Origin of the sequence: Nonomuraea sp. C10 (assembly GCF_008017515.1) — a bacterium.
Lineage (GTDB): Bacteria > Actinomycetota > Actinomycetes > Streptosporangiales > Streptosporangiaceae > Nonomuraea > Nonomuraea ferruginea.
In genome coordinates this window covers 1-57,671 of the sequence record NZ_VPFF01000001.1, presented here as the reverse complement: position 1 = coordinate 57,671, position 57,671 = coordinate 1, and the positions used below count along the sequence as shown (strand labels likewise).

At 64.7% G+C, this 57,671-nt stretch carries 44 protein-coding genes and 1 tRNA gene (1 of these 45 running past the window's edge); 30 read left to right on the top strand and 15 right to left on the bottom strand.

The annotated features are described in order from the left end of the window. On the top strand, nt 1–362 hold the 3' portion of the coding sequence (locus FR742_RS00215) for a MarR family winged helix-turn-helix transcriptional regulator (protein WP_187280921.1). Its footprint begins 115 nt before the window's first position; only the last 362 of its 477 coding nucleotides appear in the window; the start codon falls outside the window, past its left edge; it ends in the stop codon at nt 360–362. Here the strand turns inward: FR742_RS00215 and FR742_RS00210 are convergent. Both FR742_RS00210 and FR742_RS44215 read right to left on the bottom strand, forming a co-directional pair. Then, nucleotides 359–1,456 (bottom strand): D-alanyl-D-alanine carboxypeptidase family protein, encoded by a 1,098-nt coding sequence (locus FR742_RS00210; protein WP_261808285.1) that lies wholly within the window; start codon nt 1,454–1,456, stop codon nt 359–361. The two genes, FR742_RS00215 and FR742_RS00210, sit on opposite strands and share 4 nt — an antisense overlap. A gap of 567 nt (nt 1,457–2,023) precedes the next feature. After that, a complete protein-coding gene (locus tag FR742_RS44215; protein WP_187280920.1) occupies nt 2,024–2,218 on the bottom strand; it encodes a hypothetical protein in 195 nt (64 codons plus the stop codon). A gap of 418 nt (nt 2,219–2,636) precedes the next feature. Between FR742_RS44215 and FR742_RS00200 the strand changes: the two genes are divergently transcribed. The 3 genes from FR742_RS00200 (at nt 2,637) to FR742_RS44210 (ending at nt 3,536) form a co-directional block, all read left to right on the top strand. Next, a tRNA-Arg gene (locus FR742_RS00200) sits at nt 2,637–2,709 on the top strand. 270 nt (nt 2,710–2,979) lie between these two features. After that, on the top strand, nt 2,980–3,273 hold the full coding sequence (locus FR742_RS00195; protein WP_148029018.1) for a transposase: 294 nt from the start codon (nt 2,980–2,982) through the stop codon (nt 3,271–3,273). Next, entirely contained in the window at nt 3,270–3,536 is a 267-nt protein-coding gene (locus FR742_RS44210) for a hypothetical protein (protein ID WP_187280919.1), read from the top strand. Before FR742_RS00195 ends, FR742_RS44210 begins: the two co-directional genes overlap by 4 nt. Nucleotides 3,537–3,563: 27 nt before the next feature. Here FR742_RS44210 and istB read toward each other — a convergent pair whose 3' ends face one another. From istB to istA, 4 genes are all read right to left on the bottom strand, one after another. After that, on the bottom strand, nt 3,564–4,277 hold the full coding sequence (istB, locus tag FR742_RS00185; RefSeq protein ID WP_315970584.1) for an IS21-like element helper ATPase IstB: 714 nt from the start codon (nt 4,275–4,277) through the stop codon (nt 3,564–3,566). Between the two features lie 31 nt (nt 4,278–4,308). After that, a complete protein-coding gene (locus FR742_RS00180) occupies nt 4,309–5,190 on the bottom strand; it encodes an IS3 family transposase (protein WP_396989183.1) in 882 nt (293 codons plus the stop codon). Then, nucleotides 5,187–5,480 (bottom strand): transposase, encoded by a 294-nt coding sequence (locus FR742_RS46480; RefSeq protein ID WP_396989181.1) that lies wholly within the window; start codon nt 5,478–5,480, stop codon nt 5,187–5,189. Before FR742_RS46480 ends, FR742_RS00180 begins: the two co-directional genes overlap by 4 nt. Before the next feature lie 243 nt (nt 5,481–5,723). After that, a complete protein-coding gene (istA, locus tag FR742_RS00175; RefSeq protein WP_148034245.1) occupies nt 5,724–7,253 on the bottom strand; it encodes an IS21 family transposase in 1,530 nt (509 codons plus the stop codon). A gap of 1,288 nt (nt 7,254–8,541) precedes the next feature. On the opposite strand from istA, the gene FR742_RS00170 reads away from it, so the two are divergent. From FR742_RS00170 to FR742_RS00155, 4 genes are read left to right on the top strand one after another with little or no spacing between them, the layout of a single operon-like run. After that, entirely contained in the window at nt 8,542–13,689 is a 5,148-nt protein-coding gene (locus tag FR742_RS00170) for a DEAD/DEAH box helicase (RefSeq protein ID WP_148029015.1), read from the top strand. Beyond that, on the top strand, nt 13,686–16,505 hold the full coding sequence (locus FR742_RS00165; RefSeq protein WP_148029014.1) for a helicase-related protein: 2,820 nt from the start codon (nt 13,686–13,688) through the stop codon (nt 16,503–16,505). Before FR742_RS00170 ends, FR742_RS00165 begins: the two co-directional genes overlap by 4 nt. Continuing rightward, nucleotides 16,502–20,560, top strand: coding sequence for an Eco57I restriction-modification methylase domain-containing protein (locus FR742_RS00160; RefSeq protein WP_148029013.1), 4,059 nt, complete (start codon nt 16,502–16,504; stop codon nt 20,558–20,560). The genes FR742_RS00165 and FR742_RS00160 overlap by 4 nt, the downstream gene beginning before the upstream one ends. 14 nt (nt 20,561–20,574) lie before the next feature. Continuing rightward, a complete protein-coding gene (locus tag FR742_RS00155) occupies nt 20,575–22,350 on the top strand; it encodes an AIPR family protein (protein WP_148029012.1) in 1,776 nt (591 codons plus the stop codon). A 126-nt stretch (nt 22,351–22,476) separates the two neighbouring features. Here the strand turns inward: FR742_RS00155 and FR742_RS00150 are convergent, their stop codons facing one another. Both FR742_RS00150 and FR742_RS00145 read right to left on the bottom strand, forming a co-directional pair. Continuing rightward, on the bottom strand, nt 22,477–23,571 hold the full coding sequence (locus FR742_RS00150) for a hypothetical protein (protein WP_148029011.1): 1,095 nt from the start codon (nt 23,569–23,571) through the stop codon (nt 22,477–22,479). Then, entirely contained in the window at nt 23,568–24,104 is a 537-nt protein-coding gene (locus FR742_RS00145; RefSeq protein ID WP_148029010.1) for a DUF4365 domain-containing protein, read from the bottom strand. The genes FR742_RS00150 and FR742_RS00145 overlap by 4 nt, the downstream gene beginning before the upstream one ends. A gap of 221 nt (nt 24,105–24,325) precedes the next feature. On the opposite strand from FR742_RS00145, the gene FR742_RS00140 reads away from it, so the two are divergent. The 4 genes from FR742_RS00140 (at nt 24,326) to FR742_RS00125 (ending at nt 30,760) form a co-directional block, all read left to right on the top strand. After that, on the top strand, nt 24,326–26,308 hold the full coding sequence (locus tag FR742_RS00140) for an AAA family ATPase (RefSeq protein WP_187280918.1): 1,983 nt from the start codon (nt 24,326–24,328) through the stop codon (nt 26,306–26,308). Next, nucleotides 26,305–27,528 carry an McrC family protein gene (locus FR742_RS00135; RefSeq protein WP_148029008.1) on the top strand — a complete coding sequence of 408 codons (1,224 nt, stop codon included), beginning with the start codon at nt 26,305–26,307 and terminating at the stop codon, nt 27,526–27,528. The genes FR742_RS00140 and FR742_RS00135 overlap by 4 nt, the downstream gene beginning before the upstream one ends. Next, nucleotides 27,500–28,051: a hypothetical protein gene (locus FR742_RS00130; RefSeq protein WP_261808283.1), complete on the top strand. Its 552-nt coding sequence runs from the start codon at nt 27,500–27,502 to the stop codon at nt 28,049–28,051. The genes FR742_RS00135 and FR742_RS00130 overlap by 29 nt, the downstream gene beginning before the upstream one ends. 864 nt (nt 28,052–28,915) lie before the next feature. Next, the gene (locus FR742_RS00125) at nt 28,916–30,760 is read left to right on the top strand and encodes a DUF262 domain-containing protein (protein ID WP_148029006.1); all 1,845 of its coding nucleotides are present in this window, start codon (nt 28,916–28,918) and stop codon (nt 30,758–30,760) included. Between the two features lie 127 nt (nt 30,761–30,887). Here FR742_RS00125 and FR742_RS46475 read toward each other — a convergent pair whose 3' ends face one another. The 3 genes from FR742_RS46475 to FR742_RS00110 form a co-directional block, all read right to left on the bottom strand. Beyond that, nucleotides 30,888–30,986 carry a winged helix-turn-helix domain-containing protein gene (locus FR742_RS46475; protein ID WP_148029005.1) on the bottom strand — a complete coding sequence of 33 codons (99 nt, stop codon included), beginning with the start codon at nt 30,984–30,986 and terminating at the stop codon, nt 30,888–30,890. Continuing rightward, complete coding sequence (locus FR742_RS46470; RefSeq protein WP_222708804.1) at nt 30,983–31,285, bottom strand: helix-turn-helix domain-containing protein; 303 nt, start codon at nt 31,283–31,285, stop codon at nt 30,983–30,985. The genes FR742_RS46475 and FR742_RS46470 overlap by 4 nt, the downstream gene beginning before the upstream one ends. Nucleotides 31,286–31,522: 237 nt before the next feature. Next, the gene (locus tag FR742_RS00110) at nt 31,523–32,332 is read right to left on the bottom strand and encodes a hypothetical protein (protein WP_148029003.1); all 810 of its coding nucleotides are present in this window, start codon (nt 32,330–32,332) and stop codon (nt 31,523–31,525) included. A gap of 355 nt (nt 32,333–32,687) precedes the next feature. Here FR742_RS00110 and FR742_RS00105 point away from each other — a divergent pair, with 355 nt between their 5' ends. The 12 genes from FR742_RS00105 to FR742_RS00055 all read left to right on the top strand — a co-directional run bounded on the left by FR742_RS00105 (nt 32,688) and on the right by FR742_RS00055 (nt 48,508). Then, nucleotides 32,688–33,620 (top strand): hypothetical protein, encoded by a 933-nt coding sequence (locus FR742_RS00105; protein WP_148029002.1) that lies wholly within the window; start codon nt 32,688–32,690, stop codon nt 33,618–33,620. After that, complete coding sequence (locus FR742_RS45520; protein ID WP_261808282.1) at nt 33,610–34,563, top strand: hypothetical protein; 954 nt, start codon at nt 33,610–33,612, stop codon at nt 34,561–34,563. The genes FR742_RS00105 and FR742_RS45520 overlap by 11 nt, the downstream gene beginning before the upstream one ends. Next, complete coding sequence (locus FR742_RS00095) at nt 34,560–35,267, top strand: hypothetical protein (RefSeq protein ID WP_222708803.1); 708 nt, start codon at nt 34,560–34,562, stop codon at nt 35,265–35,267. Before FR742_RS45520 ends, FR742_RS00095 begins: the two co-directional genes overlap by 4 nt. A gap of 941 nt (nt 35,268–36,208) precedes the next feature. Continuing rightward, nucleotides 36,209–36,589 carry a hypothetical protein gene (locus FR742_RS00090; protein ID WP_148029001.1) on the top strand — a complete coding sequence of 127 codons (381 nt, stop codon included), beginning with the start codon at nt 36,209–36,211 and terminating at the stop codon, nt 36,587–36,589. A 1,205-nt stretch (nt 36,590–37,794) separates the two neighbouring features. Further along, nucleotides 37,795–40,599: a class IV lanthionine synthetase LanL gene (gene lanL, locus FR742_RS00085; RefSeq protein ID WP_148029000.1), complete on the top strand. Its 2,805-nt coding sequence runs from the start codon at nt 37,795–37,797 to the stop codon at nt 40,597–40,599. Next, entirely contained in the window at nt 40,596–42,386 is a 1,791-nt protein-coding gene (locus FR742_RS00080) for a S9 family peptidase (RefSeq protein ID WP_148028999.1), read from the top strand. Before lanL ends, FR742_RS00080 begins: the two co-directional genes overlap by 4 nt. 95 nt (nt 42,387–42,481) lie before the next feature. After that, nucleotides 42,482–42,598, top strand: coding sequence for an ALQxL family class IV lanthipeptide (locus FR742_RS45010; RefSeq protein WP_219545916.1), 117 nt, complete (start codon nt 42,482–42,484; stop codon nt 42,596–42,598). A gap of 160 nt (nt 42,599–42,758) precedes the next feature. Then, a complete protein-coding gene (locus tag FR742_RS00075) occupies nt 42,759–43,847 on the top strand; it encodes a radical SAM protein (protein ID WP_148028998.1) in 1,089 nt (362 codons plus the stop codon). A gap of 254 nt (nt 43,848–44,101) precedes the next feature. Further along, the gene (locus FR742_RS00070; RefSeq protein ID WP_261808281.1) at nt 44,102–44,833 is read left to right on the top strand and encodes a Crp/Fnr family transcriptional regulator; all 732 of its coding nucleotides are present in this window, start codon (nt 44,102–44,104) and stop codon (nt 44,831–44,833) included. Nucleotides 44,834–44,890: 57 nt separating this feature from the next. Then, nucleotides 44,891–45,649 carry a hypothetical protein gene (locus FR742_RS00065; protein WP_148028997.1) on the top strand — a complete coding sequence of 253 codons (759 nt, stop codon included), beginning with the start codon at nt 44,891–44,893 and terminating at the stop codon, nt 45,647–45,649. Further along, nucleotides 45,646–47,733 (top strand): hypothetical protein, encoded by a 2,088-nt coding sequence (locus FR742_RS00060; protein ID WP_148028996.1) that lies wholly within the window; start codon nt 45,646–45,648, stop codon nt 47,731–47,733. The genes FR742_RS00065 and FR742_RS00060 overlap by 4 nt, the downstream gene beginning before the upstream one ends. Nucleotides 47,734–47,737: 4 nt before the next feature. After that, nucleotides 47,738–48,508, top strand: coding sequence for a hypothetical protein (locus tag FR742_RS00055; RefSeq protein WP_148028995.1), 771 nt, complete (start codon nt 47,738–47,740; stop codon nt 48,506–48,508). Nucleotides 48,509–48,546: 38 nt separating this feature from the next. Here FR742_RS00055 and FR742_RS00050 read toward each other — a convergent pair whose 3' ends face one another. Beyond that, nucleotides 48,547–49,119, bottom strand: a complete 573-nt coding sequence (locus FR742_RS00050) for a Pycsar system effector family protein (protein WP_148028994.1) — start codon at nt 49,117–49,119, stop codon at nt 48,547–48,549. Between the two features lie 525 nt (nt 49,120–49,644). Between FR742_RS00050 and FR742_RS00045 the strand changes: the two genes are divergently transcribed. From FR742_RS00045 to FR742_RS00030, 4 genes are all read left to right on the top strand, one after another. Beyond that, a complete protein-coding gene (locus FR742_RS00045; protein WP_148028993.1) occupies nt 49,645–49,878 on the top strand; it encodes a hypothetical protein in 234 nt (77 codons plus the stop codon). Next, nucleotides 49,875–51,935 carry a hypothetical protein gene (locus FR742_RS00040; RefSeq protein ID WP_148028992.1) on the top strand — a complete coding sequence of 687 codons (2,061 nt, stop codon included), beginning with the start codon at nt 49,875–49,877 and terminating at the stop codon, nt 51,933–51,935. The genes FR742_RS00045 and FR742_RS00040 overlap by 4 nt, the downstream gene beginning before the upstream one ends. Before the next feature lies 1 nt (nt 51,936). Then, nucleotides 51,937–52,512, top strand: coding sequence for a hypothetical protein (locus tag FR742_RS00035; RefSeq protein ID WP_148028991.1), 576 nt, complete (start codon nt 51,937–51,939; stop codon nt 52,510–52,512). A 184-nt stretch (nt 52,513–52,696) separates the two neighbouring features. Next, nucleotides 52,697–53,323, top strand: a complete 627-nt coding sequence (locus FR742_RS00030) for a hypothetical protein (RefSeq protein ID WP_148028990.1) — start codon at nt 52,697–52,699, stop codon at nt 53,321–53,323. Between the two features lie 129 nt (nt 53,324–53,452). On the opposite strand, the gene FR742_RS00025 is transcribed toward FR742_RS00030, so the two are convergent. The 3 genes from FR742_RS00025 to FR742_RS00015 are packed head-to-tail and all read right to left on the bottom strand — an operon-like array spanning nt 53,453 to nt 55,776. Then, the gene (locus FR742_RS00025) at nt 53,453–54,376 is read right to left on the bottom strand and encodes an IS3 family transposase (protein WP_148028989.1); all 924 of its coding nucleotides are present in this window, start codon (nt 54,374–54,376) and stop codon (nt 53,453–53,455) included. Continuing rightward, a complete protein-coding gene (locus tag FR742_RS00020; RefSeq protein ID WP_148028988.1) occupies nt 54,373–54,741 on the bottom strand; it encodes a transposase in 369 nt (122 codons plus the stop codon). The genes FR742_RS00025 and FR742_RS00020 overlap by 4 nt, the downstream gene beginning before the upstream one ends. Nucleotides 54,742–54,795: 54 nt before the next feature. Then, nucleotides 54,796–55,776, bottom strand: coding sequence for a hypothetical protein (locus FR742_RS00015; protein WP_148028987.1), 981 nt, complete (start codon nt 55,774–55,776; stop codon nt 54,796–54,798). 173 nt (nt 55,777–55,949) lie between these two features. Between FR742_RS00015 and FR742_RS00010 the strand changes: the two genes are divergently transcribed. Both FR742_RS00010 and FR742_RS00005 read left to right on the top strand, forming a co-directional pair. Continuing rightward, the gene (locus tag FR742_RS00010) at nt 55,950–56,543 is read left to right on the top strand and encodes a carboxymuconolactone decarboxylase family protein (RefSeq protein ID WP_148028986.1); all 594 of its coding nucleotides are present in this window, start codon (nt 55,950–55,952) and stop codon (nt 56,541–56,543) included. Nucleotides 56,544–56,875: 332 nt separating this feature from the next. Then, a partial coding sequence (locus FR742_RS00005; protein ID WP_148028985.1) for an alkaline phosphatase occupies nt 56,876–57,671 on the top strand: 796 nt, incomplete at its 3' end.

Here is a 57,671-nt window from a genome sequence, read left to right as displayed (position 1 = left end):
TGTCGATGGCCGACTACGAGGTGCTGGACGCGGTGGCGGCGCTGTCCGACGACGAGCACTGCATCCGGGTGAACGGCCTCACCGCCCGGATGAACTGGGCCCACAGCCGGCTGTCCCGCCAACTCGGCCGGATGGAACGGCGAGGGCTGATCGCCCGCCAAGCCTGCGAACTCGACGGCCGCGGCGACGACGTCGTGCTCACCGAGTCAGGCCGGCAGGTCTACGCCGAGGCCGCCCCGGCCCATCTCGCCTCGATCCACCGCCACTTCACCGCGTCGCTGTCCGCACAACAACTGGAAGCTCTGATCAGCATCGAGCAGACCATCAGCGCGTCGGCGACGAGCACGCGTGAAGAGCCCTAAAGCACCGAGTCGGCCTCGGGATCGTACTCCCAGTGCCACGGCTCGAACGGGCTGCGGTAGGCCCAGTCGGGGTGGATCCACCCGTACTTCTTGCCGTACTTCTCCAGCCAGTTGAACTCCGCCGACCGGAACCTCTCCACCCCGCCACACAGGTCCACGGCCAGCCCCAGCCCGTGGTTGCTCTTCCCCGGCACGGCCGCGAACCCCGGCCGCCGGTAGTAGACCGACTGCTGCTCCGCCAGGCTCCGGTAGGCGTCCGTCACGCACATCGGCCTGCCGAACTGCTTGCGGTAGGCCTCGTTCAGGCTGACGAACGCGATGGCCGCGTCCGCCCGCAGGCTGTGCCCCTTCTGCTGCAACGGGCAGAGCATGCTCGTCGGGATCAGCCCGTTGGGGTAGTCGTTGGCCGTGGCCGCCCGCAGCGGGTTGCACCCGAGCGCCGCCTTCTCCACCTTGTCGATCTTGATGCCGAGCTTCACCAGCTGCTGGGTCAGCGACTTGACGACCTTGTCGGACTTCTTCCTGAGCAGGTCGATCTCCGCCGCCATCTGCGCCTCGGCGAGCAGGTTGCCCGCCCGCAACTCCTGCGCGTCGCCGGCCAGCCGCTGCGTGTGCAGGGTGAGCGTGCTCGTCTCCTCCACCGCGTGCTGCCGCACCGTGACCATGTGGTTGACGTTCGCCAGCGCCCGCAGGGTATCGCTGTTGGAGTCGCCAGCCAGGAACGACGCCACTCCGTCGGCGCCGACGGGCTGCTGGTAGAGCAGCTCGGCCAGCTGCGACACCGGCCGCCGCACCTGCGCGAGCTGCCGCTCCGCCACCTCAAGGGCCTTCAGCTTCTCCTTGAGCTCCTTCTCGGCGGCGGCGAAGTCCGTGCGGCGCTTCTCCAGAGCCTTGGTGGCGTCCTCCAGCTCCTGGGCGGAACGCTGCGCTTCCTTGCGCAGCGCGGTGAGGTCCTTCGGGTTCTCGTTCGCCCTCTTGTTCGCCTTCTTGTTCGCTGCGGCCTCGCGTACGGACTGCTGACCGGCATGTGCGGCAGGTCCGGTGGCCTGGGCCGCCCCGGCCGCGGGCACGCCCGCCAGGGAGGTCATCGTCATGACAACCGCGATCAGACCTGCTGACCGAGGGGCTGGCACGTTCGACTCCTCCGCTTTGCAAACTCGTGACGCGGGTCCGGCACGCACGTTACTACAGCCCTCTGAGTGTCCGGACCGAACTCCGGAGAGCCGTTATGACATGAACGACGCTTTTGCCCCTTCAAGACGACCGCTGCCCTTGTCTGTCAGTACGCGGCGGGCGGGCTTGCGGTTCTATGGCGAGCGGGAATCGGGGCGGCTGGGCTCTGGACGCGCTGGACTTCTGGACGGCCGGGCTTCCGGCAGGCTTGGCATTCGGCGCCCTCGGCTTTCGGCACGCTTGGCCTTCGGCGCCCTGGGCCTCCTGCACTCCCGGCCTCCGGCACCCCCGACTGCCGGGAGGCTCGGCTTCGGGCACCTGAGCTTCCGGGAGGCTTGGTTTCGGGCACCTGAGCTTCCGGGAGGCTTGGTTTCGGGCACCTGAGCTTCTGACGTACCTCGGCTTCTGGCACAGCGGGACTTCTGGGGCAGGGAGGCTGCTGGGGCTCAGGACGCGGCTCCGAGCCCCAGCCACCCCCATACCGGGAGTCAGTCACGGCGCCGCGACCCGGCCGCCACCCTCCGCTCATGCTCCCGGCAGAACTCCCACAGCCACGTGTCCTCCCACTCCTCCGGACACGCCTCCGCAGTCGGCGACGGCTTGCCCCGTGACGTCTCCGTCACCACGTCCTCCGGCTCCCGAGTCCGCGACCGAACCTTGGGCGCCACCACAGCCCTCACCACCGGCGCCTCCTCAACGACCGGAGCAGGTGCCACCTGAGCAGGCACCGGCGCCGCGAACGCCCGTACCGGATGAGCCGGCGCAGGCGCGACCACCGGCCCGAACACGACCGGCCTCTCCCCTGCCACCACACCCCGCCGACCACCCACCCGCTCGTCCCGCCCCGTTTCCCCGGCCGCCAACCCAGCAGCGAAGATCGCCGGCGCCAGCAGCGCCGCAAACAGCACCACCGGCCGCCTGCGCGCCTGCCTCCGTCGCCTCGCATCCACAGGTGGGACGGTATCCGCGTCACCTGTCCCGAAAGGTGATCACTTGCCAGGGCTTTACCGCAGCTCACACCACCCATGACTTGGGCTCCGGCAAGTCACGGGGGCCGGGTGGCACACGGAGGGCCGGACTTTCGCTAGGCTTGGTCTGTCCGCCTCCGTAGCTCAGGGGATAGAGCACCGCTCTCCTAAAGCGGGTGCCGCAGGTTCGAATCCTGCCGGGGGCACTCATCTCGACCAGGCAATTTGGCCTCTGACCTGCGGTTTCTCACCCGCAGGTCTTTTGCTTCCCAGACCCTGTGTGGGCCGCCGAGGGCACCCGAATGCAGCTGTAGGACAGCGTTCTGGGGACATACGGGGGATGATCTTGAAGGCGTTACCCGAGGTCGGAGCTGCGGTTCGAGAGCTGGACTGTCGCCATAGCGCCACTTGGGGTGCCCGCTGACATCCGGACACGGACCTAAGTAGGGTTCTGGAAGTCCGGAAGGTAAGGGTCAGTGTCGAAGAAGCCCAGGCAGTACTCTCCCGAGTTGCGGTCCGAAGTCGTGTCATACGTGTTGGATGGAAATCACACGGTCGCGCAGGCCGCTCGCGCATACAACCTCGTTGCGGAAACGATCCGCAATTGGGTGAATGCCGAGAAGGAAAAGCGTAAGGGTAGCACGACAGAGGCGCGCGACTCGGTCGACCGAGCCCGCCTCGCAGAGCTGGAGCGCCGAAACAAGGAACTCGAAAAAGAGATCGCCTTCCTAAAAAAAGCGGCGGCCTACTTCGCGAAGGATCAAGGGTGAGCGAGAAGTTCGCCCTGATACGTGCGGAGAAGGCCAACTTCGACATCGCGGGCGACCTCGGTCACCGAACCACCGGCCAGCACCGCCAGCACAGCCCGATACCGCTGCTCCACCACGGACATATCCACCAGGGCCAATCCCGGCCTCCTGACGCACGACGCCGCAACGACGCACGCCAGACTGGCCGATTGTGGACGGTCAGGAATTTCTCCAGGTGGGCGGCCAGCCTGATCCAGGCTGGCGGCCATGAAATCTCCAGGTAAACGGACACGTAACGTCCAGGTGGACGGTCAGGTGAGAGGGACGACACCCTTTCCGGCGAGTGCTTCGGCCAGGCGATGGGATTCACCGCTGGTCTCGACCATGTGGGCGTGATGCATGAGCCGGTCGACGGTGGCGGTGGCCATGGTCTTGGGCATGATCGTGTCGAAGCCGGAGGGATGGATGTTGCTGGTGACAGCCAGGCTGCGGCGTTCGTAGGCGGCGTCCACCAGCCGGTAGAACGCCTCAGCGGTCTCGTGGCCGACCGGGAGCAAGCCGATGTCGTCGATCACGATGATGTCGGAGCGGCAGATCTTGGCGATGGTCCGGGCGATGCTGCCGTCGACGTGGGCCCGGCCGATGGTGACGGCCAAGGTTTCCAGGGTGAACCAGGACACGCGCAGGTCGGCGTCGATGGCCTGGTGACAGAGCGCTTCCATGAAGTGACTCTTGCCGGTGCCGGACGGGCCGGAGATCACACAGTTCTCGCGGCGGCTGACCCATTCCAGGGTGCGCAGGGCGTTCTGGGTGGCCTGCGGGATGGACGACAGTTCACTCTTCCAGGAGCCGAAGGTCTTGCCGTTGGGCATGCCGGCGCTCTTGCGGCGGCTGCGCCGGGTGGCGTTGTCCCGGCCGACGACCTCTTCGGCGAGCAGCACCCGCACCACTTCGGCGGGATCCCAGCGCTGAGCGCGGGCGGTGGCCAGCACGTCGGGTTGAGGAGCCCGGGCAATTCCGGACACAGTCCCAAATGCAAATATATGCGTGACTCTATCACGCCGCCTGTCTATCCTCAAACCATTCATCAAGGACTTCTAGCGGCGCGCGATAACCAAGCGCGGAGTGAAGTCGCCGAGCGTTGTAGAACCCCTCGATGTACTTGATAACGGCCCGGCGCGCCTCGGCCCGGGTGTCGAACTTCCGATGGTAGACCAGCTCGGTCTTGAGCTTCCCGAAAAATGATTCCGCCATCGCGTTGTCGAAGCAAATACCGGTTCTTCCGACCGAGCGACGGACACCGTGCGCCGCCAGCTGCTGACCGAACTCGAACGAAGTATACTGACTTCCTCGATCCGAATGAAACACAGCGCCTTCGGGAAACTCCAGCCGTCCAGCAGCCATATCGATCGCCGCGCCCACCAAGCTCGCCGGATACCGCGTGTCCATCGACCAGCCAATCACCGATTTCGAGAAACAGTCGATGACGGTCGCCAGAAAAAGCGCCCCTTCGCCAGTATCAATCTGCGTGATATCGCCCACCATCTTCTCGCCTGGTGCGCGCGCGGTGAAGTCCCGTCCGACCAGGTCAGGGATCGGCCCGGCCGCCGCGTCCGCCACCGTCAGGCTCCTGCGCTTCTTGACCTGCACCGGGACCAGCCCCATCGCGTTCATCAGCAGCCGCACCGTTTCGTCATCGCACTCGACACCCCGACGAGCTAACTCAGCGTGCACCCGTCGATATCCGTAAGTCCGCTCCGAGCGGATGAATTCATCGCGGATCCGCTTCTTGAGCATCTCGCGCCGCCGTGCCCGAGCCGACGGCGGCCGATCGCGCCATTCGTAATACCCGGACGTTGACACACCGAGCAGCCGGCACATCATCGCGATGTCGAAGTTGGCCTTCTCCGCACGTATCAGGGCGAACTTCTCGCTCACCCTTGATCCTTCGCGAAGTAGGCCGCCGCTTTTTTTAGGAAGGCGATCTCGTTTTCGAGTTCCTTGTTTCGGCGCTCCAGCTCTGCGAGGCGGGCTCGGTCGACCGAGTCGCGCGCCTCTGTCGTGCTACCCTTACGCTTTTCCTTCTCGGCATTCACCCAATTGCGGATCGTTTCCGCAACGAGGTTGTATGCGCGAGCGGCCTGCGCGACCGTGTGATTTCCATCCAACACGTATGACACGACTTCGGACCGCAACTCGGGAGAGTACTGCCTGGGCTTCTTCGACATTGACCCTTACCTTCCGGACTTCCAGAACCCTACTTAGGTCTGTGTCCGGATGTCAGCGGGCACCCCAGGTGCGGCTTTGCGGGCGTAGGGGAAGCGCATCCGGGTGAACAGGACTTCCAACTCGGCCGGGATGGGTGGCGCCTTGGGCAGCGAAACGCTCATGTGTAATCTCCAAGTGTTGATGAGTGGTCAGGCCGCCGAGTCGGCATGGTGGTTGATATCGGCGGCCTGATCGGTTCCTGGTCAGTCCCTGTTGCCGCGATCCTGAGGTGTTGCTCGGATGGCGGCCCAGGAGGCGGTGCCGGGCTGGGCGGAGTGGTTTTCATCGGCCCTGGATGTGGGGCCGATAGTCGAGCTGCGGGCCAGGTGGTCGCAGATGGACGCTAGATCGCTGTCGCCGAAGCGGCCGTGGATGGCGGCCAGGCCGAGCGCGGCGTCGACAGGCTTGATGCCGACCAGCGAGGCGAGCACGATCGCGCGGGCCATCTTGGCGCGGATGCGGGCCACGCCGGTGGCCGCGGCTTCGATCAGCCAGGCCTCGGCGCCCGGGCCGATGGCCAGGAAGCGCTCTTCGGCCTTGGTCTGCGGGCGCGGTCTGGGCTGACGCGGCCCGTTGCCGCCGGGATGGTCGGGATAGTGCGCCTCGACGATGCGGGGCCGGCCCGGGGTCGACAGCTGGTGCCGCCAGAGTTCGGCCAGACCTGCGCCGCCGATCTGCTGGCCCGGCCCGTCGGTTGCTCGCCGGCCGACGATGACCAGTTCGTCGCCGTGGACTCGGCACCAGACCTTGCGGCCCTCGTGGCCGGGCGGCACCGAGTAGCGGACATCGCCCCAGCGGATGGTGCGGTCCTCGCCGACCAGGCGTTCCTCGCCGAGCGCGAGTGCGTAGGGTTCGGCGGGCAGCGGGTGCAGGTGAGCGCGTTCTTCTTCGAGCATGTGGATGGGCGGGCGGTGGGTGGCCCGGTGCGAGCGGTGGTTGATCTGCTCGGTCCAGCCGGCGCAGGCGTCCTCCAACTCGGCGAAGCTGCCGTAGCTGGAGCGCAGGTTCGTGGTGGTGGGCACCAGATCGGCTTTGGCGATCTTCACCGTGTTCTCCACGCCGCCCTTGGACTCGGGGTCGAACGGCTCGCAGGTGTGCACCACGCATCCGTAGTGGCGGCCGAGCTCGACCATCTGCGGGTGCCGGACCGGGATCTTGGCGATGTGCTCGACGGTGACCGTGCGGGGGTTGTCGGTCAGCAGATAGGTGGGCGCTCCGCCGATGGTCCGCAGCGCCGCGTCCAGGCAGGCGGTCAGCGAACCGAGCGTCTGGTCCCAGGCCGGCAGCACCACCCGAAACTTCGACCAGGCCAGCCAGGCGCAGAACAGCTGGGTACGGCGTCCGGCGATGCGTGGCCCTTCGCCCCAGTCCCACTGCAGCCACATGCCCGGCTCGGGAACCCATGGCCGGTAGACGCGCCGTCGGCCGGTCCGCCACGATTCCTTGATCGCTGCCACGGCTCGCCGGGTGGTCCGCTCCGAGCCGCGAAAGCCCATCGCCACCAGGTCTTTGTGCACCACGTCGGCGCGGACCTTGCCGCCCGAGCGCTCTATCTTCTCCTCGATCTTGGCCAGGAACGCGTCGATCGACCGGGCCCGCGAGGTTCGCTCCGGCGGGACGCCGCCCGTATCGCGCATCGTGACGTAGCGCTGCACCGTCTTGGGGTCACACCCGACCAGTTGCGCCGCTGACCAGGCACATCCAGTCAGATCGTAGGCGCTGAAGATCTCCATCAACTCCGCGTCGGACTTGGTCACAAGGTTCCTCCCGGTCGAAACGGCTGGTTACCTCGTCCGCCACTCCAACCGGGTGAGGCGTCGCTGTGCGCCCGGGACACACGAGCAAGATCAAGAGATTACGTGGCCATCGACCAGGATTTCCGATGTCCGCCTACCGGGACCCTTCTGGCCATCTACCTGGAGTCACCTGTCCGCCGACCTGGAGTTTTAGATGGCCGCATACACCGATGACAGCACCTGTCGCCCATGTCCTGGGACTCATCCGTCAAGCATGTCCCGGGACAGCACAGCCATACAGGAAGATCACCGGATGAGACTTATCTCCACGTCTTCAAGGGCCGCGCCGCCTGTGGCGCCCCGGCCGCGCGTGGGCGGCAAGCTGGCCCGGCTGCGGCTCTCCGGCCGGTCCGGGCCAGCACCGCCCACGCGCACATAGGTCTCTGGCGACACAGACCCGCAGACATGTAGCGATCAGGAATCGCCACAGTTCAGGCAGAACCGTTTCGGCTTCTCGTTGCATCTCTCTTGCTTCAACCCGGCCCAACTCAAGAACGTTACGCCGAGGTTGGGCAAGGAGTTGGCGAAGTCGGGTAGGTGACGGCCAACTCCCCGTGGATGGCCATGGCCTCCTGTTTGACCAGCAGAGCCTTGGCCTCGGCCGACCAATCCCGTTACGCAATCGTCAGTCCCGCCGTGACGATCGCTCACTTCGGTACTCGGCGTACAGGTCGGGGCGATCGGCTGCCGCGGACCGGCTTCGCCGGCCCTTGCCACTGAGCATGACGGCTGAGGTCAGTGCCTGCTATCGCATGCACTTACCAAGGGTCTTGGACGATCATGGACGCTGGTGGATACGCCCGGGCTTGAGGGGGCCTTGAGCAGGCAATGTCGCCTCACAGCTCTGGACGATCGTGTTCTCACTCGTAATAACGCGCTCGGCCCTCCTCGCTGCGGCTTTTCAACCACTCGTTCGTCGCACGCATCGTGGGGACCGCGAGCGTACACCTCGGTGGTCGACTGCCAGAGGTGTGGGATGACGAGCGGCCAGCGGAGGAATTACGTGCTTCTCCAGCTTGAGGAAACGCGGAAGAGGTCCCGGTACACACCATGCCTGGCCATGCCGCTCCTGCAGCTTACCTCATGCTGCTGCGCGTGATCATACATGCGACTCTAGTCAACTTTGCCGCGCTAGATCAATGTAACGATGAATCCGTTCGTGACGGATGATTAGGTACGTTCGCCGTAGTTGGGGCGTTAGCTGGGACGTGGAAAGCGAGCAAGTGTGGATGTCTTCGAGGTGCACGAGCAGCTCGTCAAGGACTACGACGAGTTCACCACATCGTTGGTGAATGTCCGTGATCCGCGCATCGCATCCCACCTCCAGCAGGAGCGCGAAGCCCGAGTCCGCTGGCCGTACCCGTGGGTCTCGCTGAACCCGAGCTTCGCCAACGGCGGCACCATCACCGACCTGATCAGGCAGAACCTGCTTCACCCCGGCTGTGAGCGACTGTTCCGGCTCAAGCGCCATGAGAACGACCCTGGCACGACCACGATCACACTGCGTCAGCACCAGCGCGACGCGATCGAAGTCGCGTGCAACAAACTCAGCTATGTGCTCACCACCGGCACGGGATCAGGCAAGAGTCTCTCCTACATGATCCCGATCGTCGACTCCATCCTTCGTGATCCCGATCCGGGTCGGGTCAAGGCGATCGTGGTCTATCCGATGAACGCCCTGGCGAACAGTCAGATGGAGGAGCTCACTCGGTATCTCAGGTGGGGCTTGGCCAGGAACGAGGAGCCGGTCACCTTCGCCCGCTACACCGGACAGGAATCCGATGAGGACCGTGACCGGATCCTGAAGCGCAAGCCGGACATCTTGCTGACCAACTACGTCATGCTCGAATACCTGCTCACCCGGCCCGCGGAACGGCAGGGCCTGATTGATGCGGCCCAAGGACTTCGCTTCCTGGTCCTAGACGAACTGCACACTTACCGGGGGCGTCAGGGCGCTGACGTCGCTCTTCTGGTGCGGCGCCTACGTGACGCGTGTACTGCGCCCAACCTGCAGTGTGTGGGCACGTCGGCGACCATGGCGACCACCGCTACCTTCGCTGAAGCCCAGAAGGTCGTGGCCGACGTCGCGAGCCGGCTGTTCGGCACGGAAGTAACTCCCGACCGCGTCATTGGCGAAACCTTGGTCCGAGCCACGGCGGACGAGCAGCCAGATCCCGGCGAGTTGGCTGACTCCATGGACCGTGTGGGCACCGGCCGCGGCTATAACGAGCTGGGCCGAGATCCGTTGGCGATCTGGGTCGAGTCGTACTTCGGGCTTACCCGTGAGACCGGTACTCAGCGGCTGATCCGCCGCAAGCCGACGACTGTCGCCCAGGCGTCCGAGACCCTGGCTACGCTTACCGGCCGGGCGCCCGAGGAGTGCTCGAGCATCATCCAGGCCGTGCTGCAAGAAGGATCGAAAGCCAAGAACCTGGAGACGGGCCAGCCGCTGTTCGCCTTCCGGCTCCACCAGTTCCTGTCGAAGGGCGACACCGTCTACGTCAGCCTGGAACCGGAGAACCAGCGGCATATCACCAGCCAATATCAGGTGAGCGTGCCTGGGCATCGGGAGAAGAGCCTCGTCCCCCTGGCCTTCTGCCGCGAGTGTGGCCAGGAGTACCTCGTGGTCGCCAAGCGTAAGGACGGCAGTTACAGCGCCCGGCAGGAAGCCGACGTGGCCGGGGGCGAGGCCGTCAACGGCTACCTCTACATCAGCTCCGAGCACCCGTGGCCCGCCGACCCTGTGCTCGAAGGTCGCTTGCCCGACTCCTGGCTGGAGCCCGCCGCCGACGGCAGCACCCAGGTCCGCGACACCAACCGGGATTATCTGCCCAAGGAGCTCTGGCTTGGCCCGGGCGGCAGCGAGACGCCTGCCGGAGAAGGACAGCGAGCTTGGTATTTCCGCGAGCCGTTCAAGTTCTGTCTGCGGTGCCGCGTCTCGTATGAGCAGGTACGTGGGCGTGACTTCGCGAAATTGGCCACCTTCGACTCCGAAGGCCGCAGTTCGGCGATGTCGCTGATCAGCACGAGCATCGTCCGGAATCTGCGCAAGCAAGCGGAGCTGAGCGACGAAGCCCGCAAACTCCTCACGTTTGTCGACAACCGGCAAGACGCCAGCTTGCAGGCAGGTCACCTTAACGACTTTGTCCAGGTCACGCAGGTCCGGGGTGCCCTCTATCGGGCTGCGCGATCAGCAGGTGAGGAAGGACTGCAGCACGACGAAGTAGCTCAGCGCGTCGCCAAAGCTCTCGACTTGCCATTGACGGCCTTCGCGCAGAATCCCGACGTCAAGTTCGGCCAGCGCGAGCACGTACAGAAGGCCCTGCGTGGTGCTCTGTCCTATCTGATCTACGTGGATCTGGCACGTGGCTGGCGCATCACCATGCCCAACCTGGAGCAGACTGGCCTGCTTCGCTTCGACTACGTCGCGCTCGACGAGATCGCCGACGACGACGAATGGTGGGAGACGACGCACCCGGCCCTGCGTGACGACGAACCTGGGCATCGAGCCGAACTGGCGCGCATCGTTCTGGATGAGATGCGGCGCGCTCTCGCCGTGGATGTCGATCCCCTTACCGAAGAGGGTTATGAACGCCTCTGGAACCAGTCCCAGCAGCACCTGACCGGTGTCTGGGCGCTCGGCGAGCCGGAAGGCCGCGTCAAGGCGACCACAGTCTTCGCCCAGCCCGGCCGCCCCGGCGAGAGCCGTGACCGTATCAACTTCACCGGACGCTCCGCCCTCGGCCGTTACCTACGCCGCACTGCCTACCCGCGGATGAAGCTCACTGTTGACGATGCTCAACAGATCATCGGCAATCTCCTTTGGGCGTTGGAGAAGTACGGCTTGCTCGTCGAAGTGGCCAAGACCAGAGACGGCGCCCGCGGCTACCGGCTCAAGTCCTCAGAACTGATCTGGCGAGCCGGAGATGGGAAGACCGGAGCTCCCGACCCGCTCCGCAAGACCGTCGATGCCGAAGTCGGGGCGAGAGTCAACGAATTCTTTCGCGATCTCTACGCCACGGCCGCCGGGGAGCTCGTCGGCATCCACGCGGCTGAACACACCGCCCAGGTCCAGGCCGAGGTACGGCAGCAGCGGGAAAAGGACTTCCGCGACGGAGTCCCGCTTCCCCTGCTCTACTGCTCGCCCACGATGGAGCTTGGGGTGGACATCGCCACGCTCAACTCCGTGGCCATGCGTAACGTCCCGCCTACCCCGGCCAATTACGCCCAGCGTTCAGGCCGCGCCGGGCGTAGCGGGCAGCCCGCGTTGATCACGACGTACTGTTCAACAGGTAGTCCGCACGATCAGTACTACTTCCGCCGCTCTGAGCTAATGGTGGCCGGCAGTGTGCAGGCGCCCCGACTGGACCTCACCAATGAAGACCTGATCCGATCCCACGTGCACGCGATTTGGCTGGGTGAAACGCGCGCGCCGCTGCATTCGAGCATGTCTGACGTCGTGAACGTCGCAGACCCCAGACTTCCGCTGCAGGAGACCCTACGCACGCAGTTGGAGGACGAGGGAGCGATTCGCCGTGCGGTACCCAGGGCCACCCGGGTTCTGGCCGATATCCTCGGATCCGAGATTCACCGGCCTAGCTGGTGGTACGACGGCTGGATCAAGGACATGCTCAACGGCGCGGCCAAGCGCTTCGACGCCGCATGTGATCGCTGGCGAGGACTTTTCCAGGCGGCCACCGCCGAGCAGGCCGAGCAGAACCGCCGGGTGATGGATCACTCGACCTCCCCGGATGCCAAGAGGGTTGCCCAACGACGTCGTCAGCAGGCCGAGAACCAGCTCCGGCTGCTGAAGAACGAGGATTCCGACCGGCAGTTCAGCGACTTCTACACCTACCGCTATTTCGCCTCCGAAGGCTTCCTGCCGGGCTACTCCTTCCCGCGCCTCCCGCTGGCTGCCTACGTCCCAGGCACCAGGAACAAGGCGAGCTACATCCAGCGGCCACGTTTCATCGCGATCAACGAATTCGGCCCGGGCGCGCTCATCTATCACGAGGGTCAACGCTACGAGGTTGCCAAGATCCAGGTTCCGACCGGCGAGGAGGGCGAGGTCACCACGGCCGAGGCCCGAATCTGCGCCCAGTGCGGCTACTGGCATGACCGGCAGGCCGGGACTGATGTCTGCGATGAATGCGACGCTGAGCTCCCCGGGTCTCAGTCCGGGCTCATGCACCTGCAGACCGTGGAAACCATCCGCCGCCAACGCATCTCCTCTGATGAGGAGGAGCGTCGCCGCGCCGGCTTTGACCTGCTCACCACCTACCGCTTCAGCGAGCACGGTCACCATGGCCGCTTTGACGCTCAGATCCGCCGCGGTGACGACGTGATCGCCGAACTCGTCTACGGCGACACCGCCACTGTCCGCATCATCAACCAGGGACGGCGCGGCCGGAAGAACCGCAACGAGGTGGGCTACCTGCTCGATCCTTTGCGAGGCCGGTGGACCAAGGACTCGGACAAAAACAACCAGGCTCCCGAAGACGAGGGTCTGCAAGCCTTAGACAAGGCTCAGCGCGTCGTGCGCGTGGTCCCCTACGTTCAAGATCACAAGAATATTTGTGTTGTACGGCTGGCAGCCCCGGTGCGTGATGGGGTGGCGACCACCTTGCGCTACGCCTTGGAACGGGGAATCGAAGCAGAGTTCCAACTCGAAGACGTCGAGCTCCACAGCGAACCCCTGCCTGACCCCCGCAACCGGGCCCGCATGCTCTTCATCGAGAGCGCCGAGGGCGGCGCCGGCGTCCTGCGCCGCCTGCACGATGAGAAGGATGCCCTCAGCCGCGTCGCCCATCGCGCTCTGGAGATCCTCCACTTCGACCCCGAGACCGGCGAGGACAGGGACAAAGCCGAAGGCGCCCGCGAGCGGTGCGAACGCGGCTGCTACGACTGCTTGCTGTCTTACTCAAACCAGCGCTGGCACGAAGAGATCGACCGGCAGGGTGTCAAGGACCTTCTGCTAGACCTGGCTGCCTCAACCACGGAGCCTACCGAGGGGCACAAGTCCGTCGAAGAGCACGTCAACGAGCTGACGGAGTCGTCGGAAAGCGGCCTCGAGCGTGACTTCCTCGGCTTCCTTCGGGAGCACGACTACCGCCTGCCGAGTGCCGCCCAGGAGTACGTCGCTGGAGCGAAGGCTCGACCAGACTTCGTCTACCGCATCAAATCGGGGAATGTCGCGATTTTTATTGATGGACCGCACCACGATGCCACTAATGTGATCGAACGCGACATTCAAGCGGAGGATCGACTGATGGACCTGGGGTGGCTCGTCATCCGCTTCCGCTACGACAGTCAGTGGGGCGAGATCGTGAAGAAGTACTCCAGTGTCTTCGGCACCGGGCGGGGGAACAAATGACGTACGTTGCGGGATCCCTGGTCGCCGCCAGGGGACGGGAATGGGTCGTCCAGCCCGGCAGCGCCAACGACTTCCTCGTTGTCCGTCCGCTCAACGGGGACACCGACTTCGAGGCGTGCCTCTTCCTTGATGAAGTGAGTGACGCCACCTTCCCGCCGCCCTCAATTGGCGAGGTTGGTGACAGCGTCGCCACCGGCTTGCTCCGTACGGCACTGCGCATCGGTTTCACCTCCGGCGCGGGACCGTTCCGCTCCCTGGCCTCCATCGCCGTCGAACCCCGCCAGTACCAACTCGTCCCACTGCTTTTAGCAATGCGGATGGACACGGTCCGCCTGCTTATCGGCGACGACGTCGGCATCGGCAAAACCATCGAATCAGGCCTAATCGCCAAAGAGCTCTTGGAGCGTGGCGAAGCCAAGGGCCTGACCGTCCTGTGCTCCCCCGCGCTCGCCGAGCAGTGGGTCGCCGAGCTGAGAGACAAATTCGCCATCGAGGCCGCCCTGGTGTTGCCCTCCACCGTGACACGCCTGGAACGCGGCCTCCGGCTCGACGAACAGATCTTCGACCGCTACCCGATTACCGTCGTCTCCACCGACTTCATCAAGTCAGACCGCCGCTACCAGCAGTTCGTCCGCACCTGCCCCGACCTCGTCATCGTCGACGAAGCCCACACGTGCGTCTCGGCAGGATCCAGCAGCAAGAGCAGCCAGCTCCGCTTCCGCCTTCTTCAAGAGCTCGCCGATGAACCCACTCGCCACATGCTGCTGGTCACCGCCACCCCGCACAGTGGCAAGGAAGACGCCTTCCGAGACCTGATCAGCCTGCTCGACCCAGAGTTGGAAAGCGTCGACCTGGACAGCGTCAAGGGCCGCGAGCAGCTGGCCAAGCATTTCGTCCAGCGCCGCCGCCGCGACATCCGCCGCTACCTCGATGAGGAAACCCCCTTCCCGAAGGACCGTCAGGTCCGCGACGTCTCCTACGCCCTGACCGGCGAATACGCAAAACTCGCCCGCCAGGCGCTGCAATACGCCCGCGAGACCGTCCGCAAGCCCGGAGACGGCGTCCGGCAGCGGGTCTCCTGGTGGTCGGCCCTGGCGCTGCTGCGCTCGGTTGCCTCCTCACCCCGTGCCGCTGCCGCGACACTGCGCACCCGCTCCGCTCCTGACGCTGCCGAAACCGAGCCGGAAGTCGAGCAGCTCGGCCGCAACAGCGTCCTCGACCTCACCGACCAGGAGACCATCGAGGGCATCGACGCCACCGCCGGCGGCCAGACCAGTGAGAACTCCAAGGATGACCGGCTCCAGCGGTTGGCCAGGGCCTTCGAGAAGATCGAAGGTCCGGCCGACGACGCTAAACTGGCCGCGCTTATCGCAGAGATCAAGGCGCTGCTCGCCGACGGCTACGACCCGATCGTCTTCTGCCGATTCATTCCCACCGCCCAATATGTCGCCGAGCACCTGACCAAGGCACTAGGCAAGAAGGCCAACGTCCGGGCCGTCACCGGCCTTCTGCCGCCGGAAGCACGCCAGGAAGTCATCAGCGAGCTCACCGCCGAAGCCGGCCGTCACGTCCTGGTGGCCACAGACTGCCTCTCAGAGGGTGTAAACCTGCAGGAATCGTTCCAAGCCGTCATTCATTACGACCTGGCCTGGAACCCCACCCGGCACGAGCAGCGCGAAGGACGCGTCGACCGCTTCGGACAGCGCCATCAGACCGTCCGCGCCGTCACCCTCTATGGCCTCGACAACGGCATCGACGGCGTAGTGCTCGACGTGCTCATCCGCAAGCACCGCATTATCTCCCGCCAGACCGGCGTCGCCGTACCCGTTCCCACCGGTGGCGATGAGGTCATCAAGGCACTCGTCGAAGGGCTGCTTCTCCGTAACGACGAGAACCAGGATCAGCTCGACTTGGACATCGGTGTCACCAAGACCCGCGACCAGGTCCACCGAGCATGGGAGAGCGCCGCTGACCGCGAGTCCAAGGCACTCACCAAGTACGCACATTCCGGCATCAAGCTGGAAGAAGTACAGCAGGAAGTCGCCGAAATCCGCGACGCCCTGGGCACCCGCGCCGACGTGGCCCGCTTCACTCGAGACGCGCTGTCTGGCTTCGACGCGCTCATCGACGCCCGCTCCGACGGGTTCACCGCCGATATCCGTCAGCTTCCGATTCCGGTACGGCACGCGCTGGGCCTGAGTTTCGACGGTAAGACCGAGAAGCTCGTCTTCCACAACGACATCCCTGCTCCGGTCGGCGGCCACGCCCTGGTCCGGACCGACCCCATGGTCCGCGATCTGGCCCGAACCGTGCTCGATCACGCACTCGAAGGAACCGGACCGGCACGGCGCCTCGGCGTCATCCGCACGGACACAGTCACCTCCAGGACCGTGCTGCTGCTGGTCCGCTACCGCTTCCACGTCACCCTGCCGGGTCGTACCCGGCCCAAGAACCTGGTCGCCGAGGATGCCCAGATCGTGGGCTACCGCGTGGGAGCAGATGGCCGGGAATGGCTGACCGGTGATGAGATCATCGAGGTGCTGGCCGCCAAACCGGTGAACACCCTGCCCGAACTGGTTCAGCGCACCGCCGAACGGGTCCTCGGGGAGCTCGTAACCGACGCCGGCAAACTGGCCCCCGGGTTCGCCACCGAGCTGGGCGTGCGCGGCGACGCGCTCGCCGCCCGGCTTGCTGATGCCCACCAGCGAGTCCGCGGCGCGGTCGGCGCCGGGACGAGAGGACTGAAGGTGACCGCCAATCGCCCGGCCGACCTGCTCGGCGTCTATGTCTACCTGCCCGCCGGGGGTGCCCGATGAGGGGCGGATACCTTGCTGTCGACGTCCAGGGCAGCTTGATTCCCCAGGACGTGCTTTCCCGCATCGCCGCAGGAGACCGTGAGCTACCGGGAATGCGGCCGGAGGACTACTACCTCGCCGCCTCCGAACGGCTGGGCGACGCCGCCAGCCGCCACTGGGATTACCTTCTGGGCGCGTACCGCGCCTTCCGCGACAAGCTGGCCGCGCTTCCCGAATCCGACGCTGCCACCACGCTCACTCGCGAACGTTGGCTGCTTATTCTCTTCCAGGAACTCGGCTTCGGGCGGGTGCCGTTCAACCACGGCAGCATGCATGTCGGCGGCAAGGACTTCCCGATCTCCCATCTGTGGAACAGCGTGCCCATGCACCTGCTCGGCTGGCGATCTGACCTGGACAAGAGCGTTTCCGGTGTTACCAAGCGAGCGCCGCAGTCGATGCTGCAGGAATTCCTCAACCTCTCCGACGACCACCTCTGGGCTGTGCTCTCCAACGGCCGTCAGCTCCGTATCCTGCGGGACTCCACCGCGCTCGTCGGTTCCGCCTACGTTGAGTTCGATCTCGCGGCCATCTTCGAGGGCGAGCTCTACTCCGAATTCGTCGTCCTCTACACGCTTCTGCACGCCTCTCGCTTCGAGTTGATCGCTCCGGAGGAGGGCTCACCCACCTGCGCCGACTGCTGGCTGGAGAAATGGCGAGTCTTCGCCGCCGAGACCGGCATGCGCGCCCGCGACCAGCTCCGCGATGGTCTCAAGGAGGCGATGGAGGCCCTCGGCACTGGCTTCCTGGTGGCTAACCCCAAACTGCGCGAGCAGCTCAAATCCGGCGCGCTCACTCGCGACGACTTCCGCCATGAGCTCCTGCGTTTGGCCTACCAGCTCATCTTCATCTTTGTTGCCGAAGACCGGAACGCCCTGCTCGACCCATCCGCGACTACCGAGGTCCGGGATCGCTACAATACTTGGTTCTCCAGCCACCGCTTGCGCAGGCTTGCCGTGCGCCGCTCCGGCGACCGCCACAAGGATCTCTGGAAGACCGCTGTCATGGTCATCAAGGCTCTCGGCGCTGACGAGGGTCTTCCGGAACTGGGCTTACCCGGCCTCGGAGGTCTCTTCTTCCGTACGGCCGACGCCCCCGGTGTTCTGGGGGATCAGCCCTTCCCCGACCAATTACTCTGGTGTGATCTCCCCAACGAGGCGTTCCTCACTGCTATCCGGAACATGTCCACCGTCCGCGCCAAGGACGGACGACCCCGGGATGTCGACTTCCAGCACCTCGGCGCCGAGGAGCTCGGGTCGATCTACGAGTCGCTGCTGGAGCTGGTTCCGTATGCCACCTCCAACGGCAATCCTCGGTTTGAGCTGCGGGAGAAGGTCTCTGGTAATGACCGGAAGCTGACCGGCTCCTACTACACTCCGACGTCGTTGATCGAGTCGCTGCTGGACACCGCGCTCGAGCCAATCATCGACGAGCACGCCGCCTCAGGCAATCCCGAAGACCTGCTGAAGATCACTGTGTGCGATCCGGCCTGCGGGTCCGGGCACTTTCTGGTGGGTGCGGCCCGCCGCATCGCCAAGCGCTACGCCGCCATGGTCACCGGCGAAGACGAACCGGTTCCGTCCGAGGTGCGCAAAGCCATGCACAAGGTCGTCGAGAAGTGCATCTACGGCGTGGACCTCCAGCCGCAGGCCGTCGAACTCGCTCAGGTGTCGCTCTGGATCGAGTCGCTGGCACCCGGCCGGCCGCTCGCTTTCCTCGACGCCCACATCAAGGTTGGTAACGCCCTCATCGGCTCAACCCCGAGACGCATCATAGCCGGTGTTCCCGAAAGCGCCTTCAAGGCGCTGGTGGGAGATAGCGGGAGTGTCGTCGCCGACTTGAAGAAGGCCAACAAGCAGGCTCTCTCCGGTACGGTCGGCCGCGGTTCCGGCCGTTCCTCGGCCGGGATGAGCACGTTGTTCGACGACGCCGAGGTAGAGGGACTCACGGAGGCTCTGGAAGGCCGAGTCAGAGCATATGCGGATGTTCCAGTGCTCAGCGTCGCCGACGTCCGCGAGCAGGAGCGGCGCTTCCGCGAATATGACCAATCTCCCAAGCTTGCTCACGAGCGCCTGATCGCCGACGCCTGGTGCGCGGCGTTCGTCTGGCGCAAACATGAGGACGCGCCACCGGCTATCACCACCGCGACCCTCCGCAGCCTGGATCGCGGTGGCGCGCTGTCTCCCCGGCAGGAGAAAGAACTACGCAAGCTGGTCGATCAGTATCGGTTCTTCCACTGGCACCTGGAGTTCCCTGAGGTATTCGCCAGTGATGGGGAGACCAATCCCCTCACGGGGTGGCGCGGAGGTTTCACCTGTGTGCTTGGAAACCCGCCGTGGGAGAAAGTGAAGCTCTCGGAGAAGGAGTTCTTCGCCGGGCGCAACGATGAAATCGCGAACGCTGGTAACAAGAACGCACGCGACAAGCTGATCAAGGCGCTCGCGAACTCCGATGACGGCAAGGCACTCTACGAGGCGTTCACGGACGCCAAGCGCCGAGCAGAGGGCGAAAGCCACTTCCTCCGCGCGTCAGAGCGTTACCCGCTCACGGCGCGCGGCGACGTGAACACTTACGCGATCTTCTCGGAGAACAACCGGGCCGTCCTGCACCCGAAAGGCCGGCTCGGAATCATCGTGCCGACCGGCATCGCGACCGACGCCACGACGCAGTTCTTCTTCAAGGACCTTGTCATGAAGAAGTCCCTTGCCTCGCTCTACGACTTCGAGAACCGTAAGAAGATCTTCGCCCAGGTCGACAGTCGCGTGAAATTCAGCCTCCTGACCTTGGCTGGCATCCAGCGCCAGGAGGACAAGGCCGAGTTCGCGTTCTTCCTCCACGATGCCTCTCAGCTCGGAGACGAGGGCAAGCGATTCACCCTAACGCCCAAAGAGATCACCCTGCTCAACCCCAACACCGGAACCTGCCCGGTCTTCCGCACCCGCCGCGACGCCGAAATCACCCTCGGCATCTACCGCCGCGTTCCGATCCTTCTCAAGGAGGGCGACCCGGACGGCAACCCCTGGGGCATCAAGTTCATGACGATGTTCCACATGTCGAACGACTCCCACCTCTTCCGCCCTAACGAGGCGAACGGCGAGACATTGGAAACGATGCTCGCCGACGGCTGGACACTCGACGGCAACATCCTCGTCAAAGGCAAGGAGCGCTTCCTCCCGCTCTACGAGGGGAAGATGGGGCATCAATATGATCACCGTGCAGCCGAGTTCTACGGAACCGGTGATACTGATCTGCAGACCGTTGACCGTGATCCCGGGGTACGTGCTCGATCCCGTTACTGGGTAAGTGAGGCGCTTGCGGCGGAGCGGCTGGGGCGACGCCGATTCGACTGTAACTCGGCACTGCTGGGACATCGACGCGTTGCTCGTAGCACAGATGAGCGGACCGCTATAGCATCGCTGCTCCCCTGGGGTCCCGCCTCCTACGGCTGGATCGTTAGTGCTGGCCCGGCGGCTGAAGACCTCGCCGTAGTCGTAGCGGCCTATAACTCATTCGCTTACGACTTCACATTGCGAAACGCCCTTTCACAACCGTCTGTTCCTCAAGGAACATCCGAGCAGCTTCCGGTCCCAGCACCCACAGTATTTGCGAAACAGGCGCCATGGTCAGGTGAGGACTCTGTCGGGGATTGGGTCAGGTTCCGAACACTGGAACTTGCCTACAGCGCTTCCGATATGGAGCCATTCGCACGGGATCTCGGAGATGTGGGCGGACCGTTTGTCTGGGATGAGCAGAGGCGGGCGTCCATTCGGGCCGAGCTCGATGCCGCGTTCTTCCACCTCTACGGCGTCACTCGCCACGACGTCGACTACATCTTGGGCACCTTCCCCATCGTCAAGCGAAAGGACGAGGCCAAGTACGGCGAATACCGCACCAAACGCCTCATCCTCGAGCTCTACGACGCCATGCAAGACGCCGTTAATGAGCGTAAGCCGTACCAGACCCCGCTCAATCCGCCTCCTGGTCATGGCCCTCGCCATCCGGCCAAGCCTTCCGTGTGAGGGCGTACGAGGAGATGAGCAGGACCACCCCCGGATCCGCCTTGTCGCGAGGGCTGGCAGGCCGTACTGATCTGGATCAGTACAAACACAGCAAGCGCCTACTCTTTGCGGCACAGGTGATCTTAGGAATCGACGACATCCACGTGGTCGCGAAAGATGCGTTGACTGACGGATCGGGCGACCGCTCGTGTGACTTCCTCTATGTGGATCGCGACTCGGCCACAATCCTCCTCGCTCAGGCATATGAGGCAACGGTCAAGCAAGAGGTGGCCGCCAAGAAGGTCCACAGCCTTTATGAAGCGGTCGACTGGGTACTGTCGCAGCAACTTCGTGGTCTCCCAATGGTTCTGGAATCCGCCATCGAGCAGGCGAGGGCGGCTCTTCGCGATGGCGAGATTCGGCATTTCAAGATCTGGTTCGTCCACAATCTCAAGAATCAACCACAGATTCATGAGGCCCTGAATGGGGCTGGCGAAGCAGCAAGGAACGCCCTCGACGCCCGGTTCAAGGATGTTGCCGATAATGTTGTGGTGGAGGTCCTGGAAGTCTCGGACGAGTGCCTTTCCGAATGGTATGCAGGCTACGCATCGGTGATCGATGTCAAGGACGATTTGGTCCTCCCCTGGAAGGGTGGGCAACGAATCGTTGGGCCCGGCTGGGAGGCGGCCCAGACCGTAGTTCCGCTGAAGTGGTTAGCCGATCAGTTCTGGGCCTTTCGTCAGCGTCTTTTCTCCGCCAATGTTCGGGACTACCTAGGGCGAATGAACTCCCCCAATAACATCAATCAGGGCATCAGGACGACTCTGGAAGAGGAGCCGGAGAACTTCTTCGTTTACAACAACGGAGTCACCGCACTCACGGAAGAGTTTGAGATCATTCGGGGCCTGGATGACGAAGAGCTCTTGATCCTCAAAGGACTCTCTATTGTAAATGGAGCACAGACGACAGGCGTGCTCCAAGGGTCGGACGGACTCGCACTGGATGACGCGCAGGTTAGCATTAGATTTATCATGTGCGAGAATCGCCAGATCATTAACAAGATTATCAGATTCAACAACCGCCAGAACAGTGTTTCAATCGGGGATTATCGAAGCAATGATCCCGTCCAGGGCCGTCTAGCCAAGGAATTCAAGGCCCTTGGGATAAGGACTTACAGGAAGATCCGTCGAGGCGGCAGTCGTGATGCGATTCGCCGAACTGATCCGGCCGCAATCCTCGCCACGTATGCAGCACGCGCCCTAGTAGCATTTCATGGCGATCCGGTCATTGCTCACTTTAATCCAGCATGGATCTGGGAAGAAAAGTCCATGTATCGGCGCTATTTCTGTGAAGATTTGTCTGCCCGTCACCTCATTATTTGCTGGGGGCTAGCCAAATCGCTGGAAAGACTGAAGCAGGGCCTTCGGGCAGCGGCGAAGCTTTCAGATGGCCGGCGTAAGCAACTCGACTTTCTCGACCGCCAAGGTTCAATCTGGCTCGCAACGTCGGCCATTGCGGCATGTAGCGATGACCTGGCTCCAGGCCTTAAGTCAAGTAAATTCGATTTAGAGTTAGCCGATCCCGCCAATGGCGAGTTAGCGATTGCTTTATGGGATCCTATCGTCCAAAAAGTGATTCCTTATGCCCCGACGTGTCTAGAGGCACTTCTCAGCAAGGGAGGTCGCTGGAAGGATGCTGATCTCAATGAAGCGATCCATACCTTTCGGGCGGCAGTTGCCCCGATGCTGGAGAGTGAAGATAACCTTCGAGATTCGTTTGCGCACGCTGTTCGCGTCCGAGCCCGCCGATGAGATCGACACCCACTGACGGCGTCCAGGCCGGCCGGACCCTCGTGTCGATCCCGACCTCCGCCGCCGTCTTTCGAACTGTTCGATTCTCCGGATGTCGCGGGGTATCGTGGGATCCACGGGTAAAACTCAGAGGATCTCGAAGCCCTCGGGATCTGGGCGGAGTGTGAGACGCCGCTGGTTCGGATCCAGTTGCCCGGTTACTCGGATCAGCCGGTCCTGCTGCTGCGCGTGGAAGGCCCGCTGGTAGTTACCTCGGCTGAGGGCAACCCAGATGGAGCGACGGGTCCGAATCCCGGCGCTGACCAGATCGCCGAGGATTTTGACGCGCCACTCGTTGCCGGGATCCGGGTGAAGGGTCTTGACCTCACCGGTGATGGTCGCCCTACCCGTTTTGGAAACTCGTTCCAACTCCTTGCCGGCGGTTGCGATGGCACGGGCCATTTGTTCGGTGAAGTGCAGCGGAGCCGGACTGAGGTTGGCCGGTTCGGCGCGGGCCCAGCCGAAGGTGATCGTGAAGGGTCTGGTACTGCTGAGTTGCGCCAGGGCAGTGCACAGATTGGCGGAGACGCCCTCCTCCACGTGATCGTCGAATGCTTCGGGTTGGAATGAGGTGGCGGCAGCGTGTGCGGCGTGTAACGCCTTATGGAGGGTAACCATGACGTCGCGGCCCGCAAGTTCGTCGTTCCATGAGATGGCCGTGGAGCGGGACGGTGGCTGAGTGATGGGGATTCGGGCGTCGAAGATGTAGCTGCCAGGTCGCGTGGTGCCGAGCCGTACTCGACCGAGAAAGGTGTCGATCTGCCGGGATCGCGGGCCCGTGAAGAGCAGACGGGGGCCTGTTTCGACGGTTTGGGCGGCGGTTCGCAGGAGATCGTGAATGCCTTGGAGCGCGCGGAGCCCTTCGGGAAGTGGAATGGTTCCGGAAGGCGTCTCGGGTTCGAGTTGGAAGCTCGGGGTATCGATGGCGGGTTCGGTGATGTCGAGCAGAACCTCGCGTTCGGGGCGGTCCTCAAGCTTGGCTAGTTTGCGCAAGGCCATGACGAGGAGTTCCTCATCGTCGGCGTACTCGGTGTCATCGCGGTGAGCGGGGACGAGCAGGCGGCCGGAGGAACCCAAGGTCCATACCATGGCACCGCGCCAGGAGCCTTCGTGCTGCCACCCCCGGCTGGCGAGGTAGCCGGTCAGTTCGGCCTGGCCAATGGTGGGTGCCTGTTCGTTCATGGCGACTCCACCGTGCGCAGGGGGTCGAACAGTTGGATCAGGCTCTCCACGGTGAGCAAGTTGGTGGTGGGGATCGACACCATGACGGGCCTCTTGCTGCTGGGGTCGGGGATCTTCGTCTTGTCAGCGAGGGAAACCCAGTATGCGGCGTGGGCGAGGGTGAGCGCAGTGGGGTCGACGCTCGCGTAGCTACCGCTTTCGGGCGGAACGATGACGACGAACAGGAAGCGGGGAATGGTCCGCTTGCCAGTCAGCAGGTTGAAGCGCTTTTCGTCCATCCTACCGTACTGCCAGCAGCCGTTACGCTGTTTGGGCGTGGACCAAGTTTTGACCTGGGCTTCCATGCGGGGGAAGTCGTCTTCGATCTCACTGGGCAAGCCAATCTGAAGGTCGACGCCAGTGCAGTCGGGGATGGGTTTATAAGCCTGGAGGCCAGCGGCGGAGGCGAGGACCTGGATGAAGCACTCGCCATACCAGCCCTGGTGGTTGTACCTGTCTAGGTACGTCTGACCGTCCAGGGCAGCCCTCCACAATGCGGCGACTTGTCGCTATGATCCATATCATAGAGTACAAGCCTTTGATGCTTCTTGAAAGATTCAGGGAACTGGACAAGTAGCCCGAAGTGGGATGTAACGAATACTTGGCGCGAAACGATCAGATGGCCGTGGCTACTTGGAGTGAAATCACGGCGCGCACCCTATTGGTTGGGTCTCAGATTTTGGCGGGACACCCGGAGGGACTACGGCCGAGCGAGTTGTGGACGGCCATCGAGGCGCGTATTCCCGATCTCGAAGAGCAGTGGGAGCTGTCTGAGTCGTCCGGTTCTACCTCGCCCTTGCAGTATTTCCGCCTCAGCAGTATCGAGCTGGTCAAGGCAGGTTGGCTGACTCGCAGCAACAAGCGCTGGTTCCTGACTTCGCTGGGCCGGCAGGCGTTGGCGAAGTACACCAGCCCCGAGCTGTTTCACCAGGCCTATCGCGCTGCTTACGGCTACGCCCAGAAGCACAAGGCCGAGTTCGAACGGGCTGAACGCATCACGGAAGCCGTACCGGAGGGAGCTTGGATCGCAGGGCGGGATCTTGCCCAGCAGACCGGGCTCGATGAAGAGAAGTTGCTGGCGTGGCTGCAAGGGGAGCGCCCCGAGGGGTGGCACCGGGTGCTCGATTCCGATGGCGGCATTCCCGACGCCGTCCATGCGGATGAGAGGTTTCGGCATCAGTGGACCGAACTGCTCGAGGAGGACGGGCTTCGTGTCGTGCTGGGGATGGTCCAGTCCGAGCGGCGCATCCTCGGCTTTGACCTCCACCATCTTCTCCATGACGACGGTAGTGCAGACGCGGAGGACCGGCCTCGGCGGGCGTGGTTGGTCCGAGGGTCGAACGTGCAGGGGACCAGCCTGATGGCGGACTGGCTGGCCGATGGGTACTGTTCGCTGGCCGCCTCCAAACTCCGGGAGCTACCGCCCGGCGCGCCGCAGGAAGCGATCCGTGCGGCGGTTGACGAGGACTACGCCCACGGCTCCTTCAACGACCGGCAGAAGAAGACCAGTGAGTTCTACACATTCCTCACCCGGATGCGCGAGGACGACATCGTCCTCAGCAACGACGGCGGCAAAATCTACATCGGCTACGTCCGCGGTGGGCCGGGCTTCCGCGCCAGCGTGGGCAATCGCGCTAACCTGCAACGTCCGGTCGAGTGGATCAACGCTGACAAGCCGCTGGACTTCGCTGACGATCTGCCCGACGAGATCTCCGCGAAGCTCGCCACGCAGCACGACGTGCTCGATCTGACAGAGTTCCTGGAAGATTTGGAGGCTCTCGTCGAGCCTCGCCCGGCGCGGGCTTCGGCACGCGAGTTCGTGCTGCCCGACGCGACCGAGGCGGTGGCTCGCGAACTTCTCGTCGACGAGGACTGGGTGCAGGAGTGCGTGGAGCTACTCAAAGATCGGCCACAGCTGATCCTCTATGGTCCACCGGGGACAGGCAAGACCTACATCGCGCAGCACCTTGCCCAACATCTGGTGGGCGGCAGACCGGAGAACGTCAAGCTTGTCCAGTTTCACCCCGCCTACTCCTACGAGGACTTCTTCGAGGGCTTCCGCCCCGTTCAGACGTCCGACGGCCAGGGAGTCGTCTTCAAGCCACTGCCCGGGCCGCTGCTCCGGCTTGTGGACGCGGCCAGACAGCACCCCGAAGAGCCGCACATCCTGGTCATCGATGAGATCAACCGGGGCAACCTCGCGAAGATCTTCGGCGAGTTGTACTTCCTGCTGGAGTACCGCGACAAGGCCATCGACCTGCTGTACTCCTCCGCTGAGGAGACTGGGCAGCCATTCACGCTGCCCAAGAACCTGCTGATCATCGGCACCATGAACACGGCGGACCGCTCCATCGCTCTGGTCGATGCCGCGATGCGCCGCCGCTTCGCGTTCGTCGAACTCCACCCTGAGACTCAGCCCACCTCCCAGGTGCTGCGGCGCTGGCTGGCCGCCAAGGAGCTCCCCGATGACGCAGCCCGGCTACTGGAGGAGCTGAACGCTCGAATCGAGGACCGTGACTTCAAGATCGGTCCTTCCTACCTCATGCGACCGGGTATCCACAACGACCCGGCCGGGTTCGCTCGAGTATGGCGGACGCAGATTCTGCCGCTGCTTGAGGAGCACCACTACGGCGACGGCATCGACGTCCACCAGCGCTACGGCCTCGACGTCCTTCGACACAAGCTGGGTCTGAAGTGATCGATATTGTCGAGGGAGCGTCCCCTCGGGAATTCGGCCTTTCACCCGAGCAGGCGTCGGCGTTGGCCGCCTCCAAAGTGATCCAGGTGACGCCCGGGCCACGTAGCGGATTGTGGCGGGTCCGGGACAACGGCTACGTTGGGGCGGCTGTCATCGGTGATCTCCCGATCCGGATCACGCCGAAGACGCCTGTCGATCGAGTGTTCTTCCTGCTCGGCTACGCCCAGCACCCACTCCACTGGCGACAGGAAGAAGTCAACGCCGGCGAGCATCGTGACCTGCTGCCGGCTCTGGCCCACGCCTACGCCCGAGCCGCAGACCGTGCGCTTCGGCAAGGGGTGCTCCAGGGGTATCTGGAACTGGAGGAAGCGCTGCCGGTGGTTCGCGGGCGGATCCGCGAGGCCGACCAGGTCCGGCGCCGCTACGGACTGCCGTTGCCCATTGAAGTCCGCTACGACGATTTCACCGTGGACATCGCCGAGAACCAGCTCCTGCTCGCTGCCGCCACCCGGCTGCTCCGTCTCCCTGGCCTTGCCGTATCGACTCGGAAGATGCTCCGGCACATGATCACCCGGTTGGCCGGGGTGTCGGCGCTCGTCCCCGGCCGCCCGCTCTCGGGATGGCGGCCCAGCCGCTTGAACAGCCGGTACCACACCGCGCTCAGCCTGGCCGAGCTGGTGTTACGCGGCGCGTCGTACGAGCTAGACGATGGTACGACCGTACGCGTGGATGGACTTCTCCTGGAGATGTGGCGGGTCTTCGAGGACTTCGTGACGGTGGCGCTCGCAGAAGCCTTCCGCACGTATGGCGGGCGTAGCGTTCTTCAGGACACGGGGCACCACCTTGACCACGACCGGCGGGTGCGCCTCAGGCCGGATCTCGTCCATTATAGGATCGGCGTCGATGGGGCCGAACGGCCCAACGCGGTCGTGGACAGCAAATACAAGATTGCGAAGGGGCCGGACGGCCACAGCAGCGACCTCTACCAGATGCTCGCCTACTGCACTGTCCTCGGCCTGGACCAAGGGCATCTGGTTTACGCCAAAGGCGACGCGGAGCCGTACCGGCATGTCATTCATGGAGCAGGCATCGAAATTATGCAGCATGCCCTGGACCTGACGCTGTCACCCACCGCACTGCTGGAGGCGGTTCGTGAACTGGCCGCATCTATCGTTCGATACGGTGGCAACCGTGAGCTCGTATCTGCTGATCCTTGGTGAACGCGAGGCTGTGGCTTGGGTGTTGCGGGAGTCACGGATGGCCTTTCCGCCACGGAGCCGTGCCGAAGTGACCCGCCTCAAGGTTGGGGACGAGCTTTTTGTGCTTACGACTCGCGGTTGTTGGCATAACCCCGGCCGCGATCGAACTCGGGTCATCGGCCGGGCAACCGTTACCACACCCGTCAAGGGCTATGACGAACCGGTGACGATCGCCGGTCGCGACTTCACGCGTGGCTGCGATATCCGGATTAGGCGCCTCGCACCCTACCTACGAGGTCTGGATGTGGTCAGCCTAGTCCCGCAGCTCAACGCATTCCCAGACAAGCGCGCCGGTGCGTGGTCGATCCGGCTCCGGCGCCCGTTGCTCGAACTGCCAGAGGAAGACGCTTCGCTGCTCGACGACCACCTCCGAGCTCTCGCACGGGAGCCCGATGAGGTGATTCCAGAGTATCTCGAAAAGATCAAGCCTGTGGCTGCCGTTCCCGCAAGAGCTGAGAGTCCTGAACACCGCCAAGGTAAGTAATCTGTGAAGCCGCTGGCGCCGTTGGAGACACCGAGCAGGACGGCGGCAGCGATCTCGTGAGGCCAGGTGAGGCGTACGGTCCCCCATAGCAGGGCGTTCGCCCATCCCGCAGCGGCATCCGGCTACCATCGTCGATTGCGTGCGAGCAGATGCCATGACGCCGCGGCGGGACAGGCGCGGGATGATCAAAGAAGCGATACGGGCCATGCAGGACGTTTACGCAGGTCAACACAGGTTATCGGGCTGCTCTACCCTCGCTCTCCTAAGCAGGTGCCACAGGTTCGAATCCTGCCGGCGGCACAAAGTATCATCCTCCACCAGGCAAACAGGCCTCTGACCGGGGGCAGACCGTCGGTCAGGGGACTCCTCCTGCTTGCCAGCTCAGGGTGCATGATGGCCGGGTAACGGTCAGTTTCACGGGTCATGTGGCCACCGTGGGCGCAGCGGTGATGCTGGCCAGCGGAGCTTTCCGGCATGCTGATCGCCTCGCAGCTCAGCCCGCCCAGCTGCGACCTCGTCGCAGCCGTTGCGCAGCTTCCGCGAGCGATCTGCGTCTGCAATCCATCCCCGTAACGGCACGACTGGCGTCATTTCATGACGCCACACCTGTGACCAGGCCGAACTCGTACATCGCTCCCGTGGACGCAACTGGGACCGTCTCGCAGCAGATTACCTCCAGACCGAGACCCCCGTACCTTCGGCCACCGACCAGCTGCTTTCGCGCAGCGTCACGGATCTGCCGAATGTCTGCTTCTGGTCAGCGTAGATCTTGCCTCCAAGAGGGGACCCAGAGTGTAAGAATCATGGAGGTTGAGCACCTTCCCCTGTAGGCACCCCCGTATCAGCGCCTCCCCCCGAGGAACCATGAAAGCAGACACTCGCACCCCAGCCGAAATCTTCGCTAGCCCTATCCGATACCTGATCCCTCTATTCCAGCGCCCTTATGTCTGGAACAAGGCCGACCAGTGGGAGCCTCTGTGGGACGACGTGCGCGCCGTCGCCGAGCAAGTGCTAAATACTAAGGACTCGCTTTACGGAGGATCTCCGATACCTCCACACTTTCTCGGCGCGATCGTCCTGGAACAGCAGCTGACGCCGACCGCCTTTATACCCGTACGACATGTCATCGACGGGCAACAGCGTTTGACGACCCTGCAAATCCTCCTGGATGCCGCGCAGCTCGTGGCGGAGCAACATGGCTCGGCCATCGATGGAAAAGCTCTAGAAGCACTCGTCCTCAACAACAGGGACTTGGTACAGCAACCCGACGAAATCTTCAAGGTATGGCCGACCGATCGTGATCAGGACGCATTCCGCGCCGTCATGGACAACGAGCGAGAGGTGACAGGTGAGCTTGCCAGCAGCAGTATCGCGGCGGCGCACGTGTATTTCATGGAGGAAATCAATGAGTGGGCGGATCCGGACGGCGACCCGGACAAGTGCAAGCGCAGGATCACTGCACTAACGCATGCGCTCCGGAGCTACCTCAGGCTGGTCGTCATCGATCTCGAACCTGGTGACAACGCACAGGTCATCTTCGAGACCCTGAATTACCGTGGCACACCACTTCTGGCCGCCGATCTGATCAAAAACATGGTCTTCCAGCTGGCTACGGCTCAGAATGAGGATCTGGAGGGCCTCTACAAAAAGTACTGGAAACCGTTTGACTCCAACCACTGGCGTCGTGCTGTACGGCAGGGACGGCTCTATAGGCCTTATGTCGACATCTTCATTAACTACTGGCTGACTATGCGGCGGCTCCGTGACATACCTGCCGATCGCGTCTTCACCGAGTTCCGCGATCACATCCGCACCTCAGAACTCGCGGCTTGGGAGGTCATGCGGGATCTCGCCGCCGATGCACAGGTATACGCGGAGCTTGAACACCTCCCTTGGGACTCGCCCGAAGGCACTTTCTACTATCGCGTCATCAACGTCATGGAGGCCTCAGTCGTTGGACCATTCCTATTGTGGATCCTGCGGTGGCCAGAGAAGCGAATGCCGATCGAGCAGCGTCTCAAGGCACTGCGTGCGATGGAGAGCTGGCTTGTTCGCCGCATGCTCTGCAAGTTGACGACTAAGAACTACAACCGCATCATTGTCGAGCTTCTCCAAGCGCTGGACCGCAACGGACCAGAGGTCGCAGGAGACATCACGGAGGCCTTCTTCGCGAGGGGTACAGCCACCGCCGGTTACTGGCCTTCCGACCAAGAAGTCATTGAGGCCGTTCAGACGGTCAAGGTGTACAAGGACCTTACCCGCACTCGCCTTCGTATGGTGCTCGAAGCCCTGGAGGACGACGCCAGAGGAAAGTGGTCAGAACATGAGCACTGCCCACGCGGATGCCTCACAATCGAGCACGTCATGCCGCAGAGCTGGGGTGAGCACTGGGACAGCGGCGTCGCCGATCACCCTGCTCGCCAACGCCGTGACCACCTCGTCCAGACGCTGGGGAATCTGACCCTCGTCAATGACCGTCTCAATCCCAAGCTCTCGAACCGACCATGGACCGACGGAGAGGTTGAGGCGCAAGCTCTCTCCGACCCGGTCCCGACCATCGGCAAGCGAACTCTGCTCCTCAAGCATGCAACCCTGAAGCTCAACGCCGAGATAGTAGCGGCCCACCCGGACACGTGGACCGATGAAGCCATCACTACTCGTTCTGCTGCACTGGGACAGCGCCTCACCATCATCTGGCCGCGACCGTAGCGAGACCGTGGGCAGACGGGAAATACACGGGATGTTAGGCACGAGAGGCACGCCTCACAGTGCATTTGTACAGGTTGAGTCTAGTGACCGGACAGTTTCACAACCGCTGTCCGACAGCGGGGTCGGGTCATTTCGGCACCTGGACCGACCAGCCGTGCCGGTGGAGCAGCTTGCCCATGCCTTCGATGGTGTAGCCAATATGCAACAGCCCCTCGCTCAGTCTCATAACCCAGCCCAGCGTTCAGCACTGATCCTCGTCGTATCCTCAGGCCAGCGGCTCTTGGACAGCAGCGCCTGGGTCCCGCCTTCCCACCAGGCCTTGCGCCAGCGGGTCACCGATCGCTCGTGCACCCGTAACCGCGCAGGGACCGTCTTGGTCGATTCGCCGGCCTCGAACCACTCGGCCGCCTGCAGCCGTACACGCTCCCGTCCGGGTGGGGGATCCAGGTGTTGGTGCTGGACCAGCGGCCGGCCCGCGGCCAGGGCGGGCACATCGCTCTGCCAGCAGCGCGATGTGCCCGACATCTGGGCTGCCGCGGGCGCGGGCAAGATCGCCGAGGAGGGCCTGGCGTGGACCACCGCCCGCGCTCCACGGCGTGTACCCACCCCTTCGCCCATACCGCATGGCACGGTCGTACCGCACCGAAAACGATTCGTCACGACTCGAAGACTGCACGCATTCAGCCTGTGGAGCCCGGCTCCAACTCGGTGCCGCAGCGGAGGAGAGGACGAGGCCGCTAATCCTGGACTCGGACTGATGCTTTACTGTTTGGGGGGAAAGTAATTCAGCAGGAACCGCATGGCGGCGGTGATCGTCACTGTCCGAAAACGAGCCTCGTCAGCGTCGGACTGGCCGGGATGAGGTCCATTGGTATGGGTCATCTTCCAAAGGCTTCTGAGGTAAATCCCACCGTCATCCTCCGGCAGATGGTTGTTGTCAATCAGATGGGCAATAGCTTTGCCGCCCTCGCCAGCCCGCCCCCCGCCTACATAGCCCTGTTCAGTCGCAAGCTGCATCACCAAGCCTTCGAGCGCAGCCCGTAGCTGCCCGTTCGCCGACTCATAGTTACCACGGCCGAGGTTGCTAACGGCCTGTGCATAGTGAGTCAAGACAACGGAATAGCTTCGATCAGTAAGGTCCATTTCGAGAGCTGTGATCTGCCCTCCTAGGGGAACGGGGGCTGGGTCGGTAGGAAGAATTTCAAACACGGGAACAAGATCTCCCTCTTGAAAGTCGAAGTCCTCCGTCCACTTCAACTCATATCCATCCGCAAGCAGGTCTTCGGTCAATTCATTGAACCAGTCCGGCGCACGCTTAGGGTCCTTAACGAGATACTTCACCACAAGAGTCAGATATCGCAACATCGCATCGGTTGCGTCACTATCACCTTGCTCGCCAGCCTTCTTGGCTCCCAGAAGCCGTGATCGAACCAACTCTTGTTTATTGAAATCCTCTGCGCCGTAATCCCACAACCCCGTTCGCATCAGCAGTGTTGACAGATCACTCTTCGTATACGGGTCCTGACAGATGTCAACCAGGAGTCCTAGGGTGCGGGACGACAAGGCGCTCATCGAAGTTTCTGTCCCTTCTGGGTAAGAGATAAGGTATAAATCATATGCCTTACCCACGTGTAACGTCGCGTCTGCGCGCTACAACCAGCTTGAGCCGCGATAGCGGGACCGAGGCCGTGACGATCGCGTACTTCGGCGCGCTCGTCCGTGGTCGGGGCGATCAAGAATCTGCAGGTCGAGTTATGGCGAAGCCTCCCGGTCAAACACGAGTCGCTGCGTGGCAATGCCTGTGATCTGTACGGCGGGCAAGTCCGCCCACTCCCGTTGAGCCCGAGCGACAGGGCCAAAGCAGAGACGTACAGCGGGCTTTTGTCGGTGGACCGGTTTATGGTCAGAGCGGACATCGGGAGTAGAAATGGATGATCTCCTCGCGGCGTGCAGTAGTCAGCTGAGCACATGGGCGTCTGCGTTCGCCCGTGAGCGACGGCTGCCCGACCAAGCGCTGCGGCTCCGGCCGCCGCTGAACGTGGACGAGGCCAACGGGCTGGCCCTGGCTCGTGGCGCTGGCCTAGTGGAGATACAGCCCGATGGAGTGTTCCGGCTCGTAGGCGCCGCGCGGAACAAGGGGCCCTACAACCTGTTCTCGCAAGGCCCGGCCCCCTTACTCAACCGCGAATACTTGGTACAGATCGCGGCGTTCGCCGAGCTGGTGATCGAGCACCGCTGGCCAGCGCGGCGGGTGGCGTTCGAGTACGACGCGCTGGATCTGGCGACCCTTGACGGCAGCGGACGGCCCGTGGTGGTGGCCGAGGCCAAGCGCGACACCGCGTCGCTGGACCGCATGCTCGCCGAAATGCGTGCCGCAACGGCGCGCCAGGTCGCGGCACCGGCGAACACGACACAGCGGAAGATCGCTGCGCTGTCGAGGCTTGGTGCCCAGGTGTTCTGGGCGGTGGCACCCGGCGTACGACGTGCCTTCAATATTGAGATCGACCAGGACGGTGTGCCGCAACTCATTCCTCGCGAGGCACCATTGGCGGGGCCACGCACGGACCTGGACTGCCCGGTGTGTGGATCCGAGGAGGACGTGCGAGGTAGCCGACTGCCTGATGGACGCATCCGCCTGGTGTGCACCGCCTGTGGCCATCGCTGGTCGCGGACACCCCGAAATCCCTGCCGACGGTGCGGATCTGCGGATGTCGAAATCGGCACCTACCAGGGCTGGGCCTACGACGACCCCGACGCCGCTGCTGACGACAGCTCGGCACCATGGCACTACGTCGACTGGGACGTCTACCGTTGCCATAGGTGCCACCACGTCTGGCAAGCAGGCCGCCGTGCCGACTGAGGGTGGGCGGGCCGACTGGGCCAAGCTCACCGCATTCCTGTCCGCCCAATCCGACGATGAGGTGAGCCTCTCCTGGAGCGAGCTGGGCCGGATCGTCGGTACGATTCCGGCCTCGGCGATCCGCCACCATCCGCAGTGGTGGCACGGCGACCGTTCCCACACCCGTGCTTGGCGTGCCGCCGGCTATACCCTCGTACGGGTGGAGCCAGGGCGAGCGGTCATCTTTCGCCGCAGCAGCCCGATCCGGCCGTCCAGCCTCACGGTGCCGCGACAATCAGCGACGCCGACCGCGACCACGCCCACCGGCAGCGCGCGGATCTTGCAACAGATCATGCCCCGCGACGTGTTACTCGTGATCCCCTGCTCGAAACGCAAGCGTGATGGTGGCGAGGCTTGGAGCGGACGTGCGTCCCAGTGGCCAGCTGCTCTTGTCTCGGCCCGCGAACGCAATAGGGAGGCGGCCCGCTTGGATGAACGCTACGTGCTCCCCGCCTGGCGCCGCTACTCCGGGGAGTTCTACACGGCCGCCCAGGATGCTCTCACGAGTGCCGTAACCGAGAACGCGCCGCTCGTTATCCTCAGTGGCGGTTATGGCCTGCTGCGCGCCGACGAACCGATCGGCTCGTACAACAAGATCATGCATTTGGCGGATTGGCCGCGGGGCCTGCTGGAAGACCTCTTGATCGCCGAGGCGCGCCACGCTCGCGTGCCGACCGTCATGGCCTTTGCCGCGGCCAGCACCGACTATGCGCGGCTGCTACGACGCGTCCCCTGGCAGCGCGCCGGCCTTACCGGATTCCTAGTCACCGTCACCGGCATAGCCCAGGGCGAGATCGCCATGCGGGAGACGCCACGTCGGCTCGGCCAGGCTTTTGCCTGCTTTTGGATGCGGAGTCCCACCCAGCACTATCCAGCGAGCATCACCGTGGAGCGCCTGACATGAACCACGTCGCAGCACAACGCCAACAAGACACCGACCGGTTCTACTCCCTCCTTGACGCGCTCGCTGAGCAGATCGGTGGGACACGCCGCCTCTTCAACTGTTCTGCGGCCAGCGGCTGGCCACAGCGCGGCGTGTATTTCTTCTTCGAAGACGGCGAGACCCGCACCGACGGAAATCGGCCCCGCGTCGTGCGGATAGGCACCCACGCGCTGACCACGACCTCACACACCACCCTGTGGACCAGACTCGCTCAACACCGTGGCCCCATCGACGGAACCAATCCACGCGGCGGCAACCAACGCGGCTCGATATTCCGCCGCCATGTCGGCACCGCGCTCCTCGCCACCGGCCATTGGCCCTCCGAGATAGCGCAATCCTGGCCGAAGAACCACGTGACCTCCCAGCAACGACAAGCCGAACGCCCCCTCGAACTCGCGGTCACCGCCCAGATCGCCGCCATGCCACTGCTCTGGCTCGACGTACCGGACCGAGACCAACGCGGCACCATCGAAGCAAACGCCATCGCGCTTCTATCTCAGCGCACCGGAGCGGTCGACCCGCCCTCCCCTGGCTGGCTCGGCCTGCACACCGCCAACCCCAAAGTACGCAGCTCCGGACTATGGAACAGCAACCACGTCGACGACCGCTACGACCCGTCCTTCCTCGACGACATTGCCCTCTGCTTGAAATCGCATTCGAGGTGATCACCCCTGGCGGAATGACCGCAGGCGGGCTGGCAGTGGTCTCATTCGGCACTTCGGCTTCGGGACAGTCGATGTGACTCCCGATCATCGCTTTAGGAGTCACACCTCCCGTTCCACTCCCTCGTCTGGTCTGCTTTCCGGGCGAGTGGCAGTCAAGTTGGGGGCATACGCGGGATGATCAAGCGCGACACAATCACGCAATCAAACATGCGGGCAGGTCAGACCATTTGAGCCATGAATAACGCCAACGCTCTCCTAAAGCGGGTGCCGCAGGTTCGAATCCTGCCGGGGCACTCTCTTCGACCAGGGTTTTCACCCGTTGACCTGCGGTTTCTCAGCCGCAGGTCTTTGCGTTCCTGATCCTTCATGGCCGCCGAAAGCACCCGTATGCAGCCGTAAAACCTTGTTGATTCCGTCGCCCCTCTCAATTCTTTCGGGGGCGCCGCCCCAGGCGTTCGACCAGATGCCGAGCACGACGCAGGCCAGGAACCCTGCGGCCAGCACAAGTCTGGCCCGACGGTCCGAGCCGTTCAATGTCGATCTCGTCGGCGACGCCGGAGTCACGGACCGCCTCCACCGGAGATCGGCACTGGCATCGACGGGGTGGACTCGCTTCCGAAGCGACATGCCGTACGGAGGTCGTCGGCGCGCGCACAGGTGACCGAACAGCCCGCCCGGCACCGATACCGGTCTCCGTGTTCACATCGACGGAATCCCTGCGCGATCCACTCACATGGGGCCAGAATGACGGGCATGGAAACAAGACTCCATTAGAGGGGGTCTCATCTGGCGGCCGGAAGATCAGCAGCTACCGGCACTCATGGACCAGGTCGTCGCCGCCCTGGCTGTGGGCCTAGTGCTCGACGTACGCCGCTTGCTGTGCGACGTACCCGCGACGGAAGGCTTCGCAGTTTGATCAATTCGAAACGGGGAGTGGGCGCATGGCGGATGGCGCCGGCGAAAATATAGATGAAAGCAAAAACGATGTCCTGGACGTGATCTGGATGATCCTAGGGGCTATCGTCGGGGTGGTCCTGGTGACAAAATACGTGCAATACGCCCGGCTTGCCCATGGGGAGAAAGTGTCGGTTGAGCAGGGCATATTTGCTTTGGGAATATTTGTGGCTCCTTGCATTCTTTCCACTCGGATCGCAGAGATCTTTCGCATCGAAGCACTGCGAGGGAGAATGTCTTGGGGGACATATTGGACCGTGTTGTCTGGCATGGCGGCGTCCATATTCACATTCTTGGGCGTCACAGGCATCGATGACATTATTCAAGTACTGGAGTACTGGTCCTCGCTGCCGAAGGGATCACCGTGAACCCGGCCGGGATGGGCTGCGACCGACCTAGAAGGGGACGCATCTAATCCGTCGCGAGCACGGAACCATTTCCGCCTGTGGCGGAGCCCTGTGGCCGGAGGCTCCGGCCGCCAGAAAGTCGATGGGGATGGACGGATCCGAACCGTCACCGCCGCCCCATTTCGCCCCGGAGGCCAAGCCGAGGGTGCTCGGGGGAAGAGTGCTGCCGCCTCACCTCACCCCCAGGGCTCTGCTGACTGCACGCCTGAGTGCTCACAGGCTTCCCGGGAAGCAATGAGTGCCGTAGCGGCGGCAGCTCGCGCTCCACTCCACTGCACAGCCGTGCGGCCTTCGCTCCCGGCCCAGGTGATCGGCCGCACTTCGAGATCACGATCATGTTGAACCGGATGCGGGCCGGTGCAGGTGTCGGGACGCTGCTCTGTGTCGATCACGGAGCTGTTGGAGGTCGTGTTTCCGCATCTTGCCGCCGTTTCGTGTCGAGCGGGTGCGTCGGATAGGCCGCCTGGGCCAAGCGCACCTTCGCCGAGCAGGTTCCCGGCCTGACCAGCAGGCACGGTGGGCGCGTAGCGCCACTGCCGTCCATGCTGCGGGTGGTGGCGCCGGCTCTGGGAGGTCGCCCCGGTGCCCGTTGGCGGGGTCAGGCCGCCACCATCCGGATACCGCATCCCACCGGCATGGTCACCGACCGGCCGAAAGGCACGCAATCACGCCGAGGAACCTCAACCTCTGTACCGCGATCCATGTACGTGAAGGCGCCTACAGACATTTGTGTCCCAGAGCGAATCCCGAGGCTCTTCGCCTGAAATGCGAGCACAGCATCCGCCTTTCGATGAACGCCTCCGGCCGCAATCACTCCACGTAATACTTCAATGACACTAGGAATCGACTGGAACGTCACTCAGAGCGACTTGTGAACAAGTTTGATAACTCACCGCCGACATCCCGTCGCAGGCTGTTGATGTTGAATAGCTCTGACCTGGGCATTCACGGATTCGTCGGTGTTTACCGGTTGGGCGACACTTGCAACTGACTGCCAAAAAACTCGCCGCCGACGCCATTCATCTCCAAGACAGTTCCAAGTCGCCGTACCTATACCTGAAGCCGGTCAGACATCGGGGCGACCTGTCGATATCTGCGGTGGGCCGGCGGATTAACGCCGACGCCCGCCCCGCTTATCGTCCGGCGGCTTCGCCAAGGGATGACGCATGTGGGGGTACGGCATGGACGGGCGCAAGGCGCGTGAAGACGAGATCGACGTCGATCGGCACGTGCTGGAGGACATCGCCAGAGCGGCCTTGGCGCGAGCGGACCTGGCGGCGGTGGACGGGGAGGAGGGCGCCGCCACTTGGGAGTTCCGTCATCGCCGACCGTGGATGTACGTGACGCCGGACGGCGTGACACGCCAGGCGCAGGGCTGGAAGCTGCACGTCTCGGCGACGCCGCTGTCGGCTCCCGTGGTGCTCGCCCGCGTGGTGGAGGTGCTGGCGCGGCGCCGCTGCCCCTTCAAGTTCGCGGCGACGCTGGCCGAACTGTCCAATCTGGTGTCCAGGGAGCAGGACCGCGGAGCGGTGGGCAAGTTCGTCACCGTCTATCCGCCCGACGACCGGGCCGCGACCGCGATCGCCGAGGAACTGCACGAGGCCACCATGGGCCTGCCAGGGCCGCGTATCCTGTCCGATCGCGTCTACAAGCCGGGCAGCCTGGTCCACTACCGCTATGGGGTGTTCTCGGCGCCTCTCGTCCTGGACAACGACGGCTCCTACGCCTCCCGGCTGACGGCTCCCGACGGCACGCTGGTGACCGACAAGCGCAACCCCTGGTACTCACCACCGCCGTGGGCGTCCTGCCCCTTCGAGTCGGGCGGAGCTCCGGTCCGGTCGGCCGCGCCGGAGGCCGTGCTGCTCGCCGACCGGTTCGTGGTGCGCCAGGCCGTCCGGCACAGCGCCAAGGGCGGGGTGTTCCTGGCCGAGGACCGTGACACCGGCGGGAACGTGATCGTCAAGCAGGCCCGGCCGCACATGGGCGCCAAGATGAGCGGGCGCGACGAGCGCGACAACTTACGTCACGAGTGGCGGATGCTCGGCCTGTTCGGGCCGCTGGGCATCACCGCAGGCAGGGTGGCGCTCTTCGACAAGGACGACAGCCTGTTCCTGGTGCAGGAGCGCGTCGAGGGGACCGTGCTCACCGCCTGGGCGGGCGAGCGCCGGCGCGAGACAGTGCTGCGTCTGGTGGGGCGGCTCGTCGACCTGGTCGCGACGGTGCACGAGCAGGGCTACATCGTGCGCGATCTGACTCCGAACAACGTCATCGTCACAGAGGACGGCGACGTCCGGCTGATCGATCTTGAGACTGCGGCGGTGCCCGGCACTCCGGTCGGGCGGGCCCGCACCCGTGGGTACGCTCCCCCGGAGCAGGAGCGGGCCCCCGCCCATGGGCCCTGCCCCGGCGTCGAAGTGGACCTGTACGCGCTGGGCGCGACCGTGTTCTACCTGGTGACCGCATGCCAGCCGATGTTGGCGCCCGACGAGGGAGAGCAGGCCAGATCGTGGGACTCCCGAGTCCGTACGCTGGTCGAGGTGGCCGTCTCAGGCGATCCCCTGGCCACTGAGCTGGCTCCCATGATCCTGGGTTTGATGGCGGAGGATCCTGCCCGGCGGTGGGATCTCGCCAGGGTCCGCGCATTCCTGTCCGATCTGGGTCCGCGGTCGCCCGCCGTGGCGGGAGGGCGTCACCGGCTCGGTACCCCCGAGCAGGACCGGTTGCTGCACGACGGACTGGCGTACACCTGGCGCAGCATGTCCGCAGAGCCCCCGGACGGCGGGACAGGGCCGGAAGCGCGGCTGTGGCCCGTCGGCGCCGGGTACGGCGTCAGCGCCGATCCCTGGGGCGTCCAGTACGGTGCGGCCGGCGTGCTCCACCTGATGGCCTCCGTGGTAGGGCCCCATGCCGCGAGCCTGCCGCAGGAGCTGCGCGTCCCGCTGACGACAGGTCTGCGCGACGGCGCCGGATGGATGATCGGCCGTCTCGCGGGTGAGCATCGCCCGTCACCGGGGCTGTATTTCGGCCGGGCGGGCATGGCCTGGGCCCTGTACGAGGCGGGCAGGGCGCTCGACGACCACGATGTGCGCTCGGCGGGGCTCGGCCTCGCCCTCGAACTGCCGGTCAGCTGGCCGAACCCCGACATCTGCCATGGCCTGGCCGGGACGGGGATGGCGCTGTTGCACCTGTGGAACGTCACCGGTGACACGAGGTTCCGCGACCGGGCCAGCGGATGCGCCGACGAACTGCTCAAGGTCGCCCAACGTACTCCCGACACGGTGCTGTGGCCCATCCCGCGCGATTTCGACTCCGCGCTGGCGGGGGTGGTGCACTACGGGTTCGCCCACGGCGTCGCCGGGATCGGCGCGTACCTGCTGGCGGCCGGCGTCGCGCTCGGACGCGAGGACTGCCTGGAAACCGCCGCCTTGGCCGGTCGTACCCTCATGGACGCGGCCGACCACCAGGGCGCGGCCGCCTTGTGGGCGGAGGGCCCGCGCGGCGGGGCGAAGCTGACCCACTGGTGCAACGGGTCCTCGGGGATCGGGACGTTCCTGGTACGCCTGCACGCGGCCACCGGTGACCGGCGCGCACTGGAGATGGCGCGGGCCGCCGCCGTCGCCGTGCACGGCCACCGGCTGCGCTCCGGCACCGCTGCCTGTCACGGACTGGCCGGGGACGGGCAGTTCCTGCTGGACATGGCGGATCTTACCGGCGAGCCGGTCTACCGCGAGCAGGCCGGGGAGCTGGCGAGCATGGTGTGGGCGCGAGCCACGATGCGCGACGGGCTGCTCGTGGTGCCCGACGAGAACGGCCTTGAGGTGACGTTCGGCTGGAACACCGGGCTGGCCGGCGTGCTCGCCTTCCTGTGGCGGCTGCGTCACGGTGGTCCCCGCCCGTGGATGGCCGACGCCGCGATCGGTACGGCCTCCGCTCCCGAGGCGTTCGCGGCCGCCGCCGGGAGGGCGTCATGAGCCCCCCGCCCACGGCCACCACCCGACGGATCAACTTCCGGTTCTCTGCCACCGGGGAGCATGTCGCCTGCCTGGCCGCCCATGGCCGCGCCCGGCTCATGCCGGAGTTGTGGGACCTCACCGGCCCCGCGCCACGGCCACGCCTGCTGCCCACCAGGGACGGCGAGGACTCCTGGACCTTCCCGCTGCCCGCAGGGGACGTCGGTGTGCTGCTCTGCCGCCACGGCAAGCAGTCCACGCGGCTGCTGCTCGCCGTCCCCGGGACGGACGGGGCGCCGGCCGAGGAGCACGAACTGTTCGCCTCTCGCGGCCCGGGCCTCGGGCTCGTCGGCGGCATCGCGCCGGGCACCGCCGCCCTGCTGTTCGAGAACGGCGAAGGCCGCCGTACCAAGGTGTGGCGGGTGTCAGGGCATGCCGAACCTCCTGAGCCGGTCGCCGAGCTGACCGGCCCGGCCGGCGGCGGAGTCTGGCTCGACGCGGACGGCCGGCGTCTCGCGCTGGCCCGTCCCGAGCCGGGGGCAGGTGGCACGTTCGTCCTCGACCTCGCCACCGGTCTCTCGGCGCCGCTCGAAGGAGTGGCGGACGGCGAACACCTGCTCATGGCCGCACCTCGTACCGGAGTGCTTCTCACCGCGGCACGGCGGGACGGCGCGTTCCGTCTCGGTGTACGGCACCGCGACGACCCGGCGCCGACGGTGTTCCCCGAGCGGTTGAACCGCATCGAGGGCAGCGTCACCCCCTTGGCCCTGGATCCCGGCGGACGGTGCCTGGCCCTGTCGGTCGCCCGCCGGAGCCGCTCCCACCTGCTGCTGCACGATCTCGTGGCGGACACCACCGTCGAGGCGGAGCTGCCGGCCGGGACCTTGCAGCCCACGGCCCGCTGGACCACCGGCGGACTGCACCTGCTGCACACCACGCCGGACCGCCCGCTCGGCGTGGTCACCCTGCCCGATCCGCTCCGGTCCCGGGTACGGGCAACCGCCGAGGAGCAGCCGGGACGTTGGATTGCTGCGCGAACGGTGGACTATCCAGGGCCGGTCGAGGCCATCGTGTACGGCGATCCGGTGGCGAGCGAGCGGGTGGTCCTGGCGTTGCACGGTGGCCCGGAGGCCGCCTGGCACTTCGGTTTCGAGCCGTTGTTCCAGCGGATGGCCGCGGCGGGCATGGCGGTGGTCGCGCCCAATCAGCGAGGGAGCACCGGCTACGGCGCCGCGCACCGCGACGCCATCCGCGGCGCGTGGGGCGGCCCGGACCTCGCGGACATCCTTCGTCTGGGGCGCACGCTGGCCGACGCCCGTGGCCCGGGCCGGCGGCCCATGCTGTACGGCATCAGCTACGGCGCCTACCTGGCTCTGCTCGCCGTCGCCGCGGAGCCGGACCTGTGGGCCAGAGCCGCCGTCATCGCCCCCTTCCTGTCCGGCGGGGAGCTGTACCGGGACGGGCCGCCCAGCGTACGCGCGCTGCTCGACCGCCTCGGCGGCCGGGTGGAGCTCGACGACGAGCTCGGCCCGCGCGACCTGGCCCGGCTGGCGGATCGCATGCGGCTGCCGATCATGATCGTGCATGGTGAGCAGGACCCGGTCATCCCGGTCGCCCACTCCCGGCGGCTGCACAGCCGGCTGCTGGCGGCCGCCCACCCGGTGGCACCGGTCTACCTGGAGATCCCCGGATCCGACCACGACCCGCTGGTCTCCAGCGAGGGACATCTGGTCGCCGACCGTCTCATCGACTTCCTGAGCGAAGGGGCCACTCGAATCCTGCACCAAGGCACGTCCGTGCCCGCCTAGCAGGCCCACAGGCTCCGGCCTCATCGTCGTGATGGGGCCGGTGGACAGGCCGTCTCGAACACGAGCGGCACAACGGTTGACGAAAGGAAAGCACCATGGAGCTCAACATCGACGCCCTCGACATGCTGCCCGCCGACCAGGAGTCGGAGCTGTACCCCTGTGTCAGCACCTGGCTCTGCGACTGGACCTGCTACGCCACCTTCACCTCCTGACGAGGCGGCGGTCGTGACCAGCGTGCTCGGCCCTGATCGGGGCTGAGCACCGGAGGTGGTCCCGTTCCTGGACGTTCGTCGTCCCGGAACGGGACCGCCGTTCATCGAACCATCGCGAAGAGAGCAACGCCGCGTCAGGCGACGAGGAAAGGACCACGCCATGAGCACCCCACAGGGGCCCAGCGACGTCATCTGGGACATCACGTACGCCTGCCCGCTGCGCTGCGTGCACTGCTACTCCGAGTCCGGCAGACGACCGGCCCGGCAGCTGAACCGGGACGAGATGCTCAGGGCCGCCGACGCGATCGTCTCTCTGCGTCCGCAGGCGGTGGAGTTCGCCGGTGGCGAGCCGCTGCTGGTCAGAGACCTCCTGGAGGTCGCCGAGCGGATCAGCGGAGCGGGGGTGGCGGTCAACCTCTACACCGGCGGATGGACGTTCGACCGACGGTGGGCCGAAGAGGCGTCCCAGGTCTTCTCCCGGATCACCGTGAGCGTCGACGGGGCGAGCGCCGGGGTGCACGACCGGATCCGCGGACGGGCCGGTTCGTTCGAGCGGGCGATGCGTACGCTGGCCATCCTGGACGAGGTCTCCGGGGAGCGCGGTGCCGATCCGGTCGAGTTCGGGGTCGACTACGCGGTTGTGCGGTCCAACCTCGATGAGCTGGAGGAGTTCTGCCGCGCGGTCGCGCCCCGGTTCCCTCACCTGCGCTTTCTCACCTTCGCCGCCGCGGTGCCGTCCGGACTCGCGAGCAGGAAGGAATTCGCCGAACACGAGCTGCTGGACTTCGGCCAACTGCGCACCCTGGTGAGCCGCGAGCACGTCGAACGGCTGCGTTCCCTCGCCCCCCGCTCGGTGCAGCTCATGACGTCGAACAACATGATTTTGATGATGCACCCGGACCTCGTGCAGCGGCACGGCTTCCCCATGCTGCAGGTGGAGCCGGACGGCGAGGTACGCGCGATGCCGATCTACGAGGGCACCGTCGGCAACCTCCTCACCGAGGACGCCGGCACACTGTGGGAGCGCGTCAAGGAAAGATGGAGCGACCCGTTCGTGGTGGAGGCCCTGTCGGCGGTCCGCTCGATGGAGGACTGGGCCGAGGCGACCCGGCGCATCGACTACCACTTCGGCACGGACGAGGTCCGCCGCCGCATCGACCGCCGCCCGCTGTACACCTTGGACGACCGGACGAGTGGCCGAAGGCACATCGCGTCAATGGCCGGCCCTGCCTCTGGTCACCAGCTTTGAACGGCCAATAGCTCCACAGCCACCGGCGTTCTGGGTGATTCTGTGCCCTTTCGAGCACGAGGGCCTCATATGGCCCGCTGGACCCGCTAATCGACTTCGGACGGGAGAAGGGTTTTCAACCGGAGGCGTTCACAGGCTTTTGGTTCTGATTGATACTCACAGAATTGTGGACCACCAGTGCAATAACCAACAGATGTGGCCGAACATCCGCGAATGTACGACTCCCTTGTCGGCAGAACGCGGTTGGCATATGTGTGGGACATCGTCTGCTGGAGGAGACCTTGCCACCCAACCGATGGCCGACCGGCACCTTCATGCACCGTCTGACGGACGAGCTGCGCGCGGAGCTTCTTGAGCTCGGGACCTTGCGTACGGTCCCGCCCGGGCACGTGCTGATCAGGCAGGGAGATCGCGGCACATCGATCTGGATCCTCCTGGACGCGCTGGTCAAGGTGACCGCTGGTGTCGAGAACGGCGTGGAGGCGACTCTGGCAATCCGTGTTTCGGGTGACATCGTGGGTGACATGGCCGCCATGGACGGGTCGCTACGGTCGGCAACCGTGACCACCTGCGGGCGCGCGGTGTGCCAACACGTCAAGGGTCCGGTGTTCCGCTCGTTCGTGAGCCGGCGCCCGGCCGTGGCATTGGCGCTGACGCAAGTCGTGGCCGAGCGGCTACGTTGGGCCAATCAGCGGCGCCTCGACTTCGCGGGGTACGAGACGAAGATATGCCTGGCACGCGTACTGATCGCGTTGGTCTCGAGGCACGGCCGCGCGACGGATGACGGCGTGAGCATCGGCGTCCCGCTCACAAGAGCCGAGCTGGGCATGTTGGTGGGCGCCAAGGAGATCACGACGCAGAAGGCCCTGCGCGAATTGGCCGCGGAAGGAGTCATCCGGCGAGGGCATCGCGACGTGGTGGTGAAGGACCTGGAGAGGCTGACCACGCTCGCCGACCTCCCATTCCTCGCCAAGCCATATTTCTAAGGCTTCTCCCACCGGGCCGTGCCTCACCGTTGAGCCCACCCGCTCATTGGAGATGCCATGGTCACACACGATTACCGTGTCCTGCTCACAGGCGACATCGAGAACTACGGCGGCCGCACCGACGCTCAGCAGCGAACCCTCCAGTCAGGCCTCATCAGCGCCATCGAGACAGCGGCGGACAGCGTTCAGCTGGACCATCAGTCATGGTGCCGTCAAGTTGCCGGTGATTCGATGACCGCCGTCCTTCCCGCCGAGCCTGGTCCTCTCATCACGATTCCGCTCCTGCTTGACCAGTTCCTGACCGAGCTGGACATGGCGATCGCAGCGCACAACAGCCGGCGCGCCGATCCCACCTGGGCTCGGATGCGGCTACGGCTGGCCGTTCACGTCGGGCCGCTGCAGTTGGACGGCGCGGCCGGATGGCCTGGGCAACATGCGGTGCAGCCTGCGAGGTTGCGTGATTCGGCGCCGATACGGGCCGCACTCGACACGTTCCGCGACGCCGACCTTGCGCTGATCATCTCGCGCGAGGTGTTCCGCGACTACGTGTCACAGGGACCAGGACGGCCGAGGCCATCGGAGTTCCTGGAGGTCGCCGTAGCGGAGAAGAGACAGAAATATCCGGCCTACCTGTACGTGCCGCACTTCGACGTTCATGACATGGAGATTCCGGAGCCCAAGCCGTCCCGAAAGGAGGCTCCGTCACAGCCGCCGCCGCGGAGCGGGTCGATCACGAACCAGGTCGAAAGAGGCGACATTCTCTTCGCGCAAGGGGACCTCAACATCACTCATTATTCGAAACGGAGGAAGAAATGAGCGACTCCCCACCTGAGAAGTCGAATTCCGAGACCACGCCACCGGATGAACCCCAGGTCGAGGACACATCACCCGAGGAGGAAGACGAAAAATTCGACGAACCGGACAGGCGGTCAATCCGTCATGAAATGACCGTCTCCCGGCAGGAGTGGCAGGAACGCCGGCAGAGCTTGGACGACCTGTACGCCGACGAACTGCCGAGCTCCGGCGCCCGGGACCTGATAGGCCGGGTGAGCAACCGAGTCAAGAAGGGAAATATCTGGTTCGCCCAGGGCGACATACACGTAGGCCAGGGGCGGCCGCAACCGACAGCGACGATCCACGAACTGACGGAAAACGAGATCGAGGACCTACGGCGAACGCTGGTACCGACCCAGTCGCAAGCCGAAGCGCTCAGGCTGCTCGACAGTCAGCGCCTGGTCCTGCTCAGTGGCGCGGCAGAGACGGGAAAGGCGACCACGGCCCTGGCGGCGCTGCTCGACTGGGGTGGCAGGGCGAGCTGGATCATTCCGCATGGAGCAAGCACGCCGAATCCCCGCGACTGGAAACTGGAGTCGGGGCACGGCTATCTGCTGGACCTGGTCGATACGCCCGATGACGTGGACAGGGTGGCCACGAGTCTTAAGCGTGCCGGCGTCAACGCGAACTGCAGGGTGATCGTCCTGGTGCCGGAGCACGTCCGATCGTCCATCGCGCCCGTGGTCGACCACGATCCACCGCCGAACCGCCGAGTCTTCGCCAAGCATCTGTCCGCTCAGGCATCGATCGCAGGGCTTGCTCGGGACGATCAGCAGATCCTGGACGAGGAGATTCGCGCCCTTTCCACGCCCTGGCAGGTAGTTGAACTGGTCAGGCAGGTGGTCGGCGCAGTAGAGTCCGGCAGCTCCATCGAGACCATGCTGAACCGGCGCTTCCACCGCATGCGCGCGAAGGTGGGCGAAAACCTCGAAAAGCGCAGGCCGACTCTGGGCCGGTGTTTCATGACCAGCATCGCCGTACTTCACGGCCTGCCCGAGGCGGAAATCTCCGGCGCGGCGCTGGCCCTGGCCGAACGGCTCGACGAGAAGTGGCGTCGTGATCACTCGCCGAAACCGGTCCAACTGTGGGAGAAGCTGCCGGCCTGGCTGAGTTACGTGGATGCCGAGGCCACACCAGCCGGGCCCGGCGGCGGGCGAAGCATAAGGCTCAGACGTCCTGAGCTGGCGGCCGTCATGCTGCGCGTGATCTGGGAAGACCAGCCGACCATCCGCGACTCGTTGGTCGACTGGCTGATCTGGCTCGGCAGTGAGGGATCTTCGCATACGAGGATCAAGGTCGGGCACGCGGTCGGAAAGCTCGCGACCTTCGACTTCGCCCTCGTGAACGAGCGGTTCCTGGAGGTATGGAGCCAGTCCCGCCGATCCCGGGACCATCAGCTCGCGGCACTGGCACTGGAAGCCACCGCCGAGGACCCCTCGATGACACGCCGCGTCCACCTCCATCTCGATCTCATGATCCGAGGCAACGATGCGAAGAAGGCGATCGCCATCCGCGCCTACGCCTCGTCCGTCGGTCTCTCCGCACCTGACCAAGCCCTCGCCGCGTTCCGGACCCTGGTCCTGAGCAGGGGCGTCAAGTTCCACCACGACGTGGCACAGTCCATCGCGTACCTCTATCGCAGAGACACCGCGCCCATCATCATGAACCATCTCGCCGACTGGGTCCGTGAGGGAGGATCGGCTGGTCGTCGCGGCGCCGCCCTCGCCTTCGGACGACTGGCCGCGCTGCCCGTTTCGGGCCCAGAACGGCAGCATCTGAGCGAGCTCGATCCCCATCCCTCTCTGGCGACACTCTGGCGCAACGCGCTCAGCTACGAGGAAAAGGGGCGCCTGGCCGTCCCCGAGTCCTGGGATTTGTTGCTGCACGAATGGCTCCGCCATTACGACAAGCGGCCCACTGTACGGGAGATCACGGATCAGATCTTCAGCCTGACCGATGGGCGGAACGCCGAGCGGGCCCTGCTCTACCTCCGGTTCTGGCGGCACCATGGCGAGATCTCCGCCGAACTTCACCATCACCTGCGTCAAATCGTTCACAGGAGCTGATCTCATGCGTAAATGGCTGGCACCCAGGCTCTACCACATCCAGCAGAACCAGCCCGAGCCCGAACCGCCCGTGAACATCGAGCCGTTCATTCTGGCCTCGCCTGCCAAGGGCGACGCTTACAACTTCTCCGTCACCCTCTTTCGAACCGCGACCTCGGGCGGAGTACGGGCCCGAGCCGTCTTCAACGATGAAGTACCGGAGGTGGAGGCGGTCCTCCAGCGCGCGTGTCAGGAGGTACGGTCGACCACCCGGCAATTCGAGATCACCGCGGCGGGCGCGGCGGAACAGGCCACGAACGACAGGCTCCAAGCGATCTCAGGCTCGATGACGGGTGTCTACCGGTGGGCGGTCAGAGCCGAGGTCGACGTTCCCGAGGAGATACGCCAGCTCAACCGGGATGCCTACAGGAAACAGCATGACATCAGAGCCGACGCCGCCGCCGCGCTGCTCCGGATCGAGAGCACCGACGAGGTCCGGCAGAAATGGCAGGACTTTCTCACCGCCGTGGTGGGAAGCGCCCAAGTGGAGCACGCGATCAAACTGGCAGTCTCACCGGACCACCTACCTCAGATCATCGCTGAACTCGTCGAGCAGCGGCAGCAGGGAGCACAACAACTGCTCGGCACCGTCGACACGATCATGCAGCGGTACGAGAGGGAGGACATGCTCAGCTTCGTCGTCAGCAACGAAACGGTGCTCCGCAGGACCTTGGAACTTCTCGGCCTGCCCGTTCCGCCGGTGGAGGACGACACGCTGCTGGTAGGCCGAGCGTGAGGTTCTCGTCAGAGTGCCGTCATTCAGCGGCTACGCGGTCAGGGAGGGGACTCGGTGAGCACGACGTCGATGAGCGCCGCGCTCACTGTGGCCGCCATTCCACCGAGGAGTAGCCAGAACCCCCAGCGGATGAGGCGATACTTCTGCCCGACTATGTGGCTGACCCGGTACAGCTGATCAGCGATCCGCTCCAGGTCCAGTGCCGACGACCGCATGAGAGCGTTGGCGACGGTCGCCGGGGAGTCAAGGTGAAGGATGTCGGCGTAGTACATGGCGGCGCCGTGCATCTTTCGCCGATCCAGCCGCGGGTAGACCGCGCTGGCGAGCACGATCACGGACGCAAGAGCAGCCGCCGCCCCTGCCCACCACAGCCACTCGATGGCATTGGACAACGTAAAAGGTGACCAGCTTCCTGCGAGGAGGCCGCCAATGACGGCGCCGAGGCCAATGCCCACGATGCCGAGAAGAACCTGGGCCTTGGTGTCCGCCCGGTTGAGTTCCTCGCGGGCCTCACTGAGCAGCTGCGTTCCGTAAGCGCACGCATCGTCCTCAGCTGCCGGCCGTTGCGCTGAAGCAGTTCCGGTGAGGGCTCGCACCATCTTTTGGAACACGCCGAACCTCCCGACCGTGGTGATCGCACGCAGAGCATTCCACGATCGCCGTGGGTTGAAGCTCCGCGATGCGCCTTGCCACCATTGGCCGACCCGCAGAAGTGTCGCCGCCGGAGGCGTTTCCGAAGAAGGAAGGTCACCGTGGGGCGGCGCACACTCTTGTGAGGGCACCCGGATCCGAAGAGCGGGATCGCAACGCCAGGGCGGCACCCTGCTGGCGGCGGGTAGCCGAGCAGGACGACGGAGGGCCGTGGCGGCGCGGATGGGTCTGATTCGCCGGCAGCGCTGTCGAGGCTCTTTCTGATGTGATCGCAAAACTTGTCCGCCGTGCGCGCCCATAGCCGCATGATCATTTGCTCGTGATTCGTCAGGCCTGCACACAGCGATTCGTACTTGTACGTACGCCTCTCGCCCTTCGGGTCAAACATGTTGGGAGGAATCTCAAAAAGGTTGGTTACCGAGGCAATTGACTCGTACGGGGTTATCGTCAGTTGGGGCCCTTGACAGCTGTACGAGGAGATCGGCATGCCTGGTCCTGATCGCGAGCTCATGCAGGCAGCGGTGCAACGCATTCAGAAGCTGTCCGACGACAACTGGTGGGCTCTGCACGCTTCCTGCCAGCTCATGGAAGCCGACGCCTGGGTGGGGCCGACCGGCAGCCGATTCGATCAGTCGGTGCACAACTCTCAGCGGGAACTGCATGCGATGCTCGCCCAGGCCGTCGCCATGGCCAGGGATGAGCTGGTGAAGACGAGATGAGCTTCAGCGGAGTCAAGCTGCCGGAGTTCGACATGCTTGTCACCCGCCACACCGCAGCCGCCGCGCAAATGGAAAAGCTGGCCTCCCTGTTATACGGAGAGCTCACGAGCGCAGGGCTCGACACCACTCCCGCGGAACGAATCAGAAAGCTCGCGACACAGGTCGGCCAGGAAGCAGATGATCTTCGCAAACGGCAGCGCATCGTCCGTGAGATCGAGCGGCACAAAATCACCCTTGGAACGTCCGTAGCGACGGGATCCCTTATCGCGGTGCCGGACTCGCTCCGCCAGGCCCAAGGACAGCTCGACGGCACACTGGCTGCCAAGGCGGCGGCCGCCGCCGGCCGCGGTGACCGCAAGGCGATGGCGGAGCTTCAGAAGTACGCGGGAAGGGTGAACGATCCGGAGTTCGTCAAGACCTTCCTCTCCAAGCTGGGAGCCAAGGGCATCACCGAACTTCCGGCCGCGCTGGGCCTGCAGGTGCGCGCCAATGTCAATTCCACGCGTGATCCACAACAGGTGAAACAAGTCCAGCAGGTCATGAAACTGCTGGCCACCACGCTGGCGAAGGGGACCAACCCAAAAGACGAGGCGTTCATGGGAGATGCCTTCCTGAATCAGTTGGTCGAGGAAGGGCGGGCCGAGCACAAGGCGCTCGAAGTGACCTACGTCGGCTACCAGGCTCAGGCGCTGATATGGAGAGCCAGCGACGGCAAGCCGCCCTTCTCCGAGCGGTTCATGGAAGTGGTCGGCAGGGACGCCATCATGCATCAGAAGGAGCTGTCCGACTCGCGAACTCCTTACGCCAACAGCATGGACCTGGCCACGGTGCTCGGCATCAGCGACTCCATGCAGCCAGGTGGGCCGCGGATGGGGCAGCCGGGAGAGCCGATCAAAGCGAGCGTCATCGATGACCTGGCCCAGGCGGCCCAGTATTCGCTGCCGGCCGCGCAGGCATTGCTCTTCCACACCCCGAAGGGCTGGAACAAGTCGATCATGGCGTACCTGCTCACCGACCGACTGGACGGCTTCAACAAGACGGGGAACCACGCCCCGTTCGCAGGGCTGCTGCGGACGGCGTTGAGCAGCAAGGACAAGGATTCGCTCAAACACACGAACGAGGCGCTCATCATTCTCAAGAACGAACTGGATGGCGTCTTCGGACGTGGTGGCGACGGCAAGCTTCAGATCACCGACACAGAGAAGCTGAAGCGACTGTCATTCCTGGCCGGCCCGATCGGATCAGTCATGGCCGCGCACATCGACAAGGTTTTCACCGTTTTCGATGAACGCAAGCCAGATCTGAAAGGCATCAATCATGCTGAGATGGATCGGCTGCTGGCCTTCGTGGGATCCGACGCAGCGGCCACGAAATCCTTGGTGGAGGCCGAGGTCCAACGGATGCTGAGCATGGTCCACGAGTCCTACCGGCGGGACGGCGGGGAGCAGATAGAGGACGTACTCATTCCGGAGGCGCGCTTCATGGGCCACATCCTGGAGACCCGGCGACTGTACTTGTTGGCCCAAGCCAAGACTGATGAGCAGGTCAAAGAGGAGATGAAAGGAATGATCAACAGTGTGCTGAGCGAGCTGACCGGACCGGCGGGGAAATTCGCCACTCGCTTCGGGTTCTTCGGCGACAAGGCGCATGAGAAGCTCACCCCGATGGCGTTCGAGAAGCTCTCGGCGTTATTGGTTGACCGGATGCTGCGGGACGGTATGACTACAGGGTCGGCCATGCAGCAGGCGAGCAACGATCGCACGATGACCATGTCGATGATTGAGACAATGATGCTCAGCGCCAGGATCGCACACGGTCAATGGAGTGATAAGGCACTCGAAGGCCTCAAGGACGCGCCGTTCGCCACGGACGGAAGCCCACCGACCCTCAAACCACTCCACGAGATCATGGCAGATCCGGCGACCTTCGACGTCTTCATCAAGTGGGCACGTTGGCACGCCAAGACCGAAAGCACCACTCAGACGATCCGAGAGGCCATGGACCACAGCGCCGGCTGGGACGTTCACGATAATTTTGGTATCGACCGGAACTATTGACATGTCCACACGTACCAAGGCCCTCTGTGCCACACTCCTCGCGCTGACGCTGAGCTCCGGCTGCACACAGGGCCCTCCTCCGCCGGTCCCGGAACCCACAGTCGACACACGAGCCGTCAGCGACATCGGCCCGTACTGGTGCGACGTCATCCCCCAGCAGGCAGTTCGCATCATCAGCGGCCTAGCCATCCCCCTTACGGAGGACAACTGGGGCGTCCCCACCACACATGGCGGATGCCTATTGCGCAATGAATACACACGCTTCTCCATCAACTGGTCCATCCGTGGTGGCAATGAGGCCCTTGACCTCGCACAGGAAAACTTCGGCCGCCGTCGACTGGCTGACCTACCGACCGACCTCGGGAAAGGGTTGATTGCCTACACCGAGGGCGAGCCCAGGACAGGCCCTTACGTCGCCTTCATACTGTTCCGATGCGGCAACAAAAGGCCCTGGATGGGCATCGACTTCTCGGAGGTGGCGAAGGGCCGCAATGTGATCACAGACCTGACCACATTGCTTCGCATAGCGCGCGACCGATTTGGCGAAATACATCGATGCACCCCCAAAGCGAGCTAGCGCAGAACATCGAGCTGTTCTATGTCACTGAGGCCTTTCGTTCCCGGGCTAACTTGTAGTTCTGCAGGACCGGGGTCGCCTTGCAGAGCTTGCCCGCCTTATGAGGGCAGCAGCGACAGGAACGCCGCGGTCGAACTCCAGGTGGCAGAAGCGGCGCGAATGAACACGGCGAGGGACACGATGCATGGCAACCTGGGAATCCTCAAGTACTGATATGAAGCCTCCAGCCCTCAGGCCCCTCGCCGCTACGAGCGCCGGACTCGCACTCATCCTCGCGTTGCTGACCGGCTGCACCGGCACCGGCTCACCACCGTCGCCAAACGCAAGCAACAAGATTGCTGCCTCTCCGGTCACAGACTCCCCGCCTTACTGGTGTGACTTCCTTCCCCAGCAAGCGGTCCGCACGATCAGCGGTCTTACGCTCGCTCTACAGGAAGAAAAGAGCGGAGTGCGCACAACGCATGGCATATGCACGCTTCGCAATGAATACACACGACTTTCCGTTGTGTGGTCGATACGGGATGGGGACAATGTCTTGGATATTGCGCGCAAGAATTTCGGTGAGCATCAACTGGCCGACCTTCCAGCGGATCTCGGCAAGGGGCTCATCGCCTACACAGGCCGTTTGCCGCGCACCAATCCGTACTACACGATGATGCTGTTCCGGTGTGGAGAAAAGCGTCCGTGGATCAGCGTTGACCTGTCCGAAGTCAGCAAGGGACGTGACCCGGTGAGCGACTTGACACAGCTGCTCAGCATCGCCCGCGAACGGTACGGCGAGCTGCACAAATGTACTCCCAAGCCGAACTAACGCTTCGTACGGCAGTCACAGTTGCGCATGCCGACATCGGCGACGACCGGTCCCGCATCGAGCCGAGCCAGGAGTGGCCGAGGGCTCCGTACAGCCGTATGTCAATCCCCTCAAACCGTGGAGACGGTCCTATGCCACAGCGGCCCTCACCAGGGCCGATGATGCTTGCCTCGTCTCGATCATCTGACGCTCGAATGTGACAGGCGGCAGCCCGTCGTTGGCGCTGTGCCTCCGCTTGACGTTGTAGAAGTCCGCGATCCAGGTCGCGATCTTCAGCCGGGCCTCCGCCCTGGTACGGAAGTGGTGACGGTGCACAAACTCGACCTTCAGCGTGCTGTTGAGCGACTCGGCAGCCCCGTTGTCGAGCGCGCACCCGACCCGGCCCATGGACTGCACCACCCCGTGCTTGCGGCATTCGGCCTGGTAGCGGGCAGCGGTGTACTCCGACCCGCGGTCCGAATGGAAGATCACCCCGTCCACGTCGCCGCCCCTGGTGGCGACCGCCATCTGCAGCGAGGCGACCGTCAGCGCCGCGTCGTGATGCTCGGACATGGCGTAGCCCAGCAGCCGACGGGAGAACAGATCCTCCACCGAGGCCAAGTACAGTGGCCCCTCATCGGTGTGGATCATTGTGACGTCGCCGACCCACAGCACGTCCGGAGCGACCGCGGTGAACTTCCGCCGCACCAGATCCGGCGCGGCCGGCCGCTTGCCCTGCCGGGTCAGCGAACGAGGCTTCTTCGGCGCCCGCCCAGCCAAGCCGAGTTCGGCCATCCGCCTGGCCACGGTGTTCTCTGACACACGCCAGCCCGCCTCGTGCAGGTCCTGGGTGATCCGCGGTGAGCCGTACGTACCGCCCGAGGCCGCGAACAGGCGCTTGATCTCCGCATCTAACCGGGCCCGCCGCTGCTGGCGGGCGGTCGGCGAATTCGCCCCGATGCGGTTCTTCCACTTGTAGAACCACGACTGGGAGACCTCCAGCGCCCGGCAGGAGATCGCGTGGTCGATGCCGTAGTCGGTCTTCTGGGAGCAGATGAAGGCCGCCACGCTCACCGGCCCATCGCCTCTTTCACCCACAAGACCACGGAACGCTTGAGGACATCACGCTCGTCCTCCAGCTCCGCGCGTTCCTTCTCCCAGGCCGCCTTCTCCTTGGCGTGCTGCCGGGCCAACTCGGCCTTCTCCCGCCGCAGCCGCGCCAGCTCCTCCTCCGCCGACTCCTTCAGCGTCCCGCCTCCGCTGTCGCCACCGGCCTGCCCTGCCGCGAGCCGGTCCATCTGCACCCAGTTGTACAGCGTGTACTCGTTGATGCCCAGATCCCGCGCGACGTGCGCGACGGGCTTGCCGGTCTCCCTGACGATCCTCACCGCCCCAGCCCGGAACTCCGGATCAAAGCGACGCCTCGTGACTCCTGCCACGACCAAACCTTTCCTGGTTCGGTCTCCACGTTACGAGGGGAAGCCCACAATGGATCAACGTGATGAGTTGATCAGGCCCTGGAGCTCGTTCCGAACCAGCATCTGGTTGGCGAACATCACGGACTTGGTGCCGCTCAGCGTGAGGACGGCTCTCAGCACCACGTGATCGTCCGAGGTGATCCGATCGTGTGCGATCTCTGGGGCGTACGTTCCGAAGGTCCCGCCGTCCCGCATCTTTCCCTCAGGGGTGAGGCGGGTTGTCAGCGCGCGTTCGACGTCGGCGGCGGCGGGTGCTGACGGCAGCACGCAGATGACGTTGACCGGCCGGTCGTCCAGGCTGGCCGGGCGGCGCAGCCCGACGCCGTACAGCGTGACCGCGCCGGAAGGAGACGGGGCCATGATCGTGGCGGCGGCGACGTCGCCGAGGCAGGCGGCCACGGCGGCATGCGCGGGGTTGTCGGCCAACGTACGCTCCCCGCCCAGGACGGCCTCCAGCGGGCCGGGGGTGGAGGCCGCCGCTGCCAGGGAGTCGGTGACCACGACCTGGTTGAGCTGGTTGGTCAGCCCGGGAACGATCAGCCGGGACAGGTCTATCTCGGCTCCAGGGGAGAAGGAGAGCCCTTCGTGGCCGCCCATGGTGCGGGGCTTGGCGCCGAGAGCGGTCAGCTTCGTCCGTACGGCGTCCGAGTCGACGTCGCCGTCGAACCGGAACGCCTGCTGCGGGGGCACGCCGATCGAGATCGCCCGGGTGCCGGTCGCGGGAGCCATGCCGGTGGCCTGTGGCAGGGTCTGCCAAGCGGCGCCCAGGCTTCCGAGACCTGAGACCGCCGCGGGAAGCCAGCGGCGATCCCCGCCGGAGCCGGCATCGACGCCGAGGTCACGCCACCAGGCCGGCTCGCCGTATTCGAAGTACGCCGCGGCGGGTCCCTCCCCCGAGACGCTGGCCATCGCGTCCAGCAGCCCGTCTTCACCAGCCTGCTGCGTACAACCGGTCAGGACCAGCAGCGCCATCAGCGCCACGCTCGTTTTCCGCACGAGCGTGAGCGTAGACGGCAAACTTCGGATTCCGTGCATGAACGGGCACCTTAGTTGATCCTGCCCACCGGCTCACCCACCGCTGGCATGCCGAGCCCTCTTCGGCTATGAGCGGTTGGCAAGCGTTTGGCAAGCACGCTCGACCACTCTTCCTGCGGAAGGGAGAGAACTTCATGAGCGGATTCCTCCAACCTCCGGAGATGACTTCGGAGGTACGGCGGCTGTTCGACGATGACCTGGCCGAGTGCGGCTATGTCATGAACCTCACCAGGCTGTGGGCCCACCAGCCGGACACCATCGCGGGACTGTTCGACCTGCTACGGCAGTGCGTCGAGGCAGGCGGGCTCGACCTGCGCACCCGCGGCATCCTGGTGACCGCCTGCGCCTCGGCCATGGGGGACTCGTACTGCTCGCTGGCCTGGGGAAACAAGCTGGCCGAGTCCGCCGACGCCCGTGTGGCGTCGGGAGTGCTGCGGGGCGACGACGACGGATTGACGCCCCGGGAGCGAGCGCTGGCGCGCTGGGCGCGGAAGGTGGCACGCGATCCCAACGGGATCGGCCAGACGGACGTGCTCGCGCTGCGGGAAGCGGGGTACGACGACGGTCAGATCTTCGCGGTCACCGTCTTCGTGGCACTGCGCATCGCGTTCTCTACCGTCAACGACGCGCTCGGCGCACGTCCCGACGCCGCCCTCCGCGACACGGCGCCGCGATCCGTGCTGGAGGCCGTCACTTTCGGCCGCCCGATCGAGGATCAGCCAGTCTGACCTGTGGCTTCTCAGCCGCAGGTCTTCATCCGCCAGACTCGCCCATGAGCAGCCGCGCGCGCCCTCAGCCGCGGCTCACGCCGGTTCGAATCCTGCCGGTGGCACTCGATCTTGACCAGCGGTTCCAACCGCAGACACGGGCGGGCCTCCGGTCTCACGGAGTCCCGCCCGCATCTTCTTGACACCCACAGGTCAAGCATCAGTTGTGGACAAAGTAGCGATCTTGTACCGTACCTGGCATTTCCCCGCCGATCACGTACCGCCAACCCGTGGTTCACCCCCCGCCGTTAGCATCGCTGCCCTCATTCCTGATCTTCGAAGGACACCCCTCAATGAAATCTCCGCTCGGACGCACCCTCAGCCGACGCGGCTTCCTCGGCGGCGCCGGCGCGGCCGCTGTACTCCTCGGCACCAGTGCCATCCCCGACCCGGCCGGGGCGACGCCGCTGCAGCGCGGTCTGCCGGACAACCCGTTCAAGCTCGGTGTCGCCTCCGGTGACCCGCTGCCGGACTCCGTCGTGCTGTGGACCCGCCTCGCCCCGGATCCGCTCGCCGCCGACGGGTCGGGCGGCATGCCGCGGCGGCGGGTCCCCGTCCACTGGCAGGTCGCCGAGGACGAGGGCTTCCGCCGGATCGTCAAGCGCGGCACCGCCGTCGCCACGCCGGAGCTCAACCACTCCGTCCACCCAGAGGTGTGGGGCCTGCGACCCGGCCGGCACTACTTCTACCGGTTCAAGGTCGGCACCGACATCAGTCCCGTCGGGCGGACCAAGACCGCCCCGGCCCACGGCGCCCACGTCAGCTCGGTCTCCCTGGCGGTCGCCAGCTGTGCCCTGTGGCAGCAGGGTTTCTACACCGCGTACCAGCGGATGGCCGAGGACGACCTCGACCTGGTCCTCCACGTCGGCGACTACATTTACGAGAACGGCGTACCGGCGAACGGCGGCACCCGGCAGACCACGGTCCCGGACTACCTGTCCCCCGAGACGGTCACGCTGGAGCGCTACCGCCTGCAGTACAGCCTGTACAAGAGCGACGCGGACCTGATGGCGGCGCACGCCGCCCACCCCTGGGCGGTGACCCTCGACGACCACGAGGTCGACAACGACTGGGCCGACGACATCCCGC

What these genes read in the sequence shown, in the direction of transcription:
- FR742_RS00075 (WP_148028998.1), top strand. Translation starts at nt 42,759, where the DNA reads ATGAGCACCCCACAGGGGCCCAGCGACGTCATCTGGGACATCACGTAC.
- FR742_RS00165 (WP_148029014.1), top strand. Translation starts at nt 13,686, where the DNA reads ATGACGTACGTTGCGGGATCCCTGGTCGCCGCCAGGGGACGGGAATGG.
- FR742_RS00125 (WP_148029006.1), top strand. Translation starts at nt 28,916, where the DNA reads ATGAAAGCAGACACTCGCACCCCAGCCGAAATCTTCGCTAGCCCTATC.
- FR742_RS00065 (WP_148028997.1), top strand. Translation starts at nt 44,891, where the DNA reads ATGGTCACACACGATTACCGTGTCCTGCTCACAGGCGACATCGAGAAC.
- FR742_RS00010 (WP_148028986.1), top strand. Translation starts at nt 55,950, where the DNA reads ATGAGCGGATTCCTCCAACCTCCGGAGATGACTTCGGAGGTACGGCGG.
- FR742_RS00210 (WP_261808285.1), bottom strand. Translation starts at nt 1,456, where the DNA reads ATGACGATGACCTCCCTGGCGGGCGTGCCCGCGGCCGGGGCGGCCCAG.
- FR742_RS00110 (WP_148029003.1), bottom strand. Translation starts at nt 32,332, where the DNA reads ATGAGCGCCTTGTCGTCCCGCACCCTAGGACTCCTGGTTGACATCTGT.
- istA (WP_148034245.1), bottom strand. Translation starts at nt 7,253, where the DNA reads ATGGAGATCTTCAGCGCCTACGATCTGACTGGATGTGCCTGGTCAGCG.
- FR742_RS00090 (WP_148029001.1), top strand. Translation starts at nt 36,209, where the DNA reads ATGGCGGATGGCGCCGGCGAAAATATAGATGAAAGCAAAAACGATGTC.
- FR742_RS00035 (WP_148028991.1), top strand. Translation starts at nt 51,937, where the DNA reads ATGTCCACACGTACCAAGGCCCTCTGTGCCACACTCCTCGCGCTGACG.
- FR742_RS00150 (WP_148029011.1), bottom strand. Translation starts at nt 23,571, where the DNA reads ATGAACGAACAGGCACCCACCATTGGCCAGGCCGAACTGACCGGCTAC.
- FR742_RS00095 (WP_222708803.1), top strand. Translation starts at nt 34,560, where the DNA reads ATGAACCACGTCGCAGCACAACGCCAACAAGACACCGACCGGTTCTAC.
- FR742_RS00155 (WP_148029012.1), top strand. Translation starts at nt 20,575, where the DNA reads ATGAGCAGGACCACCCCCGGATCCGCCTTGTCGCGAGGGCTGGCAGGC.
- FR742_RS00060 (WP_148028996.1), top strand. Translation starts at nt 45,646, where the DNA reads ATGAGCGACTCCCCACCTGAGAAGTCGAATTCCGAGACCACGCCACCG.
- FR742_RS00055 (WP_148028995.1), top strand. Translation starts at nt 47,738, where the DNA reads ATGCGTAAATGGCTGGCACCCAGGCTCTACCACATCCAGCAGAACCAG.
- FR742_RS00160 (WP_148029013.1), top strand. Translation starts at nt 16,502, where the DNA reads ATGAGGGGCGGATACCTTGCTGTCGACGTCCAGGGCAGCTTGATTCCC.
- FR742_RS00045 (WP_148028993.1), top strand. Translation starts at nt 49,645, where the DNA reads ATGCCTGGTCCTGATCGCGAGCTCATGCAGGCAGCGGTGCAACGCATT.
- FR742_RS46470 (WP_222708804.1), bottom strand. Translation starts at nt 31,285, where the DNA reads ATGTCGGGCACATCGCGCTGCTGGCAGAGCGATGTGCCCGCCCTGGCC.
- FR742_RS45010 (WP_219545916.1), top strand. Translation starts at nt 42,482, where the DNA reads ATGGAGCTCAACATCGACGCCCTCGACATGCTGCCCGCCGACCAGGAG.
- FR742_RS00080 (WP_148028999.1), top strand. Translation starts at nt 40,596, where the DNA reads ATGAGCCCCCCGCCCACGGCCACCACCCGACGGATCAACTTCCGGTTC.
- FR742_RS00030 (WP_148028990.1), top strand. Translation starts at nt 52,697, where the DNA reads ATGGCAACCTGGGAATCCTCAAGTACTGATATGAAGCCTCCAGCCCTC.
- FR742_RS00105 (WP_148029002.1), top strand. Translation starts at nt 32,688, where the DNA reads ATGGATGATCTCCTCGCGGCGTGCAGTAGTCAGCTGAGCACATGGGCG.
- FR742_RS46480 (WP_396989181.1), bottom strand. Translation starts at nt 5,480, where the DNA reads ATGTCGAAGAAGCCCAGGCAGTACTCTCCCGAGTTGCGGTCCGAAGTC.
- FR742_RS00040 (WP_148028992.1), top strand. Translation starts at nt 49,875, where the DNA reads ATGAGCTTCAGCGGAGTCAAGCTGCCGGAGTTCGACATGCTTGTCACC.
- FR742_RS46475 (WP_148029005.1), bottom strand. Translation starts at nt 30,986, where the DNA reads ATGAGACTGAGCGAGGGGCTGTTGCATATTGGCTACACCATCGAAGGC.
- lanL (WP_148029000.1), top strand. Translation starts at nt 37,795, where the DNA reads ATGTGGGGGTACGGCATGGACGGGCGCAAGGCGCGTGAAGACGAGATC.